Source organism: Caulobacter sp. GW821-FHT10A06 (genome assembly GCF_059415805.1).
Genome location: NZ_JBWKNY010000010.1, coordinates 1 through 56,568, shown reverse-complemented (window position 1 = coordinate 56,568; position 56,568 = coordinate 1). Strand labels below are relative to the sequence as shown.

The 56,568-nt window shown below is 66.5% G+C and carries 49 protein-coding genes and 1 pseudogene (1 of these 50 only partly in view); 30 read left to right on the top strand and 20 right to left on the bottom strand.

All coding sequences use genetic code 11. The features are described from left to right. A protein-coding gene (locus AC07NF_RS26020) for a class I SAM-dependent methyltransferase (RefSeq protein WP_492811945.1) crosses the window boundary here: on the bottom strand, window positions 1-982 show its 5' portion. It extends 137 nt beyond the left edge of the window; 982 of the gene's 1,119 nt are visible here — the first part of the coding sequence; the start codon lies at window positions 980-982; the stop codon falls past the left edge of the window. Between the two features lie 236 nt (window positions 983-1,218). On the opposite strand from AC07NF_RS26020, the gene AC07NF_RS26015 reads away from it, so the two are divergent. Next, on the top strand, window positions 1,219-2,019 hold the full coding sequence (locus tag AC07NF_RS26015) for a hypothetical protein (RefSeq protein WP_494633913.1): 801 nt from the start codon (window positions 1,219-1,221) through the stop codon (window positions 2,017-2,019). Here AC07NF_RS26015 and AC07NF_RS26010 read toward each other — a convergent pair. From AC07NF_RS26010 to AC07NF_RS25990, 5 genes are all read right to left on the bottom strand, one after another. After that, the gene (locus AC07NF_RS26010; protein WP_492811942.1) at window positions 2,016-4,160 is read right to left on the bottom strand and encodes a peptidase domain-containing ABC transporter; all 2,145 of its coding nucleotides are present in this window, start codon (window positions 4,158-4,160) and stop codon (window positions 2,016-2,018) included. The two genes, AC07NF_RS26015 and AC07NF_RS26010, sit on opposite strands and share 4 nt — an antisense overlap. Beyond that, complete coding sequence (locus AC07NF_RS26005; protein WP_492811940.1) at window positions 4,157-5,332, bottom strand: HlyD family secretion protein; 1,176 nt, start codon at window positions 5,330-5,332, stop codon at window positions 4,157-4,159. Before AC07NF_RS26005 ends, AC07NF_RS26010 begins: the two co-directional genes overlap by 4 nt. A 92-nt stretch (window positions 5,333-5,424) precedes the next feature. Further along, window positions 5,425-6,651, bottom strand: a complete 1,227-nt coding sequence (locus AC07NF_RS26000; protein WP_492811939.1) for a JmjC domain-containing protein — start codon at window positions 6,649-6,651, stop codon at window positions 5,425-5,427. Then, a complete protein-coding gene (locus AC07NF_RS25995) occupies window positions 6,651-6,848 on the bottom strand; it encodes a hypothetical protein (RefSeq protein ID WP_492811937.1) in 198 nt (65 codons plus the stop codon). The genes AC07NF_RS26000 and AC07NF_RS25995 overlap by 1 nt, the downstream gene beginning before the upstream one ends. Then, on the bottom strand, window positions 6,845-7,936 hold the full coding sequence (locus AC07NF_RS25990; protein WP_492811935.1) for a prolyl hydroxylase family protein: 1,092 nt from the start codon (window positions 7,934-7,936) through the stop codon (window positions 6,845-6,847). Before AC07NF_RS25990 ends, AC07NF_RS25995 begins: the two co-directional genes overlap by 4 nt. Window positions 7,937-8,174: 238 nt before the next feature. Here AC07NF_RS25990 and AC07NF_RS25985 point away from each other — a divergent pair, with 238 nt between their 5' ends. From AC07NF_RS25985 to AC07NF_RS25970, 4 genes and pseudogenes are all read left to right on the top strand, one after another. After that, the gene (locus tag AC07NF_RS25985; protein ID WP_492811933.1) at window positions 8,175-8,384 is read left to right on the top strand and encodes a hypothetical protein; all 210 of its coding nucleotides are present in this window, start codon (window positions 8,175-8,177) and stop codon (window positions 8,382-8,384) included. A gap of 59 nt (window positions 8,385-8,443) precedes the next feature. Further along, a complete protein-coding gene (locus tag AC07NF_RS25980; RefSeq protein WP_494633910.1) occupies window positions 8,444-9,502 on the top strand; it encodes an MvdC/MvdD family ATP grasp protein in 1,059 nt (352 codons plus the stop codon). Between the two features lie 17 nt (window positions 9,503-9,519). After that, window positions 9,520-10,212 carry a DUF6624 domain-containing protein gene (locus AC07NF_RS25975; RefSeq protein WP_492811929.1) on the top strand — a complete coding sequence of 231 codons (693 nt, stop codon included), beginning with the start codon at window positions 9,520-9,522 and terminating at the stop codon, window positions 10,210-10,212. 306 nt (window positions 10,213-10,518) lie between these two features. Next, window positions 10,519-10,632 (top strand): annotated as a pseudogene (locus AC07NF_RS25970) (integrase); the annotation flags it as partial. A 420-nt stretch (window positions 10,633-11,052) separates the two neighbouring features. Here the strand turns inward: AC07NF_RS25970 and AC07NF_RS25965 are convergent. After that, window positions 11,053-11,388, bottom strand: a complete 336-nt coding sequence (locus tag AC07NF_RS25965; RefSeq protein ID WP_492811928.1) for a hypothetical protein — start codon at window positions 11,386-11,388, stop codon at window positions 11,053-11,055. Between the two features lie 516 nt (window positions 11,389-11,904). Here AC07NF_RS25965 and AC07NF_RS25960 point away from each other — a divergent pair. From AC07NF_RS25960 to AC07NF_RS25945, 4 genes are all read left to right on the top strand, one after another. Next, window positions 11,905-12,528, top strand: a complete 624-nt coding sequence (locus tag AC07NF_RS25960; protein ID WP_494633908.1) for a hypothetical protein — start codon at window positions 11,905-11,907, stop codon at window positions 12,526-12,528. Window positions 12,529-12,652: 124 nt separating this feature from the next. Continuing rightward, window positions 12,653-13,174: a hemerythrin domain-containing protein gene (locus tag AC07NF_RS25955; RefSeq protein WP_492811924.1), complete on the top strand. Its 522-nt coding sequence runs from the start codon at window positions 12,653-12,655 to the stop codon at window positions 13,172-13,174. Then, entirely contained in the window at window positions 13,174-13,584 is a 411-nt protein-coding gene (locus AC07NF_RS25950) for a low affinity iron permease family protein (RefSeq protein ID WP_492811922.1), read from the top strand. Before AC07NF_RS25955 ends, AC07NF_RS25950 begins: the two co-directional genes overlap by 1 nt. After that, complete coding sequence (locus AC07NF_RS25945) at window positions 13,581-14,123, top strand: DUF1003 domain-containing protein (protein WP_492811921.1); 543 nt, start codon at window positions 13,581-13,583, stop codon at window positions 14,121-14,123. Before AC07NF_RS25950 ends, AC07NF_RS25945 begins: the two co-directional genes overlap by 4 nt. Window positions 14,124-14,140: 17 nt before the next feature. Here the strand turns inward: AC07NF_RS25945 and AC07NF_RS25940 are convergent, their stop codons facing one another. Beyond that, window positions 14,141-14,512, bottom strand: a complete 372-nt coding sequence (locus AC07NF_RS25940) for a response regulator (protein ID WP_492811920.1) — start codon at window positions 14,510-14,512, stop codon at window positions 14,141-14,143. Window positions 14,513-14,658: 146 nt separating this feature from the next. Here AC07NF_RS25940 and AC07NF_RS25935 point away from each other — a divergent pair, with 146 nt between their 5' ends. The 3 genes from AC07NF_RS25935 (at window position 14,659) to AC07NF_RS25925 (ending at window position 17,020) form a co-directional block, all read left to right on the top strand. Continuing rightward, window positions 14,659-15,003: a hypothetical protein gene (locus AC07NF_RS25935; protein ID WP_492811918.1), complete on the top strand. Its 345-nt coding sequence runs from the start codon at window positions 14,659-14,661 to the stop codon at window positions 15,001-15,003. 50 nt (window positions 15,004-15,053) lie between these two features. Next, on the top strand, window positions 15,054-15,761 hold the full coding sequence (locus AC07NF_RS25930; protein ID WP_492811917.1) for a hypothetical protein: 708 nt from the start codon (window positions 15,054-15,056) through the stop codon (window positions 15,759-15,761). Window positions 15,762-15,889: 128 nt separating this feature from the next. Then, entirely contained in the window at window positions 15,890-17,020 is a 1,131-nt protein-coding gene (locus AC07NF_RS25925; RefSeq protein ID WP_492811915.1) for an extracellular catalytic domain type 1 short-chain-length polyhydroxyalkanoate depolymerase, read from the top strand. 40 nt (window positions 17,021-17,060) lie between these two features. Here the strand turns inward: AC07NF_RS25925 and AC07NF_RS25920 are convergent, their stop codons facing one another. Next, window positions 17,061-20,396 carry a TRCF domain-containing protein gene (locus tag AC07NF_RS25920; RefSeq protein WP_494633903.1) on the bottom strand — a complete coding sequence of 1,112 codons (3,336 nt, stop codon included), beginning with the start codon at window positions 20,394-20,396 and terminating at the stop codon, window positions 17,061-17,063. Window positions 20,397-20,582: 186 nt separating this feature from the next. Here AC07NF_RS25920 and AC07NF_RS25915 point away from each other — a divergent pair, with 186 nt between their 5' ends. After that, window positions 20,583-21,734 carry a DUF2252 family protein gene (locus AC07NF_RS25915; RefSeq protein ID WP_494633901.1) on the top strand — a complete coding sequence of 384 codons (1,152 nt, stop codon included), beginning with the start codon at window positions 20,583-20,585 and terminating at the stop codon, window positions 21,732-21,734. A gap of 377 nt (window positions 21,735-22,111) precedes the next feature. Here AC07NF_RS25915 and AC07NF_RS25910 read toward each other — a convergent pair whose 3' ends face one another. From AC07NF_RS25910 to AC07NF_RS25890, 5 genes are all read right to left on the bottom strand, one after another. Beyond that, on the bottom strand, window positions 22,112-23,128 hold the full coding sequence (locus tag AC07NF_RS25910) for a glycine zipper 2TM domain-containing protein (protein WP_492811909.1): 1,017 nt from the start codon (window positions 23,126-23,128) through the stop codon (window positions 22,112-22,114). A 175-nt stretch (window positions 23,129-23,303) separates the two neighbouring features. Beyond that, complete coding sequence (locus tag AC07NF_RS25905; RefSeq protein WP_494633898.1) at window positions 23,304-23,480, bottom strand: hypothetical protein; 177 nt, start codon at window positions 23,478-23,480, stop codon at window positions 23,304-23,306. A 74-nt stretch (window positions 23,481-23,554) separates the two neighbouring features. After that, on the bottom strand, window positions 23,555-24,460 hold the full coding sequence (locus AC07NF_RS25900; protein WP_492811907.1) for an NAD(P)/FAD-dependent oxidoreductase: 906 nt from the start codon (window positions 24,458-24,460) through the stop codon (window positions 23,555-23,557). Between the two features lie 18 nt (window positions 24,461-24,478). Next, window positions 24,479-24,871 (bottom strand): DUF3597 family protein, encoded by a 393-nt coding sequence (locus AC07NF_RS25895; RefSeq protein ID WP_492811906.1) that lies wholly within the window; start codon window positions 24,869-24,871, stop codon window positions 24,479-24,481. Window positions 24,872-24,950: 79 nt separating this feature from the next. After that, window positions 24,951-27,137: a catalase gene (locus AC07NF_RS25890; RefSeq protein WP_492811904.1), complete on the bottom strand. Its 2,187-nt coding sequence runs from the start codon at window positions 27,135-27,137 to the stop codon at window positions 24,951-24,953. Between the two features lie 209 nt (window positions 27,138-27,346). Here AC07NF_RS25890 and AC07NF_RS25885 point away from each other — a divergent pair, with 209 nt between their 5' ends. Both AC07NF_RS25885 and AC07NF_RS25880 read left to right on the top strand, forming a co-directional pair. Next, entirely contained in the window at window positions 27,347-28,858 is a 1,512-nt protein-coding gene (locus AC07NF_RS25885) for an ATPase domain-containing protein (protein WP_492811902.1), read from the top strand. Then, window positions 28,836-30,890 (top strand): ATP-binding protein, encoded by a 2,055-nt coding sequence (locus AC07NF_RS25880; RefSeq protein WP_494633895.1) that lies wholly within the window; start codon window positions 28,836-28,838, stop codon window positions 30,888-30,890. Before AC07NF_RS25885 ends, AC07NF_RS25880 begins: the two co-directional genes overlap by 23 nt. Window positions 30,891-31,091: 201 nt before the next feature. Here the strand turns inward: AC07NF_RS25880 and AC07NF_RS25875 are convergent, their stop codons facing one another. After that, on the bottom strand, window positions 31,092-32,015 hold the full coding sequence (locus AC07NF_RS25875; protein ID WP_492811898.1) for a LysR family transcriptional regulator: 924 nt from the start codon (window positions 32,013-32,015) through the stop codon (window positions 31,092-31,094). 69 nt (window positions 32,016-32,084) lie between these two features. After that, entirely contained in the window at window positions 32,085-32,294 is a 210-nt protein-coding gene (locus AC07NF_RS25870; RefSeq protein WP_492811896.1) for a hypothetical protein, read from the bottom strand. Between the two features lie 204 nt (window positions 32,295-32,498). Here AC07NF_RS25870 and AC07NF_RS25865 point away from each other — a divergent pair, with 204 nt between their 5' ends. Both AC07NF_RS25865 and AC07NF_RS25860 read left to right on the top strand, forming a co-directional pair. Further along, window positions 32,499-33,518, top strand: coding sequence for a zinc-dependent alcohol dehydrogenase family protein (locus tag AC07NF_RS25865; RefSeq protein ID WP_492811894.1), 1,020 nt, complete (start codon window positions 32,499-32,501; stop codon window positions 33,516-33,518). Then, window positions 33,518-33,832 carry an antibiotic biosynthesis monooxygenase family protein gene (locus AC07NF_RS25860; RefSeq protein ID WP_492811893.1) on the top strand — a complete coding sequence of 105 codons (315 nt, stop codon included), beginning with the start codon at window positions 33,518-33,520 and terminating at the stop codon, window positions 33,830-33,832. Before AC07NF_RS25865 ends, AC07NF_RS25860 begins: the two co-directional genes overlap by 1 nt. Before the next feature lie 283 nt (window positions 33,833-34,115). On the opposite strand, the gene AC07NF_RS25855 is transcribed toward AC07NF_RS25860, so the two are convergent. Beyond that, a complete protein-coding gene (locus AC07NF_RS25855; RefSeq protein ID WP_492811891.1) occupies window positions 34,116-34,760 on the bottom strand; it encodes a TetR/AcrR family transcriptional regulator in 645 nt (214 codons plus the stop codon). 432 nt (window positions 34,761-35,192) lie between these two features. On the opposite strand from AC07NF_RS25855, the gene pelA reads away from it, so the two are divergent. The 5 genes from pelA (at window position 35,193) to AC07NF_RS25830 (ending at window position 44,450) form a co-directional block, all read left to right on the top strand. Continuing rightward, window positions 35,193-37,457: a pectate lyase gene (pelA, locus tag AC07NF_RS25850; protein ID WP_492811889.1), complete on the top strand. Its 2,265-nt coding sequence runs from the start codon at window positions 35,193-35,195 to the stop codon at window positions 37,455-37,457. 83 nt (window positions 37,458-37,540) lie between these two features. Beyond that, window positions 37,541-40,936 (top strand): TonB-dependent receptor, encoded by a 3,396-nt coding sequence (locus tag AC07NF_RS25845; RefSeq protein WP_492811887.1) that lies wholly within the window; start codon window positions 37,541-37,543, stop codon window positions 40,934-40,936. An 11-nt stretch (window positions 40,937-40,947) separates the two neighbouring features. Continuing rightward, window positions 40,948-42,423, top strand: coding sequence for a pectinesterase family protein (locus AC07NF_RS25840; protein ID WP_492811886.1), 1,476 nt, complete (start codon window positions 40,948-40,950; stop codon window positions 42,421-42,423). A gap of 147 nt (window positions 42,424-42,570) precedes the next feature. After that, window positions 42,571-44,067 carry an MFS transporter gene (locus AC07NF_RS25835; RefSeq protein ID WP_494633890.1) on the top strand — a complete coding sequence of 499 codons (1,497 nt, stop codon included), beginning with the start codon at window positions 42,571-42,573 and terminating at the stop codon, window positions 44,065-44,067. Continuing rightward, window positions 44,064-44,450: a VOC family protein gene (locus AC07NF_RS25830; protein ID WP_492811884.1), complete on the top strand. Its 387-nt coding sequence runs from the start codon at window positions 44,064-44,066 to the stop codon at window positions 44,448-44,450. Before AC07NF_RS25835 ends, AC07NF_RS25830 begins: the two co-directional genes overlap by 4 nt. Before the next feature lie 64 nt (window positions 44,451-44,514). On the opposite strand, the gene AC07NF_RS25825 is transcribed toward AC07NF_RS25830, so the two are convergent. Further along, window positions 44,515-47,127: a TonB-dependent receptor gene (locus tag AC07NF_RS25825; protein ID WP_492811882.1), complete on the bottom strand. Its 2,613-nt coding sequence runs from the start codon at window positions 47,125-47,127 to the stop codon at window positions 44,515-44,517. Window positions 47,128-47,272: 145 nt separating this feature from the next. Here AC07NF_RS25825 and AC07NF_RS25820 point away from each other — a divergent pair, with 145 nt between their 5' ends. Further along, on the top strand, window positions 47,273-47,929 hold the full coding sequence (locus tag AC07NF_RS25820; RefSeq protein ID WP_494633887.1) for a TetR/AcrR family transcriptional regulator: 657 nt from the start codon (window positions 47,273-47,275) through the stop codon (window positions 47,927-47,929). On the opposite strand, the gene AC07NF_RS25815 is transcribed toward AC07NF_RS25820, so the two are convergent. Both AC07NF_RS25815 and AC07NF_RS25810 read right to left on the bottom strand, forming a co-directional pair. Beyond that, window positions 47,926-48,795 carry a TetR/AcrR family transcriptional regulator gene (locus AC07NF_RS25815; RefSeq protein ID WP_494633885.1) on the bottom strand — a complete coding sequence of 290 codons (870 nt, stop codon included), beginning with the start codon at window positions 48,793-48,795 and terminating at the stop codon, window positions 47,926-47,928. The two genes, AC07NF_RS25820 and AC07NF_RS25815, sit on opposite strands and share 4 nt — an antisense overlap. A gap of 53 nt (window positions 48,796-48,848) precedes the next feature. Beyond that, window positions 48,849-50,027 carry an amidohydrolase family protein gene (locus AC07NF_RS25810; protein WP_494633883.1) on the bottom strand — a complete coding sequence of 393 codons (1,179 nt, stop codon included), beginning with the start codon at window positions 50,025-50,027 and terminating at the stop codon, window positions 48,849-48,851. Window positions 50,028-50,609: 582 nt separating this feature from the next. On the opposite strand from AC07NF_RS25810, the gene trbB reads away from it, so the two are divergent. The 7 genes from trbB to trbL all read left to right on the top strand — a co-directional run. After that, on the top strand, window positions 50,610-51,518 hold the full coding sequence (gene trbB, locus AC07NF_RS25805) for a P-type conjugative transfer ATPase TrbB (protein ID WP_494633923.1): 909 nt from the start codon (window positions 50,610-50,612) through the stop codon (window positions 51,516-51,518). Window positions 51,519-51,565: 47 nt separating this feature from the next. Beyond that, window positions 51,566-51,967 (top strand): TrbC/VirB2 family type IV secretion system protein, encoded by a 402-nt coding sequence (locus AC07NF_RS25800; RefSeq protein WP_494633881.1) that lies wholly within the window; start codon window positions 51,566-51,568, stop codon window positions 51,965-51,967. Continuing rightward, window positions 51,967-52,233, top strand: a complete 267-nt coding sequence (locus AC07NF_RS25795) for a VirB3 family type IV secretion system protein (RefSeq protein WP_492811873.1) — start codon at window positions 51,967-51,969, stop codon at window positions 52,231-52,233. Before AC07NF_RS25800 ends, AC07NF_RS25795 begins: the two co-directional genes overlap by 1 nt. Window positions 52,234-52,236: 3 nt before the next feature. Next, window positions 52,237-54,681, top strand: coding sequence for a conjugal transfer protein TrbE (trbE, locus tag AC07NF_RS25790; protein ID WP_494633879.1), 2,445 nt, complete (start codon window positions 52,237-52,239; stop codon window positions 54,679-54,681). Continuing rightward, a complete protein-coding gene (gene trbJ / locus AC07NF_RS25785; protein WP_494633877.1) occupies window positions 54,678-55,394 on the top strand; it encodes a P-type conjugative transfer protein TrbJ in 717 nt (238 codons plus the stop codon). Before trbE ends, trbJ begins: the two co-directional genes overlap by 4 nt. After that, window positions 55,391-55,618 carry a putative entry exclusion protein TrbK-alt gene (gene trbK-alt, locus AC07NF_RS25780; RefSeq protein ID WP_494633875.1) on the top strand — a complete coding sequence of 76 codons (228 nt, stop codon included), beginning with the start codon at window positions 55,391-55,393 and terminating at the stop codon, window positions 55,616-55,618. Before trbJ ends, trbK-alt begins: the two co-directional genes overlap by 4 nt. Next, window positions 55,615-56,568 (top strand): P-type conjugative transfer protein TrbL (trbL, locus tag AC07NF_RS25775; RefSeq protein WP_494655335.1); only part of this gene is annotated, 954 nt, incomplete at its 3' end. The genes trbK-alt and trbL, both read left to right, overlap by 4 nt.

The following is a 56,568-nucleotide window of genomic DNA, read 5'->3' as shown; positions in this document are numbered from 1 at the left end:
CCATGAAGGCGCTGGGCTGTGCCTCCAATCGAGCCTGCTTGATCAGGGCGACGAGCGTGGCTTGATCGTAGCCGAACTTGTGCGAGCGCATGAACAGGCCAGGCGTGGCTTCAGCCCCCGCGTAGTGCAAGACCCGCTCTAGCAGCGGCGCATCGCGCGGCTGTCTGCCGAACAAGGCCATCTCACGCTCTGCGAAGAAAGGCCCATCGCCACGCGTATAGGCCGACAGGCAGAGCGCGATGTCAGGGACGATGATGCGCGCTGCGCCCCCTGGCTTCAGCACGCGCCCGATCTCGGCCAGCAGACCCAGTGCGCCTTGAGGGTGGTGCAAATGTTCGAGCACATGGGAGGCGAACACATAGTCCACGGACTTGTCAGCGAACGGCAGTGGACGCATCAGGTTGTGGCGCACATCGCCGTGGCTCGCATCCAATGAGATCCAGCCTTCGATGTGCTCTCCGCCGGCGCCGAGATTGAGCTTTACATCGGCGGTCGCTGGTCCGAGCGCTTCGAGCTGGCGCCGGGCCTGGTGACTGGCATGGTGATCGCCGTCGGCTTCCAAGGCCCCCATATCGGCGTGGAGTTGGCGCAACCGCTCAACCAACGGCGCGAGGGTTTGGGGTGTCGCGTCGAGACACGCCAGGTCTCCGGCCATCCGATCCAGGGCGCGCGCCATTTGCGCCATGAGCCGCAACCCTTCTGTCGGGTCGGCGAGGGGCGGAGCGCTGGCGTCGACCAAGGCCTGGCATGACACCAATGCGGCGATCACGTCCGAGACATAGGCTCTTTCCTCGACATCCGTCTCAGCCATGACCTGCTGCGCGGTGGTGGGCTGGGCAAAGCGCTGGAGGATTTCCACAGTGGCGTGGTCGAGTTGAAACGTTCGCGCACCTGCGGCGGTATCGATGTAAAGGCGCGCAACCTGCTCGCCGAAACCAAGTGCGCCTTTTGGATTGGCGACGAGCGCGAGGGGCTTTGTCACGCTGCGCCGCCCACAAGCACTCGAAACCGCAAACGCTTATGCTCCCACGAAACTCGAAATCGGCAGCCGCGAGCCGCTACGTACTAATCGAAACATGGACGACTTTGAGTTGCAAGTCGATTGCTTGCAGCTATTTGCAGGCGGAGATGAGTGATCGCTTTTGAGCGACTTCAGGTTGTCACTGGCGCGACTGTTTATATGATGATCGCATCGGCCGGTCCGGGAGATGCAAGCGTTTGACGAAGTCCAATTTCGCTCAGCCCAGACCTGACGGCGCTATTCTTCCCGACGATTGGCCTATCGACATGCCCGATGTCGTGACGTCGGAGACAGCAGCGGCAATATGCGGGCGCTACGCCGCCGCGCGCGACGAGGCTCTCCTGTTCGCCTTTCTCGCTGGATCGTTTAGCCGCGGACAGCAGTCGGCTCTTTCCGACCTGGACCTCTACATTGTCGAGGCCGGCGCGCCGCCCATGTTGCGCGAGCAGGTGGTCTTCGAGGGCATGTGCCTGCAAGTCGGAAGCGTCAGCCTGCCCGACGCCTACCTTCTGGTGCAGCAAGGCCAAAAGGCGGCTAATCCGTTCTACGTGGCTGGCGTGGCCGAAAGCCTATACGTCGCCGGCGACCGGGCCACTTACGACCTGTTCGCCGACTTCGCCCGGCGGGTGATGGCGGCTGGGCCCGCCCCCGCGCCGAGCTGGCGCGCGCACCGCAAGCGCGTGGCCCTGGTCAACGCCTATATGAAATGCGGCAAGGCCACGCGGACGGCGGACTTCCTGGGGGCTAGCGTCCGGTTTCTCGACCTGTTGTGCGACTATTGGCAAGTGCGGCAGGGAGGCTGGATTTTCGAACGACCTTGGGCGGTGCGCAAGGGCTGTTTCCCGCAGGCGCTGGACGATGAGTTTTCGCGCCTGATCGTCGAGGGCGCCGTCGATCCGACGCCCTTCCTGCGGCGCGCCGCCAAGATCCTCCAGGACATCGACGCCTTCGCCTGGACCACTGCCGCTTGCGGTCCCTTGCCGCTGAGCCTTGGCTAGCGGTCGCGTTTCAGCGGCAGCGGTGACAACTTGCTGGACGCGCCGTCTTCGTCAGCGATGCGGCCGTCGACGATCCTGATGACGCGGTGGGCTCGGCGAACGAGCGCTGGCCGGTGCGCGACCACGATGCGGGTGATGGGCATCGAGGCGACGAGATCGGCGATCATCTCCTCGGTCTCGGGATCGAGGTTGGCGGTGCCTTCGTCCAGGATCAGCAAGCGCGGGCGTCGATAGAGCGCTCGGGCCAGCAGAATGCGTTGCTTTTGGCCGCCCGACAGGGCCGATCCCATGTCGCCGATCATGGTCATGTAGCCCATCGGCTTGGCCATGATGTCATCGTGCACGCGGGCGGCTGTCGCGGCGGCTTGCACGGCCTCCATGTTCAGCTCCGGATCGAAGAAGGCGATATTGTCAGCGACCGATCCCGACATCAGGCGATCGTCCTGCGCGACGACGCCGGTTGCTGCTCGCAGTTGCCGCCAAGCCTGGGGACTGGCCAGCCGCCCGTCGATCCGCACCTCGCCGCTGGTGGCTTCATTGAGGCCGAGGAGCAGCTTCAGCAAGGTGGTCTTGCCGCCGCCTGAAGGACCCGTAATCGCCAGATAGTCTCCAGGCTCGATCCTCAGGTCGAGATCACGCAAGACCAAAGGGTCGGCGTCGCTGTAGCGGAAGGCGACCTCCGAAAGAACGATACGACCCTCAAATTCCGTTTCGCTCGAGCGCTCGAAGGTCTCGGCCTTGGTCGCGACGATGTCTCCCACCCGTTCCAGATGGAGCTTGGCCAGGCGGAACTGCGACCACTGTAGGATCAGAGACTGTGTGCGGTCGGTAAAGGTCTGGCGGAACGACAAGAAGGCAAACAGCATGCCCAGGGAAAAGCCGCGCGCTTCGATCACCAGCTTGGCGCCCAGATAGATGATCAGCACCGTTTGCAGGCCGGTCACGATCGCCTGCAGGCAGACGCCGATGATCTCGATGCGGCGGAGGGCGACCGTCGTGTTGATCACCCGGCCATAGAGATTGCGCCAAGCGCTCTCGCGCTCGGCCTCGCAGCCCAGCATCTTGATCGTCGTCGCCGCGCGGACCGTCTCCATCAGGCTCGACTGCTCGTTTGCGGCGGCGATCATGTGCTCTTCGTTGCGCGCGCGCGCGATCGGAAAGACGACCGCGCTCAGCAGGCCATTGATCGCCATGGCGACGACCACCACCAGGGCCATCATCGGCGAGTAGGCAAACAGCAACGCCGCTGCCGCCAGCGCCATCACCCCGTCCAGCAGCGAGGTCACAATGCCCCGCGTCAGCAGGTCCTGGATCGCCGAGGTGGAGTTGATGCGGGAAATGATGTCGCCCACGTGCCGCCGCTCGAAGAACGTCGTTGGCAGACGCAGCAGGTGTCGGATCAGGTTGCCGACCACCTGAAACGCGAACATGTTCCCAAACAGCTGGACGGCCCAGTTGCGAAGAGCGTCGGTCAGGGCCTGCAGCACCACGACCGCGCCAAAGGCCAGGGTCAGGACCAGCAGCAGCGCGGTGTCGCCGTGAGCGATCACCTGGTCGACTGTCAGCTGAATCTGCAGCGGCGCCAGAAAGGCCAGGATTTGCAGGGTTGCGGTCAGGAACAGGATTCGCGCCCCAGCGCCGACCAAGCCGCGCGTTCTGCTCCAGAGCATAGACATCCGCAGCGGCGCCTTAGCCTGGATCTTCTCGAAGTTTGCGCTTGGGAACAGTTCCAGCGCCACGCCGGTAAAGGCCTTGGAGACCTCGGAAAGTGGCAGCCGCCGTTCGCCGTAAGCTGGGTCGTGGATGATCGCCTGCCCGCGGCGAACCTCGCGCAGCACCACGAAATGATTGAGGTTCCAGTGCAGGATGGCCGGGGTCGATAGCGAGGCCAGGCCGTCCAGCTCCAGCCGGACGGCGCGGCTGCTAAGCCCCAGACGGTCGGCGATCGACATCAGGCTTCGCAGATTGGCGCCGGCGCTGGAAATGCTGAACCGCTGGCGCAAGCCATTGAGATCGACGTCGTGACCGTGGAAGCTGGCCACCATGGCCAAGCAGGCCAGGCCGCACTCGGCGACCTCGGAGACCAGCATCACGGGCAGGCGCGAGCGGCCGAAGGGGGAGGGGATCACCGCCTCGGTCAACGACGCCGCCCTACGGCATAGAGCGGATCCAGCACCCAGGCGAGCAGCGGGCGGCGATCCAGGATCACATCGGCCTCCAGCAACATGCCCGCCTGCAGGGGCATGCTTCGCCCATAGGCCTGGACCGTCGCCCGATCCAGGTCGACGCGAGCCCGGAAGACCGGTTCGGAAATCTTGAGGCCTGGCGGCGCCTCCGTGGGGTTCAGCACCGTACGCGAGACCGTGCGGACGATACCGTTCCCGGCCCCGAAGGTCTGGTAGGGGAAGGCTTGGTACATCAGCCGGACTTTCTGGCCGGGCCGGATGAAGCCGGCGGCGCGCGAGGGTATGTAGAGCTCGGCCGCCATCGCCGAACCGGCGGGGGTTAGCACCGCCAAGGTGGCGCCGCCTGCAACGGCTTGGCCTACCTCGACCGGCAGAGCGGCGACGCGGCTGGCCACCGGCGCGGTCACCGCCACCGCGTTGGCCGCCGCCAGGGTCGTGCGTTTCTGCGCGGCCGCGGCCTTCAGTTGTTCGGTGCGCGCCGCCAGGCCCGCCAGCGTCGTGGGCAGGTTGGCGGCCTCGCGTTCGGCCTCGTTGATCTGCCTCTGATACTCGAGGGCCGAGGCGCGCATCTGCGAGAGGTTGTCCGCGGCCGACAGCGCCGTGGAGCGTCGCAGATCGATCGCCGCGTCGGACAGGAACCCCTGGAGCCGAAGCGACTCTGCGCGTCGCACCTGTTCTTGAGCGATGGCCGCCTGCTCTTCACCGATCTTGACGCGGGCTTGAGCCTCGACCAGCCCGCGCCGCAGGTCGGCGATCTTCGTGGCGATTTGAGCGCCACGGTTCTGCGCCTGCCGCTGCTCGGCGTCGACGCCGGCGATCTCGGCGGCGCTCTCGTCCTCCAACGCCGTCATCAACACCGGACCGGCATCACCGCCCGTCAGGTCGGTCGAGCGCTTGATGAGCACGATCGGCGCTCCCGGCCGGACGGCCTGGTCTTCCTTGACCAGCACCTGGGTCACGACGCCGTCGCCGCGCGATGTTACGCGGATCAGGCCAGCATCGGGGACGATCCAGCCCGAGACGGTCTCATACCGGACGAACCGCGCTGCGCTCAGTGCTGCGACCACCGCCAGGATCAAGCCCAGCAAGCCCAGGCACAGCGCATTCAGCGATCGCGGCGTCGTCAAGACGACGTCCCCGGTCAACCGACGGGTCGCGTGCTCGACAGCCTCCTTACGGAAAAGGCCTGCCACTGGCTGTCGTCTCCGTCTGCCTCGCGCTAGCGAGCTGTCTCGAGATGCTGGGACTGGGCCAGCGGGCCAAGCTCATTCAGCCACACCACGCCTTCATTCGCCAATTCAAAGACGAAGGACCAGACCTGGTCGGCGGACATTACGTCCTGGGTCAGCGCCGCCAGGTCTGAGACCCGCTTGCGCGCGCCCTCGGCTAACGCGTCGAGCAGGGGATAGGCCTCGAGGGCGAAATCCCAACGCTTCCCACCCAGGGCCAGGGCCACGCTGTCGACCTGCCGTTCGAGTACGATGGTGGGCGCCAAGCTGGCGATCTGGACGTCGAAGTCGGTGCGCCGAAAGATCTCGTACTCGATGACGTGGGGCAGGGCATGGTGGGAGCGTGTTGGCAGGCTGGCATAGTGGCGCTGCCAGAACCGATCGACCAGCTGGTGGTCGAGCTGCTGCTCGACGAACGCCAGGAAGCGCGTCTTGAATGCGTTCTGGGCCTGGAGATAGTCGCCGTCCTGCGATGGTCGCGCGAGCTCGGTGCGGAACGCCGGCGCCTCGCAGGCGCGATCGCGCAGAAAGTTCATCAGGTCCAGCCAGGTGCGACCGGTGAAGCCGACCGTCAGGTGGATCGAGCCTGCCCCGGTCGACTTGGCGTGATGCCACCAGCCGCGCGGAATGTAGAGGACGTCGCCAGGCCTGATCGCGCCCTGCCAGGCGATCTCCAGGTCGTCCCGTAGGCGCTCGAACTCGACGTCGTGCGCCGTGGGGTGGGTTCGTGTCGGCTTATAGACTGTCCACTCCTTCTCGCCCTCTGTCTGGATGATGAACACGTCGTGTTCGTCCCAGTGGGTCCGGAAGCATTTGTCGCCAGTCCAGGAGACATAGACGTTGATGCCGATCTGCTCGCCCACCTCGGCGACCAGCGCCTCGGTCAGCAGCCGTGCGGGCGGATAGTATTCCTGGATCTCGTCCAGCAGGATCGAGTAGCCCTCACTGAGCGCCTTGCGCACGGCGGGCGCCGACAATCGGTCCTTGCCGTAGCTGCCCAAGGTGTCGACGAAGGTCCGGCGATCGGCGCGATAGTCCTCGCGCACCAGGCTGATCCGATTGAGATACTTGGCGGAATTGTCGAGCACGCCATTCAGTTCGTTCCAACTGAACAGGCCATTGACGATTTCGGGTGCGACCGCGCCCTTATAGAACCGCTGCCCTCTGACCTCGCGGTCGAAGGTCTTGGCGTCGATGCCGATCAGGTTCTTGAGCATCAGCGGCGCTCCAGGGCCGGGCCGGCGGCGTCGAACCATGTCGTATGCGCGCGTTCGGCCTCCGCGCGCGCCTTGACGAAGTCATTTCCTGAGCGGTTGCCGCGCGAGGTCGTCTCGCCAATTGCGTCGTCGCGGAACTGAGTGTCGAAACACTCCACGGCCTCGCCATTCCAGGTCCAGACGAACGACTGGTTCACGCGCTCAAGGCGTCGGTAACGACCGGGGAGGAGCGATCGTCCGCGAATGAGGCTCGCGGGGCGTTCGCCATCGTCAGTCTGTGAATGGGGTTGCGTCGGAACCACTGGACTACGATCCATTTCTCACCACTCTCAACCGGCATGCCCGCGTGCAGGGCGTCATCGTCGTGAGCGCCGTCCGGGCGCTGGTTCCTGAAGAAGACGCCGTCGCCCGCGAACCCCTTGATCTTCAGCCGCGGGGCGAGAAACGCTGTCTCGCCGCCGCCATAACCTTCGTTCAGATAGACGATCACCGAGACGGTCCGAGGGCCGAAGGCGTCGTCACCGACGCCATCGTCGCCGTAGGAGGCCTCAGCCGCGTCATAGTGGGCCTCGAACAGTCCACCCGGCGGATAGCGCACCACGGTCAGGTTCTCGGCATTGGCCGCCGGCTCGCCGCAAGCTTCGGCGATGCGGCGCGAAAGGCGGTTCATCAGCAGGTCCTGGCGCCAGGGCGAAAAGCCGACATCCTCGGCGATCCGTCCGCCGTGCTGCTGCCCTCGGCGATCATCGCGCGTGCGCACCGTCGCCGGCCGCAGATGCCCCCGCGCCATAGCCATCAAGTAGCGGCATCCGCTCTCGCCGATCAGGCGCTCAGCATAGTGTAGCCTTGGAGCGTCCGACAGTTGCTCGACCCGCGCTGGCGGAGCTAGCAGCAGGGCGTCGGCCTGCGCCTCCACCGCCCGCAGGCGCAGGGCCGCGTCGTCGAGAGGCGATGCGTCGGGGTCTGCCGCCAGGGCGCGCGCGATTGGTTCGCCTAAAGCCGCCGCATGGTTCCAGCATGATCGTGCAAGGTCGGTCAGATCCTGTCCGGCCTCGTCCGCCAGCGCGCCCAGCACCCGCCAGGCCGGGCCGAAATCAGCGTGGGCAGAGGCCAGCAGGCGGTCGAGGGAACCTGATAGGTTGAGTTCGACTCCATAGCCGCTGGCCATGCAGCTAGACTGTGCGAATAACGCTGAACCCTCGAATTGAGATGAGAATAATCCATTGATCTGAGAAAGTGTCGGCGTCGACGAAAGATCATTCCAGATAACGGATTCTTGAAGCATTCGTCTTTGCCAGCCTTGATACGCGTCAAAGATCCGGATTACGCGGCGCGAGAAATTATAAGCTTAACAATATATCCGAAAGCGTCGCCATTCGGCTTCGGAGACAGTCAAGAGCAATTGCGCCTCAGGAATGAGTGAGAGTCAATCACAATTTGTGATTGACTGATGTGGGGTTTCGTTTCTAGCCTTCCGTGTGGAGGCCTTTCGTCTCCGACCGTGACGACAACGGAGGTTGTTCATGTCATCAAACCCCAAGGATCGGCCCTTCATTCTCCGATCCGAAGCCATCGAGACGACGTCGGAAGATCGCAGCCGCCGCGCCGCGATCATCTCCGAACTGACGGATGCGGATCTCGACCGCGTGGCCGGCGGGACTAACCGCCCGGACTATGCGCCTGAGTGGGATCCCGATCGCGGCAAGGACACCAGCAGCGGTCAAGACTCCTGAGAAAACACGAGGGTCGGGCCTTCCCGACCCTCACCTCGGTCTCATTCGGACTGGATCGCATGCGCCAGACAGAACCCTACGCGCTCATTATGGGCGGATCCGACGATGGCCAGCTGATGGCGGTGCTCAGCGCGTTGAAGGCGCGCGGCGCGCCCTATGTCTTCCTCGATCACTGCGCCAGCCAGGACATAGGGTTTGATGTCCGCGAGGACGGCCGTCTGCGGCTCTGGTTTGACGGCGAGGAGTTGCCACGCCCTAGCGTGGTTTGGACACGCGTCAAGATCAACGCCTTGGTGAGCGTGTGGACCCCCGAAACAGTCGATGAGTTTATCCGCCGCTCGGAGTGGCGCGGCTTCATGTCGACCATTTCCGCCGCCCTCAACGATGTCAGCATTTACACGCTGAGCGCGGTGGCCGAGAGCGGCAGCCGCATACGACAGATGCAGATCGCCGCCAGATGCGGCTTCGTGATCCCAGAATCGAACTGGTTTGTCGGCAAAGCCCAAGCGACGCGGTTTGCCGATCGTCATGCTCGGATCGTGGCCAAGCCGATCGCCGTGCGCAACGTCCCGAAGTTGGAAGGTCAGATAGACAGTTACCGCGTTCTCTTCACCATGGGCGTCGAAGGCGCGGAAGTTCCTGCGATCCCGGACACCGAGTTTGAGGCAGCGCCGACGCTTTTCCAGGAAAGGCTGCCGCGCGGGGTAGAGCACCGCGTTATTGCCTTTCGCGGCCGGGCCTTCAGCTACGCGATCAAGGGGCGCCTGGAGGACAAACTCCGTCCTGACGAGCGTATTCTTTACGGCGGCGAAGCGCGCGGGCGGAAAATCTATGGCGCCCAGTACAGCTATGTTGAAACCCCGCCGTTTGTCGTTGAGGCCACATCGCGCTTTCTCGCCGAGAGCGGATTGCAATATGGCGCCTTCGACTTGATTGAAGACGAAGGCCGCTGGTCGTTTATCGAATGTAACCCCGAGGGGCAGTGGTACGCCGCGTCGTTCTTCAACATGAATGAGGTCGCGGGCCATTTCGCCGACGTGATCGCCGCGCGCCTCACAGAAGCGGCCACAGGCGGCGATCTGGAGCCCTTGGGGCGCATGGCGGATTCCACGCCTTAAGGTTTCCGGAGCAGGGCATGAGCTTACGCCGCTTTGGAGAGCGAGTTTGTTTTTGGCTGGCGCTGCTGGTGTTCTCCGGAGCGGTCGGTGTCGCGCCCGCCTTGGCGGCGGCGGATATCGTCGCCAAGGCGACAGCTGAAATCGCCCAGATACAGGCCGATCAGGCCTTGATCAGCGAACTTGCCGGCATGGGTGCGGTCGACCGTGAGATGCGCGAGCGTTTCATCGCCCTGCGTAAAGTGGCCAGTGAGCCCGAGCGCGTGCAACTCGACCTGATTTGGAAGGCCAAGTACGCCCCCATTGATCGGGCTCATGCCGACCGCCTGAAGGCCTTGATCGGCGATGGACCCTGGTTCAGCCGCAACCAGATCGGACCCATCGCCGAACGGGCGGCCGTATCGATCGTCAACCACTCCAACGATCTGACGTTCCAGAAGCAAATGCTGGCCAAGATGGAGCCGCTCGCGGGTGTCGAAACGCCGAACGGCTACGCCAATCTCTATGACCGTGTCGCCGTGCAGGAAGGGCGCCCGCAACGCTACGCCACGCAAGCAGCCCAGTGCGTTTCGGGGACGAGTACGCCCCCGGCGAACCTGGAGGATCCGGCTAAAGTCGATGCTCGTCGAAGGCAAGTGGGTCTGGAGCCTTTGAGCGAGTATCTGGCCAATCTCGACAAGACTTATGGTCCTTGCACGGGCGTTGGAAGGTAGGCCTTCTCGCCAAACACCCGCTTCTTCTCAGCCCAAAAAAGGAGGTTGTTCATGTCATCAAACCCGAAGGATCGGCCTTTCATTCTCCGGTCTGAAGCTCTTGAAACCACACCCGAAGATCGCAGCCGCCGCGCCGAGATTATCTCCGAACTGACAGATGCGGATCTCGACCGCGTGGCCGGCGGAACTAATCGGCCGGACTTCGGGTCTGACTGGGAGCCAGACAGGCCCGCGGACGCTTACACCGACTCCTGAACGTCATGAGAGGTGGCGCCCCTCAATGCGCTGACCTGCGAGATGATCGCCAACCCGAGTGCATGCCAACCGCTACTCGGACATGGGAAGCTCGAGAGCGCCGCTCGGCATCTTGGCATTGACGCGGACGACGCTCTCGAGATGTCCGAGCAGATCGATCTCTAAGGCGCTAGGGCGCCAGTTCAGTCGGGGCGAGAGTTAAGCGCCCCTCCGATGAACGCCGCATGCCTGGAGGCGCGCCAATGTAGCAAGTGGCGCTGCCCTGCCTTCTAGCGCCGGGGAGATCCCAGGCGCGGTGGCTTCACAGCTGCTTGCTATCGGCCGCTTGGCTGGCTGGCATAGTGCCCGAAGACCCAAGCTGGCTGCGAGGGCGACCAACCGAACGTCCAATCCTTGGAAGCAAGCTAATGTCCGCTGATGGCGCGTCTCGGCCGGCGACAGGCGTTCGGTTAAGGCTAGTAACGCCGAAAGTATAGTTGCCGTGTGAGCGCAGAAGACGAGCGAGCATGGGGCTATGTTAGAGCCTGATCATGGCGACGCTAGGTGTGGTCGAGTTCGTTGGGCAGAAAATCCAAACCTGGAGTCCTAGGCCTTGGCGTTTAGCTCGGCGACCACCCTGGCGTGGCCCGCCTGGGCGCCTTGCCAGCTATCGTACAGATACGTTTCCGTGAGCTCCCCATTCTCAAACACCGCCGTCTCGAAGACCACGGGCTGATCAAAATCTGGCCGGTCGGGCACGTCCAGGTCCTGGTCCATGCCGGAGAATACGGTCGAGACCCTGAACCGGCCGCCGATATTGGTTTGGGCGACGATGCGGCTGCCGTCGGCCAGTGAGGCTCTCATCCAGGCCTCCCAGGCTGCGGCGTTGGGCTCGGGGACCGGCGTGGTGCCGTGAAGGATGTAGGTCCAAGTCTCGGGCATGGTCACTCCTTAAGCGCCAACCTAGCAGAAAGTCTGAGTGCGGCGAGTCCTGGTACCGGGATGAGGACGTCTCAAGCGGCCCTGGATCTTCGCTAGACGAAGCGGGTGTCTGGTCGGCGGTTTCGGCGGTCATGATTCCAAGTTGGAGGCTGTGACATCCAGGAGCCGCGCCCCGCCCGTAACGGGTAGGCTGTGCGAATTTTTGGGTGCGCGCGCTACCTCGAATGTCTAGTTCCTGGAGGAGCGGCAAGGACAGCTCGTGGCGCGATGTCGCCAGTACCGCGCCGCGAGCGGCTCGCTGTTCTCGAGGGCGGCCCGACCGTGCCGTTTCGCCGACCCGCTGGGCGCGGCGCACAAGCCACGAGCAAGCGGTCGTACTGTTCCTCATTTAAGGTCTGTCGAGATTCGCGCCGTGCATTTTGCCAAGGCGGAGATTGTCCTTGGCGGGCCTAGGTTCGGCGCGCATGGTGCTTTGAGGCGCCATCCGAAGGGCCCCGTTGATCGGGAGGCATCAGCATGGCGATCGATAGTCTCTCCGAACTCGAACGCGACGCCTTGACGGAGCTTGTCAATATTGCCGTCAGCGGCGCGGCGACGCGACTGCGGGCCATGATCGGCTCGGAAGTGTCTCTGAAGGTCCCGGTCGTCGAGGTCCACGAAGCTGAAGACGCCGCGCGGGCGCTTGTTAGTTTCAACGGCGAGACGCTGACGGCCGTGCGCCAGGCATTTTCCGGGCGACTGAACGGTCAGACGATGTTGCTGTTCGGTCCTGAGGACGGCCATACGCTGGCGCGGGCTGTCCTGGGCGAAGGCTATTTCGAAGAGGATTATGCGGACCTGCAGGACGATACGCTGGGCGAGATCGGCAACGTCCTGCTTCTGGGGCTTTTGGCCACCATCGGCTCGATGTTGAACTTAACCTTCAAGGTGGCCATACCGACCGTCTCGATCCTGGTGGCGGACGAACTGTTTCCCGCCGAAGACGGCCGCGTGGTCCTGCTGATCCATGTCGACTTCAGCGTCCGCCAGATCAATACGCGCGGCTATTTCGCGCTGGTCCTGGGGCTGGGCAGCTTTGAAGCCTTGCACGAGATCATCCGTGCATTTCTGTGCGACCTTTTCGAGACCGCCCCAGCCTAGCGAGCGCTCCGTTAAGCCTGGTATTCGCGAACGTATCGCAAGTCCTGCCGAAGGCGGAACGACCGCCTAAGCGCCCCGTTGCTTGTCTCGACAGTCTCCCTGGCTGTTCATGGAGACTAACACGATGGCTGACGCCCCCAAACTCGACGCCGTGGCCCTGCTGAAGGCCGATCACCGCAAGGTCGAAGATCTTTTCGCCAAATTCGAAGCCGCCACCGGCGACGGCAAGAAGAAGGCCCTGGCCGAGCAGATCTGCATGGAGTTGACCGTCCACACCAAGATCGAGGAGGACATCTTCTACCCGGCCTGCGAGGGCAAGGTGGAGGCGGACCTGCTGAAGGAAGCCTATGTTGAGCACGACGGCGCCAAGGTGCTGATCGCCGAGATCGAAGCGGGCGGCCCGAACGACGAATTCTACGACGCCAAGATCAAGGTGCTCTCGGAAATGATCGAGCACCACGTCAAGGAAGAAGAACAGCGCGTCGAAGGCATGTTCAGCCAAGCCCGCAAGGCCGGCCTCGACATGGATGCCCTGGGCGAGCAGATGGCGGCCGAGAAGGCCGAGTTGGTCGCCAGCTACAAGGCCGGCGGTCTACCGGTCCCCGAGACGCCGACCCTGCAAGGCACGGTGCTCGCGGCCCACTGATGGACAAGCTGTTCGCGAAGTTCGCGAACGCCACGGCGAAGGCGACGGGTAGCCCCGTCGCCTTTTTGCTGTGCGTCGCATCCGTGCTGATCTGGGCCGTTACCGGGCCGATCTTCAAGTTCTCCGAGACTTGGCAGCTGGTGATCAACACCGGCACGACCATCGTCACTTTCCTGATGGTGTTTCTGATCCAGAACACCCAGAACCGTGACGGCGTCGCCCTCCAGACCAAGCTCGACGAACTGATCCGCGCCTCCGACGCTGAGGACGAGTTCATGGGCATCGAGAAGCTGACCGACAAGGAGCTCGCCGCCCTGCACCTGCGCTGTGAACGCGCCGCCGAGCGCAGCACCAGGGTCGCCGACAAGGCCAAGGCTGAACGCGCGGCGCGCGCCACGGTCGCGCCATGAGCGGGTCCGAAAAGGATGGGAGCGGCGTCAACCGCTCCGACCACGTCGCCGAGTCCGTCGAAGCGGTCGCCAGCTTTCACCGCGAGCACTATCGCAGCGCCACCGGCCTGCAGCGCGCGATCGACGCCGTTACCGATCGTCTGGGCCGCCCGGCGGCGGTGATCGTTCTTCTCATTGTGGTCTGCGCCTGGGCGGGTCTGGCGGCCTGGCGCGGCGGCGGACAGGTCGATCAGCCGTCCTTCGCCTGGCTGGAGTTGGCGGCAACGGTCGCGGCCCTGCTGGTCGCTTTCTTGATCCTTGTCACTCAGCGGCGCGAGGACCTGCTGGCCGATCGCCGCGCCCAGCTCACCCTGGAACTGGCGCTGCTGGCCGATAAGAAGAACGCCAAGATCATCGAGCTTCTGGAAGCGCTGCGCCGCGACGAACCCAGTCTGGCTAATCGCTTCGATCCGGAGTCCGAGGATATGGCCAAGCCGACGGACGCGGCCGCTGTGGCCGCCTCGATCGAGGCCAATGCCAGCGACCCGCGCCGAGCCTAATTGGCGTAGCCCTCAATTCAGGCCAGGCGCAGGGCGACCGACGTGACCGTGTCGACCATCTCGTCGAGCCTGTAGGGCTTGGCCATGAAGCGACCATCGTCCGGAACCGGAGCCTGCAAGGCCTGTCCCGAAGTTACGACGAGCTGGATGCAGGGCCAGAGCTCATGGACGAGCGCGGCCAGTTCCAGGCCGTCGAACGCTCCAGGCATGTTGACGTCGGTGAACAGCACGCCCACGTCGGCCCGCGACTTGAGGATATCCAGGGCCTCCTGGGCGCAATTGGCCTGGATAACCTGGAAGCCGGCGTCTTCAAGACTCTGGCACGCCACCATCCGAACAACGGGCTCGTCGTCGACCAGCAAAACGAGGGTGTGATTGGGATGGGTCATGGGACGGCAACTGGTGGCAGGTCGCAAGGTTCCCAAGGGAATCGTTCCGCAAGAATTTGAATTTATTAATAAAGATTGGGCTTCGCTAAGGTTGGAACCATGTGGTGGTCGAGGGTTTCCCTTCCCACCTCTGGGAGATCCAAGACATGTTGAGACCGATTATGGGCGTCGCGCTGGCCGCGATGCTGCTGGCCGCGTGCGGCCAGAAGAACGCCGACCGTGATAAGGTCGAAGGGCCGGCCGTGTCGGCCGCCGCCGCGCCGACCAATGTCGCCGTCGACACCAAGCCCACCACCGGCGAGAGCGGCCCGACGCCGGGCGCCAGCTCCTACACCGCTGACCAGGCGCGGATGGCGATCGAGAAGGCCGGCTACACCGAGCTTGGCCCGCTGAACCAGAACGCCAATGGCCTTTGGCAGGGCGAGGCCATGAAGGACGGCAAGAAGGTCAGCGTGTCGATCGACTACAAGGGCGCGATCACCGCGCTCTAGGTCTCGACGCGTCGCCGTCTCCAAATCACATCACACCTAGGACGCCTATCATGAGCAAGACGATCACCCGGCTGTTCGATAGCCATACCCAAGCCCTCGACGCGATCTCCGATCTGGAAGCGCGCGGCATCGACCACGACAAGATCAGTCTGGTCTCCAACAATGCCGACAAGTGGCACGACGGCCATAAGCACACCGATGGCGACAACGACACGGCCGATGGCGCGGGCAAGGGCGCAGCCACTGGCGGCCTGTTCGGCGGCGGCGCGGGCCTGCTGGCCGGCCTCGGCATGCTGGCGATTCCAGGTCTTGGCCCGGTCGTGGCGGCCGGCTGGCTGGCGGCCACCGCCGTGGGCGCGGCGGTCGGCGCCGTCGCCGGCGCGGCCACCGGCGGCCTCCTGGGCGCGCTGAAGGACGCGGGTCACAGCGACGACGAAGCCAATGTCTATTCTGAAGGCGTTCGTCGCGGCGGCAGCCTCGTTAGCGTCAAGGCGCATGACGACGAGATCGCCACGGTCGAAAGCATCCTGAGCGATCGCCGCGGCGTGGATGCGGCGATGCGCGGCGACGCCTACCGCCAGACCGGTTGGACGGGCTTCGATCCGGCCGCCACGCCCTACAGCACGGACGATATCGGCCGCGAGCGGGCGCTGTATGGCGAGTCGCGCTCGTTCTCGCCGACCGACGATGTCGCCGTCGATGACGACACGCGTCGCGCCGAGCGTCCGGCGACGGACCCGATCCGCCCAGGTTACTGATCGAAATGCGCCGCCTCCCGGAGTTCTGGGAGCGGCGCGAAAGACGTGATCAAGCGTGATGCCACGTTTGCTGCATCGCAGCATTATACTGCGATGCAGCATTTGGCTGCGCTGATCAGGATGACGGCATGCCGGGCCTAGGTGACACGACCGCGATGCTGGCGCGGCTGCGCAAGACATCGTCCTTCTCGTCAGGATCCGGCGGAGCTCTAGAACGGACGGAGTCCTTCGGGCCCAATCCTGGCCAGCTGAATCTGCTGAGCTATCGGCCCGCGCGGCTGCTCCCGGGCGCGCCCCTGGTGGTGGTCCTGCACGGCTGCACACAGGCGGCCGAGACCTACGCCGTCAATGCCGGCTGGCTTACGCTGGCCGACCGTTTCGGCTTCATGGTCCTGGCCGCCGAGCAGCTCGCGTCCAATAACCCCAATCGCTGCTTCAACTGGTTCTCGCCGGGCGACGTTCGTCGGGGAGAGGGCGAGGCCGCATCGATCGCGTCCATGGTGGCGCATCTGGTCGCGGCCCATGATCTCAACGCGGACCAAGTCTTCATCACCGGCCTGTCGGCGGGCGGCGCGATGACCGCGGCCATGTTGGCGACCTATCCAGACGTCTTCGCGGGCGGCGCGGTGATCGGCGGCTTGCCCTATGGCGTCGCGCGCAATGTCCAGGATGCGTTGCGGGTGATGAGCCGCGCCGACGGCCGCGCGGCCGGGGAGTTGGGCGCTCTGGTCCCCAGGCCGCAAGGGAAGGGGCGTCCCCCGCGCCTGTCCATCTGGCATGGCGAGGCCGACTTCACCGTTCAGTCGGGAAATGCGCATGACCTGGCCCAGCAATGGAGCGCCGTCCATGGCTTGTCTTCGGCCCCGCATCGCGTCGAGCCTCATGCCTTCGGGACACGCTCGGTCTGGCGATCGGCGGTGGGAGAACCACTGGTCGAAATGAATCTCGTACGGGGCCTGGGCCATGGAACGCCGCTGTCGACCAAGGGCGAGGACCCGCTTGGCAAGGTGGCGCCGTTCATGTTGGAAGCGGGCGTCTCCTCGTCGCTCGAGATTATCAGGTTCTGGGGGATCGATACGGCAATCAAACGGGCGGCGTCAGTTCAACCTGCCGCGGAAGCCGTGGCGATGCCGACCGTATCGGGGGATTCGGAAGGTGGTCACCTGGGCCAAGTGGTTATGGACGCGGTCAGCGCGGTCGCGCCCGGTGTTCAGGAGACCATCGCCAAGGCGCTACGGGCCGCTGGCCTGCTGAAATAGAACGGAAGGACAAAATTCCGCCGTGCCCCGCCGTAAGGGGTCACCTCGCTAACGCCAGTAGGAGACGCTCCACCAGCAGGCGACGCGCGTCTCCGTCTTCGGTGGGAGCGGCGATCAGCAGCCGGTTGTCCTCCAGCCGAGCTTGCGGAGCGACGCGCGCCGTTCGGCCGAGCGCGAGGGCAGTTTCGGCCGGGTCGAGGGTCAGGGCCAGACCTTTGGGCCCCGCACTGACCTGGCGGACATTGGCGGCGCGCGCCAGGATCTGCAGACGCGTCAAGCCCAGCAGGTTCACGGTCGCCGGTGGCACGGCGCCGAAGCGGTCCTCCAGCTCCTCCTCGAAGGCGTCGATCTCGGCCAGACCCTCCAGCCGAGCCAACCGTGCATAGAGGTTGATCCGCGTGACCGGGTCGGGGACGTAGTCCAGCGGGATCGCGCCGGCTTCGCCTAGGTTCAGCACGGGCGTCCATTCGGCGGCCTTGGCTTCGCCGCGCGCCACGCGCACCGCGCGTTCGAGCAGGCGCTGATAGAGCGCCGCCCCGATCATCCGGATGTGGCCGGCCTGGTCTTCCCCGACCAGATCGCCGCCGCCGCGCAGGTCGAGGTCCCGCGCGCTGATCGCTAGGCCGGAGCCCAGCCGATCGAAGGCTTCAAGCGTCGAGAGTCGCGCCCGCGTGGCCTCGGACATATCGTCGTGGGGATCGGCCAGCAGATAGGCGATGCCCTGGACGCGCCCACGCCCGACCCGACCCCGCAGCTGGTGCAGTTGCGACAGGCCGAACCGATCGGGACGCCAGACGAACATGGTGTTGGCGCGCGGTACGTCGAGACCGCTCTCGATGATGTTGGTAGCCAACAGGACATCGCCTTGGCCGTCGGCGAAGCCGACCATCACCGCGTCAGCGTCCTCGGCCGAAAGGCCTCCGTGGGCGACGAGCACGGAGAGCTCGGGCGCCAGTTGGGCCAATCGCTCGGTCAACGGTTCGATGTCCTCAATGCGCGGAACGACGAAGAAGCTCTGGCCGCTGCGCCGCTTCTCGCGCAGCAGGGCAGTGCGCAGGCTGGCCGGATCGAACGGGGCTAGGAAGGTGCGTATCGGCCGACGGCGCGCCGGCGGGCTGGCGATCAGGCTGACGTCCTGAATCCCGACCATCGCCGCCTGCAGAGTGCGCGGGATCGGCGTGGCGGTTAGGGTCAGCAGGTGGCCGTCCCTCGCCAAGTCGCGCAGCTGCGCCTTCAGCGCGGCGCCGAACTTCTGCTCCTCGTCGATGATCATCAGGCCCAGATTGTCGAAGGCCACATCCTTCCCAGCCAGGGCTTGAGTGCCGATCACCACCCCGATCTCGCCTCTGTCCAAGCCATGTTTGACAGCGCGGGCCTCGGCCGGGGTTACCAGGCGCGACAGATGGGCGACGCCGATGCCCGTACCGGCGAAGCGGCGGCGGAAGGTCTCGAAATGCTGCCGCGCCAGCACCGTGGTCGGCGCGGCGATGGCGACCTGGCGTCCGCCCAACGCCACGGCCGCTGCGGCGCGCAGAGCCACCTCCGTCTTGCCGAAGCCGACGTCGCCGCAGATCAACCGATCCATCGGCCGCCCAGAGGCCAGATCGGCCAGCACGGCCTCGATGGCGGCGGACTGATCGGGCGTCTCCGGATAGGCGAAGCGCGCCGCGAACTTGGCGTAGGCCGCCTTGGGGGGAACGATCGGCTCGCACGTGCGCGCCTCGCGGGCCTTGGCCAGGGCGACCAGCTGCAGCGCGGCCTCGTCGACCTGGCGGCTGACCTCGGCTCGGCGCTTTGTCCAGCCGTCGCCGGTCAGACGGTCCAGGGTGACGGCGGTGTCCTCGGCGCCATAGCGCCAGATGCGTCCAATCTCCTCGACGGGCGCGAGAACGCTGGCCCCGCCATAGTATTCCAGCTGCAGGGTGTCGCGCTCCAGGCCGTCGATCGCCACGCTCTTGAGGTCGCGCAGAACGCCGACCCCGTGGTCCTCGTGCAGGATGACGTCGCCTATCCGCAGGTCGGGCTCGGCCAGCAGGTCCGAGGCGCTGGTCGCGCTGCGGGCGGCGATGCGGCCGCCAACCACGTCACTGGCGGCGATCACCGCCAAGCCCGCTGCGGCGTCGACGAAGCCGGTGTCCAGATCGAGCTGCAGGCTGACCACCTCGCCAAGATCGCAGGCCAGGGCGGCGGCCCAGTCGGCGACCGGCGTGGGCTTGAGGTCGAGGCCCCGCGCCAGGGCCTTGGCCAGCGGCCGCTGCTCGTGCTTGAGGCCGGTCAGCACCACGCGCCGATGCGCTTGGCGCTGCGCCTCGACCAGATCGCAGAACGCCCGACCCGGATTGCGCTGGGTCGCCAGGTTGGGGATGGAGGTGACGTCGTCGAGGTCGAGGACTCGAGGCGTCCAACTGGCCAGTCCATCCGCCAGCGCTTCGCCGAACAGGTAGAGGCCAGCGGGGGCGGGCGGCGTCTGGCCATCGATCCCGCCAAGGCTTTGCCGCGCCTCGAACGCCTCGACGATGTGCAGTTCGACGTCGGCGAGGCGAGCAGGGGTCTTGTTGTCCTGCGAGACGCGCGCCTTGGGCAGGATGTCGAACAGGGTTTCAAGCGCGCCGTAGCGGTCGGCCATGGCATGCTCCAGGCCCTGCGAGCGCGGCGGCGAAGCCTCGTCGCCCTCCTGCGCCTCGTCGATCCACTCGCTGGCGGGGCCCAGCAGCAGGGCCTCGGCTTGGCCTTCGGAGCGCTGGGTGAGCGGGTCGTAGAGACGGATCTCGTTAATCGCTCCCGTCTCGTCCAGCACGATGCGCACTGGACGGGCCGCATCGGCCGGAAAGATATCGGTGACCTCGCCAAGGAAGGCGATTTCGCCGGGCTCGTCGATGCGGTCGTCCACGACATAGCCCGTGCAGGCGGCGAACCGCGCCAGGGCCTGGAGATCGAGGGGCGCGCCGCGCTCCAGTGTCATGAACGCCGTGTCCAGGATCGTCCGGGGCGGAAGCTTCTGGACCAGCGCTTCGGGCGAGGTGACGACGATGCGTGGGACGCTGGCCTTGGCGGCCAGGGCGCGCAAGGTCCGCATCCGCCGTCCCATGAGGTCGCGCGAGGGGGAGGCGCGATCATAGGGCAGGCAATCCCACGGCGGCAGGACCAGGACCTCAAAGTCGTTGGTCAGGCCGGCCAGCGCTCGGCCGATCTCCTCGGCCCGGCGCTCGCTGGAGGCGATGTGAATGCTGACGCCACGCCCGACACTGGCGGCCAAGGCGACAGCGACCGCCGCGGCCGGAGCCTGTGCCCCGGCGTTGGCGCGAGGACGTTCGGGCCGCGCGCCGGGGGTGAGAATATCGCCGATCGGCGGTTCGACGTCTTCGGTCGTGGGCATGAAGTCCTTCCCCCGCGCGAACCTCAGAATGGCCGCGCAGGGAGCAAACACCGCGCGTTCCAGGTCGTTGCACTGCGGTTTGGCGTACATTTGTTCCGTGGAGTCGCCGACACAGGAACGTGGCCGTGCGCGCGCCGTTGTCGTCTTCCGCGCGTCTCGTTCAGGGAGGGCGTCAGGGGATCGATCATGGGGCAATCGCAACCGGGCAAGGCCAGCAAGGCGCCGCGCCCCTCCGAACGCGGGCCCGTTCTCACGCGCATGCGCAATCTGAAGATGGCGCGTTCTGCCCACGCTTATGTGCGCGGCAGCACCGTCAAGTTCTACGAGTGGCTGGAGGCGAGCGGCGGAAAGCTGCCCAGTGGTCCGCCGATCTGGATCTGCGGCGACTGTCATATTGGCAATATGGGCCCGCTGGCCGACGCCAAGGGCCGCGTCGACATCCAGATCCGCGATCTGGACCAGACCGTGATCGGTAATCCGGCCCACGACCTGATCCGCCTGGGTCTGTCCCTGGCCTCGGCGGCGCGCGGCTCGGACCTGCCCGGCGTGATCACCGCCCGCATGCTCGAAGGCCTGATCGAAGGTTACGAGGACGCCTTGGCCGAGGACTTCGACGCCAAGTCGCGCCATCCGCCGATGATCGGCGCAGTCCTGGGCGAGGCGTCCAACCGGACCTGGAAGCATCTGGCGGCCGAGCGCCTCAACGGCAGTCGGCCCGAAATCCCGATCGGCAAACGCTTTTGGCCCGTGAACCGCAGCGAGCGGCGAGAGCTGGAAACCTTGTGTCTCAGCCAGCCGATCCGCGACTTGGTGATGGCCCTGAAGTCGCGCGATCGCAAGGCCGAGATCCGTCTCCTCGACGCCGCCTACTGGATGAAGGGCTGCAGCTCCCTGGGGCGTTTGCGCTACGCTGTCCTGCTCGAGGTCGACGGCGGCGACGGCGCGCCCGACATCTGCTTCCTGGACCTGAAGGAGGCGGTGAAGGCCGCCGCGCCGCGTGATCCGAAGGCTGATATGCCGCGCGATAATGCCGAGCGCATCGTCGCCGGCGCGCTGGCGCTGTCACCGAACCTGGGCGAGCGCATGGCCGCCTGTCGCTTGCTGGGCAAGTCGGTAATCGTCCGCGAGCTAATGCCGCAAGACATGAAGATCGAGCTGGTCGGCCTGACGCCGGACGAGGCGATGGCCGCGGCCCAGTCCCTGGCGCGCGTGGTCGGTGACGCGCACGGCCGGCAGATGGATGAGAAGACCCGCCTGGCCGGGGGGCCGAACTGGCCCGCAATCGCTCGGGCCTGCTCGACGCGCCGTCCTGGCTATGGTCCAGCGTCGTGGAGCTGACGGCGGCGCACGAGGCGGCCTACCTCGAACACTGCCGCCGCCATGCTCTGGGTCTGGATCTCTAGGATAAGGCGACGCCGGTTCACTGCCTGGCTCAGCGGGCCTTGGACGGTGAGCGCCCCGTCTTCGTCCGCCGAGGTTCGTTTCCGGCCCAGACGGGCGCGAAGAGCTTGCAGAGCGGAGCCATCAAGGCCGCCACAACCAGCAAGCCGGCTGAGAGTTCGAAGAGCCAGATCATTAGGTTTTCCAAAAGGCGCCAGGCAAAGGGCGCGTTGACGGCGACGCCGTGGGAAATCGGCGAGCGTCCGGAGGCGGAGATCATAGGTATCGAGGTCGCAAGCGCGCGACGTCCGCCACGCGCTTGCGATCGTGCAGGGTCAATAGATGTCGCGGACGTCGACCCTGAGGCTTTTGCTCAACCCGTCGAGCCTGGCCATGATGATCGCCTGTCCCTTGGGGCCGAGATAACCCTGGCGCGTGCGCAAAGATTGCTCCTGGCGCTCGATGGCGACGAGCGTGCGTCTGGCTTGGCTGACCTCCGCCCGGCTCAAGCGGCCGTTCTGCGCGCCGCGATCGATCCGTTCGGCAAGCTGCGCCTGGCGTTCGTCGATGCTGGGCGCGCCTTGTCCCTTGCGTTCGGGGCCTTGGGGCATGTTGGCGTGTTGCGCCCGCGCCTCCGTGGCGAACCATTGGCCGCGCGCGTCATAATAACCGACTGCCTCGCCACGGACCCATCGGCCCTTGTCATAATAACCCGGCTGAGGATCGGCGATCCAGGCGCCGTTGGCGTCTCGACGTCCGCTGGCCTGGCCCTCCATCCAGTGGCCGTCGGCGTCGTAACGGCCCGTGGCAGGGCCCGATATCCACTGCCCGGACCGGTCGTAATAGCCTGACGCGGCGGTGATCCAGCGTCCGTCCTGGGCATAGTAGCCGCCGGCCGAAGCCGGGACCCAGACGTTGTTGGCATAGTAGCCGCTCGCCGAGGCGTCCGTGTTGGCCTGCACCCAGCGTCCGTCGCGCCCGTAGTAGCCGCGCGGCGCGCCGTCGACCCAGCCGCCATCGCGGTTGAAGTAGCCGGTGGCGTCGCCTCGGGCGACGGTGTTGGCGTGCCAGGCGCCTTGGTTGTCATAGAAGCCGTAGGCGCGAGCGCAGTCTTGCTTGCCCTTCGTCGCCTGATTGCCGATCAGGGCGCCAGCGACGCCGCCAACGACCGCGCCTTCATTGCGATTGCCATGACCAGCGATAGCGCTGCCTGCGAGGGCGCCGATACCCGCGCCAGCGAGGGCGCCGACAACGCGGGCGCCTTGCCGCTGCTCGCAGGTCTGTTGCGCGAGCGCGAGGGTGGGGATCAGGGCCGCGGCGCAGACGCCGGCGACCAGGGTTTGAATTCGCATTTTGTGGGGGTTCCTAGGGAAGAGGCGTACTCTTTCCAGAAGGGATATATAGTCTGCTTCATTTATATATTCAAGAATTAAAGAAAGTAATTATGCGTGGAACCAAAATGAAGTTATGAATTGTGAAGAATCTGAAATTCTAAAGCGATGTAAATTCAGATATTTGATTCTGCCTTTACCCGAAGGATCTCGGATCCTGCGGGGTGATGTCCCATCCCTGAGCATTCCGCTCCGCAAGGCCGAGGTCGGTTAAGGCCCGAGCGCTGGAGATGTTGATATACGGGACCTCTTTGCCCTGGCGCTTGCGCTCCAGGTTCTCAAGGGCGTTTCGTTGAGCGTCGGTCAGGTTCATATGCAAGCAACGCGTAGCAGACCGCAAAGGCCCAGATTTACACAGGCATCGTCACTGGAAAGCCTGGCTTGCCGTCAGCGCAGCATGGGCTTGATGGCCGCCAGGTCATTGCGCAGGGTGGTGGCGGCGACGCCGGCCTCGCCCATGGCGTGGCTGATCTGGTCCAGGCCCAGCACCACGTCGCCAGCGGCGTAGAGGCCGGGGATGCTGGTGCGCTGATGAGCGTCGACCTTGATGCAGCCGTCCTCGGTGACCGCCGCGCCCAGGGCCCGCGCAAGGTTGGAATGGACGTCCGATCCCAGCGACGGATAGACGGCGTCGAAGCGCAGACGTCCCGCCGTGCAGGTCACAACAAGACCGTCGCTCTCAAGGTGGAAGTCACACACCGGGCCGGCGAAGCGTTTGACGCCAAGGGTGTCGAGACGCGCGCGGGCAGCCTCGTCCAGCCCATCTTCGCCGGTCAAACCGATCAAGCTGACGTCGGCGGTGTAGCTGCGCAAGAACTCGGCCTCCCGAGCCGCTCGTGGACCACGGCCGACAACCGCTACAACCTGGTCGGTGACTTCGTAGCCGTCGCAGACGGGGCAGTAACGCAGGCGGCCTTGCCGGAGCGCCTCGGCATGAAGGTCGTTGTTCATGAACGGCCGGCGGTTGGTCACGCCGGTGGCTAGCAGGACCGTGCGGGCCGAGATTTCGCGATCGGCCAGGGTGGCGAAAAAGCCATCGGCGCCGCGCCTAAGATCGGTGACGCGTCCGGCGATCAGCTCGGTTCCGTACAGGACAGCCTGTTCGCGCATCCGCTCCAGCAGCGCCACGCCGGAGATCCCTTCGGGAAATCCGGCGTGGTTGCGGGTGAGCGGGATCTGCGCTGCGCGACTGTCGCCGGCGTCGACCACTTGCACGGACAGGTGGAAGCGCGCGGCGTAGATCGCGGCGGTCAGGCCGGCAGGCCCGCCGCCGATGATCAGGCAATCGATCATGCCGGCCAGGATGACCGCCTAGTCTTTCAGGCTGGCCGGAACATGGCCGCCGTTCTCGGCCAGCTTGGCCCAGACCGCCTTTTGCAGGGCGATGTTCTGCTCGGCGCTGCCGTCGGCGCCGACATGGACGCCAAGCTCCTGGCCCAGCTCCGTGCGCGCCTGGAGACTGGAGTCCAAGTCCAGCAGCTTCAGCAGGTCGACGATCGAGGTGCGCCAGTTGCCGCCACCGCCCTTCTGCGCCGCCAGGTCAGTCAGAACGGCCTCGACGTCGACGGGCGCAGAGGGCGCCGGAGTGGACGAAGGCGCTGCTGGGGTGGTCGCAGCGGGCGCGGCCTGAGGCGCTGGGTGCGGCGCTTCCGAGGCCGGGTTGCGGTGGAAGATCTTGTTCAGGATGCTGCTGAAGATGCTCATGTAAATCCTACTGTAGGTCTCACGCGAGGCGTGCGATGTCGGGCTAATCCGCCCGGCTGGGCTTCGTTCCGAGGTGTCGTTAGGCCGCCGCCGCCAGCGGCTTGGGCGGCGGACGCACCAGGGGCTCGCGCGCCCAAACGCGGCCGGCCGAAGCCGCGGCGATGAAGTCGTCGAGGCTGGCGTCGGGCAAGGCGATCAGGCCCGCGTCGTCATCGGGTCCGACATCGATGATCCCGCCGGCCGCGAACAGCGGCGCGGCCGAGGGCAGGTAGGCAATGACCTTCAGGTGGCCGTAGGCGTCGCGCAGGAAGTTGACCGCCGCCGCCTCGATCGCCAGCTGCTCGCCGCCATCGTCGGACGGCAGGATCGCCACCGCGTCGAACAATACCGAAGGACCACCGTCGATCTTGTGATCGACCGGTAGCACCGCGCCGCTGGCCGTGGTGACGCCATAGATGGTCGGGCCGATGATCTGTAGCTTGGCGCCGGCGGCTTCGACCGCTGCCTTCAACTTGGCGATCAGCTTGTCGTCGCAGCCGTCGCTGACCAGGGCGCCGATCTTGCGACCCTCCAGGGTCGGCGCGGCCTTGGCCAGCAAGCTGAGCATCGGCGAAGGCTCCATGTCCTTGGCCGGGATCGGGGCAGGGGCGGGGACGATCTTGCCCGGGAAGCCCAGACCCTCGGCCACCGACTGGGCCAGGAAGTCGTCGATATGGGCCAGCCGCGACAGCACCGCCTCACGGATGCGTGGCGTCACGCACTTGCTGAGCTCGAAGACCAGGGCCGCGACGATGTGGTCCTGCTCGGGCTTGGTCTGGCTGGCGAAGAACAGGCGGGCCTGAGTGTAGTGGTCGGCGAAGGTCTCGGGCCGCAGACGCAGCTGCTCGCCGGCCTCGGGATTGGGGAAGGTCTGGTAGCCGGTCTCCAGCGACTCCCGCGCCACCGCGGCGCCGAGACTGGAGGGCTCATAGTTCACCTGACCCTTGGGCACGCCCATCTGCATGTGGCCGTCACGCTGCAGGTTGTGGAATGGGCACTTGGGCTGGTTGATCGGGATCTGGTGGAAGTTGGGCCCGCCCAGGCGCTTCAGCTGCGTGTCCTGGTACGAAAACAGCCGGCCTTGCAGCAGCGGGTCGTTGGTGAAGTCGATCCCCGGCACGACGTGCGCGGCGCAGTAGGCGACCTGCTCAGTCTCGGCGAAGAAGTTGTCGGGGTTGCGGTCCAACACCATGCGGCCGACCACGCGCAGGGGGATGACCTCCTCGGGGATCAGCTTGGTGGCGTCCAGCACGTCGAAGTCGAAGCTGTCGGCCTGTTCCTGGGTGAAGGTCTGCAGGCAGAACTCCCACTCAGGGAAGTCGCCGCCCTCGATGGCTTCCCACAGGTCGCGGCGGTGGAAGTCGGGATCGGCGCCGTTGATCTTCAGGGCTTCGTCCCAGACCACCGACTGGGCGCCCAGCTTAGGCCGCCAGTGGAACTTGACGAAGGTGCTGTCGCCCGCCGCGTTGATCAGCCTGAAGGTATGGACGCCGAAACCTTCCATCATCCGCAGCGAGCGCGGGATGGCCCGGTCGCTCATCGCCCACATGATCATGTGCATGCTCTCGGGCGTCAGCGAGATGAAGTCCCAGAAGGTGTCGTGAGCCGTCGCCGCCTGCGGGAACTCGCGGTCGGGATCCTGCTTGGCCGCGTGGATCAGGTCGGGAAACTTGATGGCGTCCTGGATAAAGAAGACCGGCATGTTGTTGCCGACGAGATCGAAGTTGCCCTGCTGGGTATAGAACTTGACCGCAAAGCCGCGCACATCGCGCGGCAGGTCGGCCGAGCCCTTGTTGCCGGCTACGGTCGAGAAGCGGGTGAACACCGGAGTCCGCTCGCCCGGCCGCTGCAAGAAGTCGGCGGCGGTGACGTCGGCGCACGAGTCCAGACACTCGAAGAAGCCGTGCGCGGCCGAGCCGCGGGCATGGACCACGCGCTCGGGAATGCGCTCGTGGTCGAAGTGCATGATCTTTTCGCGCAGGATGAAGTCTTGCAGCAGCACCGGACCGCGCGCGCCGGCCTTCAGCGAGTTCTGGTTGTCGCCGATCGGCACGCCCTGATTGGTGGTCAGCTGGGTGTCCGGGCCGTCCGCCTGCTGGTGCGTCTCGCCGCCAGGCGCGACTAGGACTTCGCCCTCGGTCGACGGACCGGCGGGCTGGGGGATCTTCAGTGCGGTCGGGGGCTTGGCGCTGACGCGCGAGGCCTTGGTCTTCGCCGGGGTGGCCATGAGCGTCTTTCGATTGGATGGATGTGCAGGGCTAACGTTGGCCGCAAGCCGAGGTTGCGGTCGGCCATCCGACACATCGGGCGCTGCTCCTTGCGGTCGGGCGACGCCGTGACCCCGCTTCGGGGGCGATGACTGAACCTAGCTTGAGCTTCGGCGTTGAACCGATGTGCGTCGCCTCGGGGGTCCGGCGCGTCATCCGCGGAGCGACTATGTCTGAAGTAAGGGCCGAGAGCCAAAGCGCGCGCGTCAGCACGGGCGTGCCTGGCCTTGACGACATCCTAGGCGGAGGGCTGACGCGCGACCGCATCTATCTAGTCGAGGGCACGCCCGGCTCGGGCAAGACTACCCTGGCGCTGCAGTTCCTACTGAAGGGGCGGGAGCTTGGAGAAAGCGGGCTCTACATCACCTTGTCAGAGACCGAGCCTGAGCTGAAGGCCGCCGCCGCCAGCCACGGCTGGTCGCTGGACGGCATCGACCTGTTCGAACTGGTCAGCGAAGAGGGCCTGGACCCCGACAGCGAGCAGTCGGTGCTGCACCCCTCCGACGTGGAGCTGGGCGAGACCACGCGTGGGGTGATGAAGCAGGTCGAGGAGACCAAGCCGCTGCGCGTGGTGTTCGACAGCCTGTCGGAGATGCGGCTGCTGGCCCAGAACCCGCTACGCCATCGCCGCCAGATCCTGGCGCTGAAGCACTTCTTCGCGACTCGCAAATGCACGGTCCTGCTGCTGGACGACCAGACCGCCGAGGACGGTGACCTGCAGCTGCACAGCATCGCTCATGGCGTGATCAGCCTGCGCCGCATGACCCAGGAATACGGCGCGCAGCGTCGCCAGATCGAAGTGGTCAAGATGCGGGGCATCAAGTTCCGTGGCGGCTTCCACGACTTCTCGCTCGACACCGGCGGCATCCAGGTCTTCGAACGTCTGGTGGCGGCCGACCATCGGAGGACCTTCGCCCAGGAGATGGTGTCCACGGGCTCGCCGGGTATCGACGCCCTGATTGGCGGCGGGCTTTCCCGGGGCACCAACACCTTGATCAGCGGGCCGTCGGGCGTGGGCAAGACCACCACGTCGATCCGCTGCGCCCTAACCGCGCTCGAGCGGGGCGAGACGGTCGCCTACTATCTGTTCGACGAGGGCCTGACGACCCTGCTGACGCGCTCCAAGGCGATGGGCATGGACCTCAAGCCCTACATCGACAGCGGCCACATGGTCGTGCGGGCTGTCGATCCAGCCGAGTTGTCGCCGGGCGAGTTTGCCTTCCACGTCCGTGACGCCGTGGAGCGCCTAGGCGCTCGGACCATCGTCATCGACAGCCTCAACGCCTACCTGCAGGCCATGCCCGGACAGAAGTTCCTGCTGCTGCAGATGCACGAGCTTTTGACCTATCTCAACCAGCAGGGCGTGGTGACCCTGCTGATCCTGGGTCAGCACGGCTTTATCGGCGAAGTCCGCAGTGACATCGATCTCAGCTATCTTAGCGACGGCATCCTGCTGTTTCGCTTCTTCGAAGCCGCCGGTTCGGTGCTGACGGCGATCTCGGCGGTCAAGAGCCGCACAGCCGCCCACGAGAAGACCATTCGCGAGATCCGCCTGACCGAACACGGTATCGAGGTCGGCCAGGCGCTGACCGACTTCCAAGGCGTGATGTCTGGCCTGCCGTCCTATCAGGGCAAGATCGACATGCTCGGCGAGGAGAATGCTCGGCCGGTTGATGCCTAAGCCGATCCTCATCCTGGCGCCGCGCGGGCGCGACGCGGCTGTCATCGCCGAGACCCTCGGTCATGTCGGTCACGCCTCGCAGATTTGTAGCGACCTGACCATGTTGACCCAAACGCTGGGCGACGAGGCCGGCGCGGCGATCCTGACCGAAGAGGCGTTGGCCCAAGGGGCTACGGACGCGTTGACAGACTGGCTTGCCGATCAGCCCAGCTGGTCGGACTTTCCGTTCATCGTGCTGGTCACCAAGCAGCCGGGAAAGCGCGGCCAGGCCGACGCAGAGCGTCTGCGCGGCATCGGCAACATCGTGCTGCTGGAGCGGCCGATCAACGCCGAGACCCTGATCAGTGCCGCGCACTCGGCGATCCGCGCACGCCATCGCCAGTACATTGCTCGCGATCACTTGCACGCTCAGGCCAAGGCCGAGGAGCAGCTGCGCTTCGCTCTTGAGGCCGGCAAGCTGGGCGAGTGGGATCTCGACGTCGACAGCGGCGCCCTGACCACCTCGGCGGCGACCCGCGCGCACTTTGGCCATGGTCCCGATCAGCCCCTGACAATGGCCAGCATCGAGGCGGCGGTCCACCCTGATGATGAGGCCCTGCGGGCAACAGCGGTTGATGCGTCCATCACCCGCGGCGAGGACTACGACGTCGAGTACCGGATCTTCTGGCCGGACGGCTCGCTGCACTGGGTGCAGGTGCGCGGCCGCCTCAACCGACTTCGAACCGGTGAGCCGCGCCGGATATCGGGGGTCAGCCTCGATATTACCGGACGCAAGACCGCCGAGGCGGAGCTACGGCTGCTCAACGAGACGCTTGAGGAGCGCATCGCCGACGGTGTTCGCGACCTCCAGCGCGCCAACGAGCGCCTGCTGGCCGAGATCAGCGAGCGTGAGCAGGCCCAGGCCGCCCTGGTTCAGGCCCAGAAGATGGACGCCATCGGCCAGCTGACCGGCGGCATTGCCCATGACTTCAACAATCTGCTGACCGCCATCGTCGGCAATATCGACATGATCGAGCGGCGTAGCGACGATGAGCGCGTCAAGCGCATGGCCGCCAACGCCCGAGAAGGCGTGGAGCGCGCCACCAAACTCACCGCGCAGCTCCTGGCCTTCTCGCGCAGTCAGCAACTGGACCTGCAGCCGGTCGAAGTCGACACGCTGATCACCGGCATGGACGATCTGCTGACCCGGACCCTGGGGCATACGGTCGAGGTTCGCATGGCGCTAGCCGCCGGCGCGGCGCGGGCCAAGGCCGACGCCAACCAGCTGGAGCTGGCGGTGTTGAACCTGGCCATCAACGCCCGTGACGCCATGGGCGACGGCGGCGTGGTGACCATATCCAGTCGGATCTCAGATGAGTGGCATGAGGGCCTGCAGCCCGGCGATCACGTCGTTATCGCGGTCAGCGATACTGGCCACGGCATTCCCGAGGCGCTGCTGCAGAAGGTTTTCGACCCCTTCTTCACGACCAAGAGCGTGGGCAAGGGGACGGGGCTTGGCCTCAGCCAGGTTTATGGCATCGCCACTCAGTCGAGCGGCACGGTGCGGATCGATAGCACCGTCGGCGTCGGCACGACGATCGAGATCTGGCTGCCGGTCACCGAAGCCGGCGATCGCATCCGGCCCAGCGACATTCCGCCGAACGAGACCCCGCTCAGCGAAGGCGAGCGCGTTCTGGTGATCGACGACGATCCCAGCGTCCGCCGGTTCTTGGTCCAGTGCCTGCGATCATTGGGCTACCGAGTCACCGAAGCGTCGGGCGGGCAGGAGGGGCTGGCGCGCCTTATCGAGGATCGACCCGATCTGATGGTCGTCGACTTCGCCATGCCGGGCATGGACGGCGCTCAGGTCGCCAGGCAGGCGCGGCAGGTCATTCCCGCCCTCGGCATGTTGCTGATCACCGGCTACGCCGACGCGGGCGCCATCCGCGAGCTGGTCAATTCGGAGGCGGTGCTGCGCAAGCCCTTCAAGGTCAGCGACTTGGCGGTTGCTGTTCGCAAGGCGTTGAGTGAGCGCGCTGCCGTCGTCGGGTAGCGCAACCTCGCAAGCTTGCGTGGATCTCCGCCCGATGCGGTTGACTGCTAAAGTTGGGGGCCTGGGGCTCATATTGGCCAACGTGAGCCAATGTCCGCTTTCGCTACGAACTTGTCGAGGCGGTCGAGTGTATTGTGCTTTGAGATCAAGGTCATTGCGCGCATCCAGGCGCTCAGCGACGGCCATCGCCGTTCGTAAATGTCATCGGGGCTGAAGAATGTTTTCTAGGTCCTGGTCCCAATAGGGCTCAGGACCAAAGCGCTCGGTCAGCCAGTCGATCAGAACCCGCACCTTCGGCGCCAACTCGCGCGAGCTGGGATAGAGCGCCCAAAGGGTCTGGGTCGAAACCAGCGGATACTCCGTGAGCACCGGCACGAGGCGGCCCGAACGCAGCTCGTCTGGGGCGCACCAGGTCGCCATCAGGGCGATCCCGAGCCCCGCGCTGGCGGCGTCGCGCACGGCCACACCGTCATTGATCCGCAGGCAAGGGCTAATCCGCCGCTCGATCGCCTGTCCGTCCTTGCTCCTGAATGTCCACAGATCGAGCGTGCCGACCACCAGGCAGGCATGATCGACAAGATCGTCGGGGGTCTTGGGGCGACCGTGTCGTTCCAGATAGTCGGGCGAGGCCACCAGTACGCGCCGGTCTGGAGCGAGCCGGCGCGCGACGAAGGACGAGTCCCCAAGTTCGGCGTACCGGACCGCCACGTCGAAGGCGCCTTCGACGAGGTCGACGACGCTGTCGGACATGCGCAGGTCGATGGCCAGGTCGGGATATCGGCCGCAAAAATCGGGCAGCGCCGGCACGATATGCAACCGTGCGAAGGACGCCGGCGCTGCAACCCGCAACGTGCCGCGAGGCGCGGCATGCTGGCGTCCAAGCGAAGCTTGAGCGACTTCGGCCGCAAACACCATGTGCTCGGCGTGCGGCAGGAAGGCGAGACCATCCTCGGTCAAGGTCACTTGCCGGGTCGTTCGATGGAGAAGGCGGGCCCCAAGCTGCCGCTCCAGCGCCGCCAGCCGGGCGCTGGCGCTTGCCGGCGTCACGCCGATATCGCGGGCGGCCGCACTGATGCTCCGGAGCCGGGCGATGCGGACGAACAGGTTCAGATCATCGACGTCCATGCGCCACTTTCAATGTTTTCTTGAAGATGCTTCTGGATTTGACCAACTACCGTCGATCGCCCCGAGAAGTCAGATAGCGACGAACACGGCCCCGGTACAGCCGGCCGTAAAGTCAAAGGCACAGGCGATGATTATCCAGAAGACAAAAGCGGCCGATCCTCCGGTCGTCGGCCAGGCGTCCACGCGCAGGCCTTGGGAGCGGCGTTCGGTTCGGTCGTGGCTGTCGCAATCGGGCATGGGGCTGATCGCGACCGTCTCGGTGCTCAGCGCCTGCGCCACGCCCCCCGCCGGGCCCGCCCTAGCGGCGCGCGGGGAATGCCGCGCAGAAACCGTTCGCGAACTTCGCCAGGCCGGTCCGCAGGGCAAGTCTCCGCCGATGTTCGTCGATCGGCAGGTTCAGACCTGCGAGCCGGGCGCCGCCGGCTTTGCGAGCCCTGGCCAGAAGCACTGAGCCGCAAGTCCGTTCAAAGAGAAGGAAACACGATGATCAAGACCATGAAGGCCGCCGTGCTCACCCGCTTTGGCGGGCCGGATGCGTTCGAGCTGCGGGACGCGCCCGTGCCAGCTGTCGGGCCCCAGCAGGTTCGGGTGCGCGTCCATGCCACCGCCGTGAACCCGCTCGACTACCAGATCCGCCGCGGTGACTACAAAGATTACGTGCAACTGCCCGCGATCACCGGCCATGATGTCTCGGGCGTTGTTGAAGAGGTCGGATCCGAGGTCGCCAAGTTCGCGCCCGGCGATGAAGTCTACTACACGCCGAAGATCTTCGGCGCCGCCGGTTCCTACGCCGAGCAGCATGTCGTCGATGTGGACCTGGTCGCCCGCAAGCCGCGTAACCTCAGCCATCTCGAGGCCGCCAGCCTGACACTTGCGGGCGGAACGGTCTGGGAGGCGTTTGTTGAACGCGCAAAGCTGAGCGTGGGAGAGGTGATCCTCATTCACGGCGGCGCAGGGGGCGTGGGCACGCTCGCGATCCAGGTCGCCAAGGCGATTGGCGCGCGGGTCATCACGACCGCGCTCGCCAAAGACCATGATTTCGTGCGGTCTCTGGGTGCTGATGAGGCGATCGACTTCACCACGAACGACTATGTCGAGGAAGTCACCCGGATGACGGACGGCCGCGGCGTCAATGTTGTGTTCGACACCATCGGGGGCGACACCCTCGCCAGGAGTCCTCTGGCCCTCGCTCCGTTCGGCCGCGTGGTCAGTCTCGTCGACATCGCTCAACCACAGAACCTCATTGAGGCCTGGGGAAAGAACGCCTCTTACCACTTCGTGTTCACCCGCCAGAACCAGGGCAAGCTGGATGCGCTCACGGCGCTGGTCGAGCGCGGTCTCGTAAAGCCGGTCATCGGGGCGACACTGCCGCTCGCCCGGATCGGTGAGGCCCACGATCTTCTCGAGAACGGCTCTGCCAGGGGCTTGCGGGGCAAGGTCGTGATCGACGTCGTGGGCGAGACCCTGGCTTTGCCGGATGGCCAGCGCTCTGGAGAACTCTAATGGTGACGGAGTTTGCTTTGTTTGGCGTCGAACGGGGCTGCGGCCCCAAGTTCGAGGCGGCCTTCGCCAGCGTCGTTTCCTTACTGGCCGATGCAGACGGCTATTTGCGGCATCGTCTCGTGCGAACGCTCGACGAGGCGGATCTCTACCTTCTCCAGGTTGAATGGCGTGATCTGGCCGCCCATACGCAGGGCTTCGAGCCCAGTGACGCGCACGCGCAGTTCATGGCCGCCCTGGAGCTCTGGCTGGTCGGAAACCCTACTGTCGTGCACGTCCAGACTGGCATGATCATCGGGGGCGTCGATGGCGCCTAGATCGCAGATCTGGGGGGGGCGCAAAGCGAGGCGCTCGCCGACGCGATAGACGCCCCCAAGACCACGATTTCGATCGAGATTCCTGGCGGATTATTGCTCCATCCCGACGGTTGATGCTGCGAAGGCGAGGCTGACCTGCGCGAGGGAGGGACGGGCGACGAGCCGTCGGAATGACCAGGTCCAGCAAATACGCCAATGGCAGCAATTGGCGCAGTGCAGATTTGCGCGGTGACCGTTCGATCCCTCGGGCTTGGAGCAATGTCGGCTAGAGGCGGATTGGGCGCTATTGTCTCTCCGAGCCACCAAACAGCGGCGCCTCTCCTCGGGTGAGCAAATTTCCGGTCAGATACTGCTTGTACCACTCCAGAAGCGCCATGGCGTCCTCGGCTGCGGCGCGGTCGCTGGTGAAGAGCATTTCGATGGCCAAGCCGCGCATGGCGGCGCGGTGTAGGCGGACCATGCGCTCGATCGCGTCCTGGTCGCGGACCCCCAGGGCGTTGGCCATCTGCCAGACGCCTTCGCGCTGACTGGTCTCGAACGCGCCGGCAATGGCTGGGAAGCGCTCCCCCAAGGCCGGATCGCTGCGCGAGGCGATGATGATCTCGATCAGGGCGATGGCCGGCGGTTCACGCATCACCTCCCAGGTGGCCTCGGTGATGGCCAGATAGCGATCGATGCCCTCGGGCACGGCGGCCAGTCGGCGGCGCACGTAGCGATCCTGGTGGGCGGCGGCGGACTCGGCCACCGCGATGATCAGATCGACCTTGGTCGGAAAGTGGTGGAGCATGGCGCCCCGGCTGACGCTGGCCTCCTCCATGACCAACTGGGTCGTCGTGGCGGCGTAGCCGACCCGATGCAGGCAGGCGATGGCCGCATCGACCAGCCGCTGGCGCATGGCCGCGCTGCGTTCGGCGTGCGGACCCCGCACCTTGCCGTTTCGACCGAGGGTTGAATCTGAATTTGCCGTCATCTTGAACGGCAAATGAGGGCAATTCCCAATCTCTGTCCAGTTGGATTGGTAAAAGGGCGCGATTGGCGGTCACTGTTGACGGCAAACCGTGTTCGTGTTTGTCTTTCTCAAACGGTTGTTCGGCTCCTCTTCTGGGAGGCTCTGACACCGGTGTCGCCCTGATCTGGCGGCAAAAAGCGCCGGATGCGCGTCTCTTGGGTCCGGCGAAGACGAAAAGGGGAGGCGGGCATGAGGAACACGACCAGGACGGCGCGCGCGCCAGCGATCCTGCTTCTGGCGTCAGCTTCGACTGTATTTGGCCGGTCCGGGGTGTCCGTCGCTGCCTTTTCGAATTTCCTCCTCCGACTGGGGACCGGTCGCCTTCCGGCCGGTCCCTACTCTTTGAGGGGCTTGGCGCTGGCCCTGTGCCTGGGCGTCTCGCCGGTCTGCGCCCAGGCTGTCGCAGTCAAGGGCAACACCGACGAGAGCAAGGTGGGGGCCTATGTCCTGCCCGATCCGCTGAGGCTGGAAAGCGGCGCCTTGGTGGGGGACGCAGCCACCTGGGCCAAGGCGCGACGCTTTGAGGTGCTGGAGCTGTTCCGCGCCAACCAGTTCGGCCGCACGCCAAAGACCTACGTCCCCATGAAGACCGACGCCTGGGAGACCGGCGTCACGAGCTTCGGCGGCCTGGCCAAGCGCACGCAGGCGCGGTTGACCTTCGCGGGTCATGCCGATCCGACCATCCGCGTGGTGCTCTACACGCCGGCCGCCGCCAACGGGCCGGTTCCGGTGCTGCTGCATATCGGCTTCTCGCCCAACGTCCTGGTGTTCGACGATCCGGGGATCGAGGAGGGTTTCGGCTGGAACGTGCGCGAGAAGAAACGCGTGCTCGGCCGCCAGGCGACCTTGCTGGCGGGCTTCGACCCCAAGCCGTTCCTGGAGCGCGGCCTGGCCGTCGCCCATGTCTACTACGGCGACGTCGAGCCGGACTTCGACGGCGGCGCGGCTTTTGGCGTGCGGACGTTGTTCCGTCCGCAGGTCGGTCCCGAAGCCTGGGGCGCGATCGGCGCGTGGGGCTGGGGTCTGTCGCGCGTTGTTGATTATCTCTCGAGCGACCCGGCCATCGACGCGCGCAGGATCGCGCTGTCGGGGGCTTCGCGTCTGGGCAAGACCACCCTGTGGGCAGCGGCGCAGGAGCCTCGCATCGCGCTCGTCATGCCGGTGATCTCGGGCGAGGGCGGAGCGGCGCTCAGTCGGCGCGACTATGGAGAGACCATCGCCGCCATTACCGATCCGAGCCGCTACGGCTACTGGTTCGCGCCGCGCTATCGCACCTATGCCCACCGGGTGAAGGACCTGCCGGTCGACAGTCACATGTTGCTGTCGCTGATCGCGCCGCGGCCGATGTTGCTGGTGACGGGCGACACCGACACCTGGTCGGACCCGCGCGGCGAATATCTGGCCGCCAAGGCCGCCAGCCCCGTTTACGCCCTCTATGGCAAGGCCGGCGTCGGCGACGTCCAGCCGGCCGCCGAGGCTGCGCCGAGCGGAGACCTGGCCTTCTACATGCACAAGGGCGGCCACACCCTGCTGCCGGGGGACCTTCAAGTCATGGCTGACTTCATGGCCCGCCAGTTCGCCGAGGCTCCGCCGCCAGCCGGCGATCCGGTCGCCGCCGCCAACGCTGCGCGCAAGGCCAATCGCAATATGCCGACGGCCTGGTGGGCGGCGGCGAAGGCCAAGCCCGAAGCCTGGTACGCCGGTCCTGAAGCGCGGGTCATGGCCGACAACATCCTGTCCTGGCAGGATCCGATCAGCGGCGGCTGGCCGCTGATGAACACGGTCAGCGAGCCCAACATCGGTGATCCCGCCGCCGTTGGCCCCTGGGGGACCCGCGCGGCGCTGATCAAGGCCACCGTCAACGAGATGCGTTTCCTGGCCCGCCTGCAGAAGGCGCAGCCTGATCCGAACTATGTCCAGGCGATCGATCGCGGCCTCGGCTTTATCCTGGAGGCCCAGTATCCGACCGGCGGCTGGCCCCATTCCTGGCCGGTTTTCGTCAACGCCTACGACCACCAGGCGACCTTCAATGACGATGAGGTGGTCGATCTGATGACCTTGCTGCGCGAGGTGGCGACGGCGCCGGACTTCAAGGTGCTGTCGACGCCACGTCGCGGCGCCGCGCAAGCCGCCTTCGACCGCGCGCTGGGCTTCATCCTCAAGACCCAGATCGGTTCGACCGCCTGGGCCCAACAATATGACGAGATCAGCCTGGTCCCGCGCCCGGCGCGCGCCTTCGAGCCCGTGGCGATCAGCGGTAGCGAGAGCGCCGGCGTGCTAATGCTGCTGATGAGTCTCGACAAGCCCAGCCCCGCCGTGAAGGCGGCGATCAGGACCGGGGCAAGCTGGTACCGCAGGTCCCAGATCAACGGGATCCGGGTCGAGTACGGCAACGGCGACCGTCTCGTGCGAGAGGACCAGACCGCTCCGCCGCTGTGGGCCCGCTTCTATGAGATCGGGACCAACCGCCCGATCTTCGCCGGCCGCGACGGGGTCATCCGCTACGAGCTGGCGCAGGTCGAGAAGGAGCGCCGTGGCGGGTACGGCTGGTACGGCGACTGGGGCGCGGCGGTGCTGGCCCGCTACGCCGAGTGGGCCCGCACCCACGGCGACTGACCGTCAAGACACGCCAACACCACGACGACCGGTCCGACCAAGGACCGGCGAGGAAACGACACACGAAAGGGAAGGGGAGTTCCATGCTCGACCAACTGATGACACGCGCCTCGTGCGCGGCCCTGATCGCGGCCGGCGGCCTGACGATCGCCATGCCGGCTCTGGCGCAGACCACGCCGCCGGCGGCCGACCAAGCCGAGACGGTCACCGAGGTGGTGGTCACCGGCTATCGCGCCTCGGTGGCCAGCGCGCTGGAAACCAAACGCCGCGCCAACGACATGCAGGACACGATCAAGGCCGAGGACATCGGCAAGTTCCCCGACGCCAACCTGGCGGAGTCCCTGCAGCGCCTGCCGGGCGTCTCGATCGACCGCGACAACGGCGAAGGCCGCCGTATCTCGATCCGCGGCCTGGGTCCGGACTTCTCGCGCGTTCGCCTGAACGGGCTGGAGGCGCTGTCGACCTCCGGCGGCAATGATAGCGGCAGCACGCCCAATCGCTCGCGCGGCTTCGACTTCAACGCCTTCGCCTCCGAACTCTTCAGTTCGCTGACCGTGCGCAAGACCGCCTCGGCCGAGGTCGACGAGGGGTCGCTAGGCGCGACCGTCGATCTCTCCACGGGACGGCCGCTGGACTACAAGGGGCGCAAGCTGAGCCTGTCGGTGCAGGACGGCTACTACGAGAACGGCAAGCACCATAACCCGCGCCTGGCTGGCCTGATCGCCGACCAATGGGACACCGGTATCGGCCGCGTCGGGCTTTCAGTTTCGGGCGTCTACAACAAGGCGCGGCGCTCGAGCGACGGCTACAGCCGCGGGCCGGCTTCCTACGACTATGCCTATTCGCGGCCCTTCGCGACGCCGACCCTGACCGCGGGTTCGCCGGCCGCCGGCATTCCCGAGCGCGAAGGCTTCGCCGCGCCGTCGACCGCCGTCTGCGATGGCGGCACGGCCATCGCGCCCAATCTCAATGGCGTCATTCCGGGCGTCAACATCACGCGCCTGGACGCCTGTAACGCCCAGCGGGGCTCCGATCCGGCCGCCTATGCCCTGATCTATCCGAACGGCGGGGCGATCCGCCAACTGGTCAACGGCGTTGCGACCCAGACAACGGCCGGCTCGACGGTCATCGTTCCGACGCTGCCGACCCTGAACCACCAGGAGATCGAGACCGAACGGACGGGCTTCACCGCCTCGGCGCAGTGGAAGCCGACCAATCGCACGCTGATCAGCGTCGACGGGGTCTATTCGCGCCTGAAGCAGTCGTCGAACTACTACCAGATCTCGACGATCGGCCTGAACCGGTTCGGCAATACGGTGACGGGCTACAACACCGCCACGACCGGTTCGGCGGCGCTCTATTCGTCGTGTTCGACGACCGGCCTGGTGCGGCCCATCGCCTGCGAGGGGACCAGTGGCAATGGCGCGGTGCTGCCGGGCTTCGCCAACAGCACCAATCCGTACAACCTCAACGCCTACGACTATTACAACAACCCGCAATCCAAGGGGTACGTCGCCACGACCAATGGGCTGGCGCTGTTCGACGCCCTGATCGGCAAGCCGACGACGCGGATCATGGACGCCCACGTCGACACCTCGAACCCCAAGACGCCCGTCGCCGACTACATGAAGCTGGGCAATATCGACTACCGGTCGGCCAACGACGCCAACCAGTACACCACCACCTTCAAGCAACTGTCGGTGGCCCTGGACCAGGACCTGACCGACGACCTGAAGCTCAGCGTGGTGGGCGGCTATTCGGAGTCGAGCAACAGCAGCCTGGGCCTGCTCTCCGACCTCAGCCGCCTGGATAGCGGCCAGGGCGCGCCGGGCAACGACTATTTCGTCTATGACGCTCGGGGCGATGGGCCCATGCCGATCCTGAACTTCGGGTTCGACGCGGCCAATCCGAGCAACTGGGATACGATCAAGGGGCTGTCGGTCCTGCGGGTTCAGGCGCGCGAGACCAAGAACACCTTCAAGAACCTGCGCGCCGACTTCAACTGGCGCGCCTTTGGCGAGGACCACATCAAGTGGGGCGCCGCGTTCCGCGAGTTCGGCTTTGACACCTCCGAGCTGCGCCGGGCCTCCAACGAAGCGGTCTCGCCGACGTTGCTGGAAGCTGGCAGCACCGTGGCGGCCACCGGGCGGGTCATCGAATGGGGGCAGGGGCTGAAGGTTCCGGCCGGCACGACCACCCGTTTCTGGGCGCCGGACAACAAGAAGATGGCCGCTGTGTTCGGCTTCGACTGCGACTGCGTCAACAAGTACGGCGATTTCCGCCTGTCGTACGGCGGCAGCCCGGGGCTCAACTATCAGATCACCGAGAAGGACACGGGTGGCTACGTCCAGTACGACTACAGCCGCTCGCTGCTGGGCATCGACGTGCGCGGCAATGTCGGCGTGCGCTACGCCAACACCAAGGTGACGGCCAACGGCCTGACACCCACGCTGGCCAGCATCACCAACACCAATGAATACAACGACTGGCTGCCGTCGCTGAACGCGGTGTTCGAACTGACGCCGACCATGCTGGTCCGCTTCGGCGCGGCCAAGGTGATGTCGCGTCCGTCGCTGGCTCAACTGGCGCCGGGCATCACCACGTTCACCGTGCCCACGACCGCGGGGGCGATCACCGGCGGGGCCGTGACCAGCGGCAACACCAAGCTTTCGCCGTTCCGGGCCAACAATCTGGACCTGAGCTACGAGTGGTACTTTGCTCGTGGGGCTTTGATCTCGGTGGCGGTGTTCAACAAGGACGTGAAGTCCTTCCCGCAAACCGTTCTCGCTCAGGGCAAACTGGGCGACTATCTCGATCCTGGCGTCGTGGCTCAGTTGCGCGCCAGTATCACGGCCTCGACGGCGGCCGGCGACGCCCAGCGCGCCTATATCGATGGCAACAACGACTTTGCCTTCAGCCTGCCGCTGGACGCGCCTGGCGGCTACATCCGCGGCGTCGAAATCAACTACCAGCAGAACTTCACCTTCCTGCCGGGCTTCCTGAAGAACTTCGGCGCGCAGGTGAACTACACCCACATCGAAAGCGAGCTGAAGTACATCATCGACACAGGCTCGGCGACGGCGCCGGTCCGTCCCCAGCAGATCGGCAAGGCGCCGTTCCTGGGGGCCTCGCCGGACTCGGTCAACGCCACGCTCTACTATGAGACTCCCAAATGGACGGCCCGGGTCTCGGCCGCCTATCGTTCGAAGTACTATTCGACCTATCCGCTACAGAGCGGCAGCTGCCAGCCGGGCATGTGCCTGACGCCGCTGATCAACGACTTTGCCGGCAGCCAGTCCACCACCAACATCGACGGCTCGTTCAGCTACGAGCTGTTCAAGGGCGCGTCGCTGGTGGTCGAAGCCTTGAACCTGACCAACCAGACCTCCAACCGCTTCGCCTTCGACGGCAATCCGGTCGTGACGCAGTACGCCTCGACCGGGCGCCAGTTCAACGTCGGCGTCCGGATGACCTTCTGATGGAAACGATCATGCGTACGACCCTCATCGCTTCGGCGGCCTTCTTGCTGGCCATGCCCTGCGCGGCGGCGCCGAAACTCTTCCCGGCCGCGGGCGCCAAGAACGTCAACCCGGACACCCAGTTGGTCCTGTCCTTCTCTGCGCCGCCCAAGGTCGGAACCTCGGGGAAGGTCCAGATCCTCGACGCCGCCGACAACAGCGTGGTCGACGTCCTGGACCTGGCGATCCCGGCCTCGCCGGTCCCGGATGGCCGGCCCAAGAGCGCGACGGGCGAGACCAAGTCGCCCGCGCCGCCCAAGCCCGCAGGCCCGGACAATCCGGAGTTCCAGGCGGTCCAGGTCGGTGGGGCGTGGTTCCACTTCTTCCCGGTCACGGCCAAGGCGAGCCGCGCGACCATCCATCCGCACAACGGCGCGCTGAAGTACGGCCGGACCTATGTCGTGAAGCTCGATCCGCAGGTCCTGACCACGGTGGACGGCCAACCGCTGGAGGCCCCCAGGACCTGGACCTTCACCACCAAGGCCACGCCACCGAAGGCCGGCGTCGACCGGGTGATCGTCTCGGCTGACGGCAAGGGCGACTTCAACACCGTGCAGGGCGCGATCGACTTCGCGCCCGCCGCCTCGGCCAAGCCGCTGACGATCTTCATCAAGAACGGCGACTACCAGGAGATCGTCTATCTGAAGGGCAAGTCGAACCTGATCCTGCGCGGCGAGAGCCGCGAGGGCGTGGTCGTGCACTATCCCAACAACAGCGCCTTCAACCGTATCCGCCCGGCGTTCACGGTGACTGAGGCGAGCGACATCCAGCTGTCGACCTTCACGATCCGCAACGACTTCATCGGCCAGGCCGAGGCGCTGTTGCTGCGTGGCGAGCGCAACATCGTCGACCGCATGACCCTGAACGGCTCGGGCGACGCCTTCACGACCTACGGCTCGATCTACATGGTCGACAGCACGCTGACGGGCGATGGCGACACGATCCTCGGCTACGCGGCGTTGTACTGCCTGCGCTGCACGATCAAGTCCGTAGGGCCCTTCACCTGGACCCGGACGCCGAAGGGGCAGCACGGCAACGTCTTCGTCGACTCCAAGCTGATCTATGTCGACAAGCCGCTGCCCTGGTCGATCACGGCGTCCAATCCCGAAGGGCGCAAGACCGAGGGCACGTTCGGCCGCCTGCCGCGCAACGGCCCGGCCAGTTCGCCGATGGCCAATTTTCCTTACGCGGAGTTCGTGCTGATCGACAGCAAGATCGACGGCATTCCACCCGAGGGCTGGGGCGCGGTCGAGGATCGCGCCACCTTCGACTGGTCGAACCTGCGGCTGTTGGAGTTCAACACCAGGGACTTGGCGGGCAAGCCTGTCGACCTTTCCAGCCGGCATCCCGCGATGCGCATGCTGGCGCTGCCGAAGGACGCTCGGACGATTGAGGACTATCGCCGGCCCGAGTTCGTGCTGGGTGGCTGGAAGCCGGTGGTCCGGTGACTGTCAATCGCTCAAGTATGGGGCGGGACGTCTGGGGTTGTGGCTGTCGAAATGTCGGTAATTCTCTAAGATAAGTCGTTTGACTCACGCACCATAAATGCCATCGTTTCCTTCAATGTCCACGCTAAGTGGGCGATGGAGGAAACGATGATGCGCGCAGCAAGCGGTGAGCGTCTGCCGATCGGGGCCAAGCTGTTCTACGGCTTCGGATCGATCGCCTACGGGGTCAAGGACGGCGCCTTCAAGTCGTTCCTGCTGATCTACTACAATCAGGTCGTCGGCTTGCCGGCCGGTCTGGTGGCCAGCGCCATCCTGCTGGCCCTGGTCGCCGACTCCCTGCTGGATCCGCTGATCGGTCAGCTGTCGGACGGCCTGCGTTCGCGCTGGGGGCGGCGGCATCCGTTCATGTACGCCTCGGCCCTGCCGACCGCAGGAAGCTTCCTGTTGCTGTTCATGCCGCCCGCCGGCTGGTCGCACGGCGCGCTGTTCGGCTACATCGTCGTGACCTCGATCCTGGTGCGCAGCTTCATCGCGCTCTACGAGATCCCCAGCTCCGCCCTCGGCCCCGAGCTCAGCGCCGACTATGACGAGCGCACCGCGATCATGGCCTATCGCTACATGTTCGCGATCGTCGGCGGATCGCTGCTCTACATCGTCACCCTGAAAGTCTTCCTGCGCCCTGACGCCGATCACGCGGTGGGCCTGCTCAATCCGGAGGGGTGGTGGCGCTACGCCGTCACCGCGGCCATCGTCATGGCCTTGTCGATCCTCGTCTCGGCCGCCGGCACTCACGGCCGGATCGCCACCTTCCGCCAGCCGCCGGCGCGGCCTCGCCGGACACTGGGGGCGGTGCTGGGCGAAATGCGCCAGAGTCTCGGGCACGGCTCCTTCCTGGCCCTGATGGCCTATGGGGTCATCAAGTTCACCGGCACCGGGGTGGTCAGCGCCCTGGCGCTCTATTTCGCCACCTACTGGTGGAAGCTGAGCTCGGGCCAGATTGCGTTCCTGGCGCTGGACGCCCTGATCGGCTCGCTGCTGGCTCTGCCGCTGGCCCCGCGCCTCTCGCGGCTGCTGGGCAAGAAGCAGGCGGCGATCGTCCTGCTGGCGGTGACTGTCGTGCTGGGCTTGCTGCCGTTCGCGCTGCGCATGGCCGGCTGGTTCCCCGTCGAGGGCTCAAAGCTTCTGGTGCCCGCGCTGCTGGCGATCCAGACCCTCTATTGGACCTGCGGGGTGGTGTCGGTGATCATGATCACCGCCATGCTGTCGGACGTCATCGACGACAGCGCCGTCCGCACGGGTCGCCGGGCCGAAGGTCTGTTCTTCGCCGCCAACAGCATCGTCCAGAAGTGCGTCTCTGGCCTGGGCGTGTTCGTCTCGGGCCTGCTGCTCAGCGTCGTCGCCTTTCCCAAGGGCGCCAGCCCCGCGACTGTGGACCCGCAGGTCGTCACGCGGTTGGTGCTGGTCTACGCCCCGACCCTGGTGGTGCTGTACGGCGTCGGCATGACCTGCCTCCTGGGCTATCGCATCACGCGCGAGCGCCACGCCGAGAACGTGCGCCTGCTGGCCGAGCGCGAGGCGGGCGCTGTTGAGGCCTCTGACGCCCAGCCCGCCGTCGCGGCCATCCTGTCGGCGGTGAAGGCATGAGTGTCGCCCAGAGCTTCCTGAAGATCTTCGTCGCCGACCTCGACCGGTCGGCGGCCTTCTACGCCGACGCGCTGGGCCTGGTCCCGGGCGGGCGAATGGCCGCGCCGGCGTTCGACGAGTTGATCCTGCGCGCGCCGGCGGGCCAAGTGGGCGGCAGCATCGTGCTGTGCCGCTGGCGCGACGGCCGCGTGTTGGCGCTGGGCAACGCCAGTGGTCCGATCGGTTTCAGTGTCACCGATGTCGACGCCGTCCATGATCGCGTCCTCGCGGCGGGCGGGACCAGCCGTCTGGCGCCGTGCAGCCTGGGCGCGGCGCGCTTGGCCTTCGTTGTCGACCTGGACGGTCACGAGCTGGAGCTGCTGGACCTCGGTTCGGTCGCGTAAACATCCAAAAGAAAAGGGCCTCGGCGCGAACGCCGAGGCCCGAGTGATCCCCGAGGTAGGGGCCTTAGAAGCGCGCGCGGACCGTCGCGCCCCAGGTGCGCGGATCGCCCAGATAGGCCGAGTAGGAGCCTTGGAAGGCGCTGTCGAAGATCACCTGGGCGTAGTCTTGGTTCAGCAGGTTCTGCGCCCACAGCTCGATGGCCAGTTTCTCGTCCGGCGCGCGCAGGCCCAGGCGCGCATTGACCACCGTGAAGCCCTTCTGGACCTTGTTCGGCGCCAGGTTGGAGCCGGTGTTGTAATGGCTGCTGGTGCGGGCGTTGACATAGGCCAGGCCCGTCCAGCCCGACGACCCGATCGGCGGCGTCCAGGTCACAGCGTTGGTGAAGACCGTGCGCGGGGCGTTCGACATCTGCTGGCCGGGCAGGCGCGACAGTGACGGGCTGAGGGGCGAGCCGATCGCGTCGCCGACCAGCTGGTCGGCATAGCTCGTGTCGGCATAGGTGGCCGCCGAGGTTAGGCTCAGATGCTGCATCGGCCGCCAGGCGGCTTCCAGCTCCACCCCCTTGGCGATGACGCCGGCCTTGACGTCGCCCGGCGCGCAGGCCCCGGTCGTGGCGCTGGTATCGCGGTCGCCGCCGTTCAGGTTCGCGCCGCAGCCATTGATGGTGGCCACGATATAGACCGTGCCGTCGAAGGTGTTGAGCTGGAAGTTGTCGAACCGCTGGTAGAAGGCCGAGGCCGTCAGCGACAGGCCGCCCTGACTGTACTTTGCCCCCAGCTCGAAGGCGTCGACCTTCTCCGGATCGAAGCGCAGTTTCGCCACCGAGGCGTTGGTCAGCACCGTGGTGGCCGGGCCCAGGGCCGAGCGGTCCAGGTTGAAGCCGCCGGCCTTGTAACCCTTCGAGTAGCTGCCATAGACCATCAAGGGTTCGGACGGCTTCCACGACAGCACCGCTGTGCCGGTGATCTCGCTCTCCTTGTGGCTGTCGGCCAGGTTCAGGCTGTTCAGTTCCGAGGTCGAGTTGCCCTGGCAGGCCAGGCCCACGATGCCGGCGCTGACGCCCGGCAGCGCGCGCACGCGCGGGCAGACGGTGTTGGTGTTGCGGAACGCCGCCGAGAAATCCTTGCTCTCGTGCGTGTAGCGGGCGCCCAGGGTCAGATCGACCGTTGGCGTGAGGTGGACGATGTTGTGGGTGAAGATCGCCGCGCTCTTGCTGGTCTGGCTGTAGCGCGTGCGGTCGTCACCCATGTTCTGGATCGAATAGAGCAGGTCCAGCGCCTGGACGGTTGGCGAGGCCGCGCCGCCCAGCGCCGCGCGGCCGGTCGGGGTCAGGCAGCCGGCGGCGTTGGCGTCGACCAGCGCCCGGTTGATGCCGTTGACGATCAGGCACGAGGAGAACGGGCCGTACTCCGCGCCGAACTTCAGCGTGCTGCCGACCTCGAGCGTCTCGTGCGAATAGAAGCCGCCGACCAGCCAGTCGAGGCGGTCGTTGAACGCGTCGCCCTGCAGGCGCAGCTCCTGCGAGAAGGTCTTGAAGGTGCGGCCCGAGCCCTCGCGGTCGATGTGCAGGATGTCGACCAGATTGTACTCGGCGTCCGCGCCCTGGGCGCCGTTGTAGTTGCGATAGGCGGTGATCGAGGTGGCCTCGGCGCCGGCCAGCTTCCAGTTCAGCTCCAGCGACGCGCCGCGATCCTTGGTCGTGCCGGCGAAGGTCGTGCCCGGCGAGACAGCGACCTTGCGGTCATAGGGATCGTTGCGCGAGGGATAGAGCTGATCGACGGTGGCCGGCGCGACCAAGGTCAGCACCCGTACCGCGGCGTTGACGTTCGGGTCGAGCAGGGCGGAGTTGCCGGGCGCGATCTTGTCGGTGGCGAACACCGCGCCGCAGCACGACTCGCTCCGCTTGGAATAGTCGGCGATCAGCCGGGCCGAGAAGGTGTCGGTCGGCTCCCACAGCAGTTGGCCGCGCAGGAAGTAGCGGTCGCGGGTGTTGATCTCGGCGCCGGTGTTGACGTCCGTGTAGAAGCCGCCGCGCTTTTCCCAGACGCCCTCGATCTTGCCGGCCAGGGTGGGGGTGATCGGCCCGGTGACGCCGCCTTCGAGGCGACGGTATCGGAAGTCGCCGACGCTGGCGAAGGCGTAGCCCTCGGTCTGGAACTGCGGCTTGCGGGTGATGATGTGCAGCAGGCCGGCCGAGGCGTTGCGGCCGAACAGCGTGCCTTGCGGCCCGCGCAGCACCTCGACGCGCTCGATCTCGCCCAGCTCGTTTAGGCCCACGCCCGTGCGCGAGCGGTAGACGCCGTCGATGAAGATGGCCACCGAGCTTTCGAGGCCGGCGTTGTCGCCGACCGTGCCAATGCCGCGGACGCGGGCCGAGGTGTTGGATTCCGAGCCGGTCGAGGACACCAGCAGCGACGGGTTCAGCTGGTTTAGCGCCCGCACGTCGGTGGCGCCGGAGTTGCGCAGCGCCTGCGCGCCCACCGCCGAGATGGCCAGCGGCACGTCGGACAGCGCCTGTTCGCGGCGCGTGGCGGTGACGATGATCTCGTCCACCTGGGCGACCTGCTCGGGCGAGGCTGGGCGGGCGTAGCTGGATTGGGCCTGCGCCGTTGAAAATGACGCAAACGCTAATAATGCCGCGCCGGAGCACAGGCGGGCGCGCGAAGACAAGGTCATATGATCCTCCCCGTGGCCTTCTTGCGCGATGTGCGCGGCCTTGATTTCGAATAGAAGGTACGGATGAGGTCCTCGTCAAGAGAGTTTACATGCAAACCAATAGTGGCGCGTTTCGTGCGGACGGTATCCGGAGCTGACGGAGCGCGTGGCGGGGTTTGACAATCGCGCGGCGGTGGCCAACATCGGGTCCATGGACGTCCAGGAAGAGCTTCGCAGCCGCAAGAGCGCGCCCGCGCGCATCGCGCAGATCCTCGACATCGCCGATGGGCTGGTGATCGAGACCGGAGGCTTGCCGATCTCGATGAAGCGGGTCGGCGACGCCATGGGCGCCAGCCGGGCGCTGGTCTATGCCTATTTCCCCGACGCCGATCAGTTGGCCGAGGCCGTGCTGGAGCGGCGCATGCAGTGGCTGGGCGAGGCTGGCCTCGCCACGGCGCTGGAGTCGGGCGAGTTTGGCGCGCGCGCCATGGCCGCCGCGCGGGTCTATCTGGATCACGTCGCGCGCCATGGCCCGGTGGTGCACGTCGCCGTCCGCGACCTTCCCAAGGCCCGCGCACGCGGCGGCAAGGCGCGGGGGCATGTGGCCGCGATCGCCCGGTTGGCGCGCGCGGCGCGGCGCGACCTGCGGCTTTCGGCGCATGAGGCCCTGGTGCTGATCGAGCTGCTGGTCGCCATTCCCGAGGAGGCCGGGCGGTTGGTGTTCGAGGGGGCGCTCGACCTTGGCGAGGCCCAGGCGCTGTGCGCGCGCCTGATGTCTAACGGGATCGATTCGGTTCGCCCGCGCGGAGCGCGGACGGCCTAGGGCGCGTCCTGGCGCGCGGCCGCCGCGTTGCTGTTGGCGCCGGCGATGATCACCGGCAGGCACAGGCGCTCGGCGACCTCCAGGGTCGTGCGGCCCGAGGCCAGCATTCCGCCGGCGCGGCGCGTCACGGCGGTCAGGACCGCCGTCGAGCCATAGGCCACGGACCGGCTCATGCCGTAGCGGGCGCCCAGCGACTCGACGATCGGCTCGACGGCGATCTCGGCGGCCTTCTGGCGTTCGTCCTGCAGGCTTTCGCGCACTTCGGCGTCGCGCATCAGGATCTGCAGGGTCGGGCCGCGCGCGATGGCCTCGTGGAAATAGCCGAGGGTCGACAGGATGATGCGGGTCAGGTTGTCCTCGCCCCGGGCGATCTGCAGCTGGCGGCGCTGCTCCAGGGCGGCCAGCTCGCGCCGGGCCAGCGAGGCCAGCAGGTCGGCGCGGCCGGCGAAGCAGTTGTGGGCCTGGGCTTCGCTGATCCCGGCGTCACGGGCCACGCGCTTGAGGGTCACCTCGGCCAGGCCCTCGGCCAGGATGATGCCGACCGCGGTGTCCATCAGCTGGTCGCGCCGGTCCCCGGGCGACAGACGCGTGCGGGCGCGGCGGGCGGTGAACTGCTCGGCGCCGACGATGATCTCGGGCGCAGTCCTGGAGGGCGCCGGCGGCAGCGCGGGTCGCGCGGGCGCGGCGGCCGCCCCTTGCCGCGTCCAGTGGGTGCGGGCGGGGCGGGGGATCAATAGGCGGTCGCAGAGCTTGGCCAGGCCGTTGGCGCTCAGGCCCACCTCGGCGGCCGCGCCGGCCAGCGGCTTGGACCAGACGAGGTCGTAGAGCTGCTGGCGGGAATACTTGGCCGAGGTCTTTTCGCGCATGGGCCAAGGTTGGGCCGCGGGACCGCCAATTGCAATCCCACGGCGCCGGTACGTTACTCGGCGGCGATGCTGGCCGCGCTGTCCTGCATGCCCATCATCTGTTCGTAGTTGCGGCGGTAGAAGGCGTCGAGCTGGGCCTCCTCCAGCCCGCCCAGCGAGCGCTCGAAGCGGCCGATCGGGTCGGGCGTGCCTTCCGGGTGCGGATAGTCGCTGGAGAACAGGAAGAGGTCGGCGCCGGCGTCGCGGATCATCCGGCCGACATCCTCGCTGGGGAAGGGCGTGAACTTCACCGCGCGGCGCAGATATTCCGACGGCTTCAAGTCCAGTTCCTGCAGGTACGGATCGGTCTTGCGGAACGAGGCGTAGGAATAGTCGAGTTGGCGCAGGAAGTCTGGCACCCAGCCGGCGCCCGACTCGATCACCCCGCCGCGCAGCGCCGGGAAGCGGTTGAAGACGCCGTCATAGATCATCGCCGTCAGGAACTCCTGCGGCGCGTACCACAGGCACATGTAGTCGGCGAAGCGCAGGTTCTCGCCGCCGCCGTGCAGGTCGGGCGCGCGTTCGCGGCCGTTGTTGTGGAAGGGCTTGGGCTGGGTGCGGGTGCCCGGGCCGATGTGCAGCATGAACGGCACGTTGGCCGCCTCCAGGCGACGCCAGAACGGGTCGAGGTCCGGGTGGCCCGGCGAGCGGTCGCCGGCCGGCGACGCCGAGAACATCACCGCGCCCGCGCCCATCTCCAGGGCCGCGTCCAGCTCGGCCAGCGCGCGCAGCGGATTGTCCAGCGGCACGAAGGCGACGGCCACCAGGCGCGGATCGACGGCGCAGAAGGCGCATTGCGCGCGGTTCAGCGCCTGGGCCGCGACGTACATGGTCTCCTCGTCCTCGGCCTTGGTGACCGCGCCCAGGCCGAAGGTCGGGAACACCAGCTGGCTGCCAAAGCCCAGCCAGTCCAGGGCCTTGATGCGCTCGTCGGTGTCGAAGGCGCCGTAGCCCAGCCAACCCTTGGCGCCGGCGATCGGGTTCTCGGCGGCGGCGGCTTCGGCCGCCGGGTCGCCTTTGCGCGCCTTGGCCTGGTCGATCAGCTTGACGATCCGGCGGCCGGTCTCGCGCTCCGAATAGAGCGAGCCCAGCTTCTCGCGATGCGCGCCCTCCAGATAGGGCTCCAGCCACTCGGCCGTCTCCATGGTGTGGCTGTCGGCGTCGTGGATCACGCGCCCCTTCGAATAGGTCATCGTTATCTCCCTGTCTGACCCGGCCGCCCTGGGAGCGGTCTTAGATTTCGACCCTACGCTCACTTCTTATGGTGCGTGAGTCAATTTATTTGTAGCGCTGTATGGCGACACTTTCCCTCGCTGGCGAAGCTGCGCGATGCGAAGTGGTGCGCGGGACATTTCGAGGGGCGAAGATATCGCCCGCCCGTCAGGCCTGGGCATTGTCCCTGGGGGACGGCGTCGCGCCAGAACCTGGCCGGCGACGCAAGGCGGGCATCGTGCTCCTGCAGCTGGCGAAGATCGATGAGGCCGTGGCCGTCGAACTCCTGGCGGCTGCGTGGTCGTTTGCGCATCGGTCCGTTGGACCGCGCAGACAGGCAGGGGGTGTCGCCGCCGTACGGGTGCTGTCGGCCTAGACTGGCCACAGACGCCACCGATCTCAGCTTGTCTTTGTACGCCCACGGTACGATCGACCGATTTGGCTGTTGAGATCGGCCAAGCATAGGTCTTCTTACTCATCCCCGTAGCCAACGGGGACCTGCCGTGGACCTTTCCGAAACCCAAGCCGCCCAAGCCCAAACAGGACGTGAGCGCAGCCGCCAGATGCTGCGCACCGCCCTTGGTCCGCTGCTGCTGGCGCGGCTTGAAGATCCCGGCGTGGCCGAGGTCATGCTTAATCCTGACGGCCGGGTGTGGGTCGACCGTTTCGAGGGCGGCCAGATCGATACTGGCCTGACAGTTTCTCCTGAGGACGCTGAGCGTATCCTGCGTCTGGTGGCCCACCATGTGGCCGCCGAAATTCATTCTGGCCGGCCGCGACTATCGGCCAAACTCCCAGGCTCGGGCGAGCGGTTCGAGGGCTGGGCGCCGCCGGTCGTGGCCGCCCCGAGCTTCGCCATCCGCAAGCCCGCCAGCCTGCTCTTTTCCTTCGACGACTATGTCCGCGACGGGGTGATGACGGCGCGGGAAGGCGAGGTGTTGGCCGCCGCCGTGCGGGGCCGCGACAACATCCTGATCGCCGGCCAGACCTCGAGCGGCAAGACCACCCTGGGCAACACCTTGCTGGCCGAGATCGCGGCGAGCGGCGACCGGGTGATCATCGCCGAGGACCTGCCCGAGCTCAAATGCGCCGCGCAGAACCAGGTGGCGATGAACACCTGCGACGGCCTCGTCAGCATGACCGACCTCGTGCGCTCGGCCCTGCGCCTGCGTCCCGACCGGATCATCATCGGCGAGGTGCGCGGGCCCGAGGCGCTGGACCTGATCAAGGCCTGGGGCACGGGGCATCCGGGCGGCGTGGCCACGCTACATGCCGGCTCGGCCCTGGGCGCCTTGCTGCGCCTGGAGCAGCTGATCCAGGAAGCGGTGCTCACTGTGCCGCGTGGCCTGATCGCCCAGACCATCGACGTCATCGCCGTGCTGGCCGGGCGTGGCCGACAGCGACGCTTGATCGAGCTTGTCCGCCTGGAGGGCCAGGCGCCCGACGGCGCCTATCAGCTCAGCCCCGTCTGAGGCCCTAAGAGCCTTAAACCCCAGACATCGTTGAAGGAGATGGTCTCGTGTCCACGCGCCTTGCCTTGCCGCGCGCGCCCATGCCTGCCTGCAGGGCGTTTTGCCTGCCGTCCCGCACGTCCGTTCGTGACCGGCTTCCCAGGCCCAAGTCCTGGATCTTCGCCGGCTTGACCCTGGGCCTGACATTGATCAGCCCCCAGGCGCAGGCAGCCGGCTCGGGCATGCCCTGGGAAGAGCCATTGCAGCAGATCCTGGAGTCGGTCGAAGGGCCGGTGGCCAAGATCATTGCTGTGATCATCATCATCGTCACGGGCCTGACCTTGGCGTTCGGCGAGAGCTCGGGCGGATCGCGCAAGCTGATCCAGATCGTCTTTGGCCTGTCGATCGCCTTCGCCGCCAGCTCCTTTTTCCTGTCGTTCTTCTCGTTCGGCGGCGGAGCGCTGGTCTGATGGCTGGTGATCGCGCCCTGGGGTTCGCAGCGCCCGTCCATCGGGCCTTGATCGAGCCGATGCTCCTGGCCGGCGCCCCGCGCGCGATCGCCCTGGTCAACGCCACCTTGGCCGCGGCCTTGGGGCTGGGTCTTCGCCTGTGGCTCGTGGGCCTGCTGGTCTGGCTGCTTGGCCATGGCCTGGCGGTGTGGGCCGCGCGCGGTGACCCGCAGATCTTCGAGGTCGGCCGCCGCCACGTGCGTCTGCCGGCCCATCTGGGGGTCTAGAGCGTGCTCGACCTTCGCGAATACGCCACACGCCCCGCGCGGCTGGCCGACTACCTGCCTTGGGCCGCCCTCGTGGCGCCCGGCGTGGTGCTCAACAAGGACGGCGGCTTTCAGCGGAGCGCCGAGTTCCGGGGCCCCGACCTCGATAGCGCAACCAACGCCGAGGTGGCCGCCGTCGCCGCCCGCCTGAACGGCGCCCTGCGGCGCCTGGGTTCGGGCTGGGCGATCTTCATCGAGGCGCGCCGTGATCCCTCGGCGTCCTATCCCGATAGCGTCTTTCCCGACCCGGTCTCGGCTCTGGTCGATGAAGAGCGGCGCGCCGATTTCCAGGACAGCGGCGACCACTTCGAGAGCCGCTACTTCCTGACCCTGAGCTATTTGCCGCCAGCCCAGGAGCGGGGTCGTTTCGAAAGGCTGTTCGTCGAAGGCCGCCGTGGCGCCGACATCGACTGGAGCGCCGAGCTGGCCGCCTTCGTCGATCGCACCGACCGGTTTCTGGCCCTGCTCGACGGACTGATGCCGCGCCTGGCCTGGCTCGATGACGCCGCGACCCTGAGCATGCTGCACGGCGCGGTCTCGACCACGCGCCAGCGCGTGGCCGTGCCCGACACCCCGATCTATCTCGACAGCCTGCTGGCGACACAGCCCCTGGCTAGCGGGCTCGAACCGCGCCTTGGCCGCGCCCACCTGCGGGTCCTGACGCTGGTCGGTTTTCCGCCGGCGACGACGCCGGGCCTGCTCGACGACCTCAATCGGCTGGCCTTCGCTTACCGCTGGTCGACCCGGGCTCTGTGCTTGGACAAGACGCTGGCCACGGGCCTGCTGACCAAGATTCGCCGCCAGTGGTTCGCCAAGCGCAGGTCGGTGCTGGTGCTGCTGCGCGAGGCCCTGACCCAGGAACCCTCGGCCCTGGTCGACAACGACGCGGCCAACAAGGCCGCGGAAGCCGACCTGGCCCTGCAGGATCTCGGCGGCGACGCGGTGGCCTATGCCTATGTCACCGCCAGCCTGGTGGTCTGGGACGAGGATCCGGCCCGCGCCGACGCCAAGCTGGCCCTGGCCGAGAAGGTCATCCAAGGGCGCGAGCTGACGGTCATTCGCGAGACCGTCAACGCCGCCGAGGCGTGGCTGGGGACCATCCCCGGCCACGTCTACGCCAACATCCGCCAGCCGCCGCTCTCGACCCTGAACCTGGCGCACCTGGCGCCCATGTCAGCAGTCTGGGCCGGGCCGCAGCGCAACCAACACCTGGACGGGCCGCCGCTGCTGATCGCGCGCACGGCCGGTTCGACGCCGTTTCGCCTGAGCCTGCATGTCGACGATGTCGGTCACACCCTGATCGTGGGCCAGACCGGCGCGGGCAAAAGCGTGCTCCTGGCGATGCTGGCCCTGTCGTTTCGCCGCTATGCCGGGGCGCAGATCTTCGCTTTCGACTTTGGCGCCTCCAGTCGCGCGGCCGTGCTGGGCATGGGCGGCGATTTCCACGACCTGGCCGGTGAGGGCGGCAAGGCCGCCAAGCTTCAGCCGCTGGCGATGATCGATGGACCCGAAGAGCGCGCCTGGGCCGCCGACTGGCTGGCGGCGATCCTGGCCCGCGAAGGCGTCGCCATCACCCCGGCCGTGCGCGAGCATCTGTGGGCGGCGCTCGGCAGCCTGGCCAGCGCGCCGGCGCGCGAACGCACCCTGACCGGCCTGGTGGCGCTGCTGGCCAGTCCGCCGCTGAAAGCCGCGCTGGCCCCGTTCATCCTGGGCGGCCCGCATGGGCGATTGCTGGATGGCGCGGGTGAGAGACTCGGCGAGGCCGATGTCCAGGTCTTCGAGACCGAGGGCCTGGCCCGGGCGGCGGTCGCGCCGGCGGTCCTGACCTATCTCTTCCATCGCATCGCCCGGCGCCTGGATGGCCGGCCGACCCTGATCCTGATCGACGAGGGCTGGCTGGCGCTTGACGACCCCGCCTTCGGGGCGCAGTTGCGCGAGTGGCTGAAAACCCTGCGCAAGAAGAACGCCTCGGTGGTTTTCGCCACCCAGTCCCTGGCGGACGTGACCAGCAGCGCCATCGCCGCGACGATCATCGAAAGCTGCCCGACCCGGATCTTCCTGCCCAATCCGCGCGCGCTCGAGCCGCAGGGCGCGGCCGCCTACGCCCGCTTTGGCCTCAACGACCGCCAGATCGAGATCCTGGCTCGCGCGACCCCGGCTCGTGACTACTACCTGCAATCGCGGGCAGGAGATCGCCTGTTTGACCTCAGTCTCGGGCCCGTGGCCCTGGCCTTCTGCGCGGCCTCGGGCAAGGCCGACCAGGCCCTGATCAGCAAGGTGCTGGGAAGCCACGGCAAGCAAGGCTTCGCCGCCGCCTGGCTGCGCGCCAAGCGCCTGACCTGGGCCGCCGACCTCCTGCCGGGCGGATCGGCCGCCCGGCCTGACGCCTCCCCGGAGACATTGTCATGACCTCTACCCGCCGCCGGCTGGCGATCGTCTTGGTCGCGAGCCTGCTCGCGGCTAGGCCGACCGCCTCTTCCGTGGCCTTGGCCCAGGTCACGGTCTTTGACCCGACCAACTACGCCCAGAACGTCCTGCAGGCCGCCCGCGCCCTGCAGACCATCAACAACCAGATCACCTCGCTGCAGAACCAGGCGCAGATGCTGACCGGTCAGGCCAAGAGCCTGGCCAGTTTGCCGTACTCTTCGCTGGCGGCGCTACAGGCGCAGGTTGATCGCACGCGCGGGCTCCTGGCGCAGGCTCAAGGCCTGGCTTTCGACGTCGCCCAGATCCGCGAAGCCTTTCGCACCCAGTACGGCGCGGCGGACCTGTCGATGAGCGACGCGGTGTTGACCCAGCGCGCCGACGCTCGCTGGAGCGCGGCGTTGGCCGGGTTCCAGGACGCCCTGAAGGTGCAGGCCGGCGTCGTCGGTGGCCTGGGCGCCAGCCGCGATCAGCTGACTGCGTTGGTGGGACAAAGCCAGGGCGCCGTCGGCGGCCTGCAGGCCGCCCAGGCCGGCAATCAGCTCCTCGCCCTCCAGGCCCAGCAGCTGTCGGACCTGCTTGCCCTCAGCGCCGCCCAGGGCAGGGCTCAGGCCCTGGAGGCGGCCGACCGCGCCGCCGCGCGCGCCGACGCCAAGGCCCGGTTTTCCAAGTTCATGGGGAGCGCAGGCGCGCCATGACCCGGCTCTTCGTCTGGGGGATAGCCCTCATCTTTTTGCTGGGCGCGGCGGTCTTGAAGGACGGGGCGCCCCAGCCGTCTTCCGCCCCGGTGGTCAGGGCCGCGGCGCGCGATCCAGAGCTGGCCCGCTGTCAGGCGCTGGGCGAGACCGGCGGGCAGGACGCGCAATGCCGCGCGGCCTGGGCCAAGGCGCGGGCGCGGTTCTTCGGCGGAGCGGCGTCATGAACGACGTTGGCGTCATCGATCGTTTCTTCGACACCTTCAACCGCTACTTGGACTCTGGGTTTGGGCTGCTCAGCGGGGAGGTGGCATTCCTCTCAACCACCCTGGTGGCGATCGACGTCACCCTGGCGGCGCTGTTCTGGGCCTGGGCGTCGAACGAGGATGTCCTAGCCCGTCTGATCAAGAAGACCCTCTATGTCGGGTTCTTCGCCTTCCTGATCGGCAACTTCCAAGCCCTGTCGCTCGTGGTGCTCAAGAGCTTCTCAGGCCTGGGCCTGAAAGCTTCGGGCGCGGGGGTCTCGGCCGAGGACTTCCTGCGGCCAGGGCGCCTGGCGGCCCTGGGGGTGTCGGCCTGCAAGCCGATCTTGGAAGCGGCGGCTGAGTTGGGCGGCTTTCCGGGCTTCTTTGAGAATATCGTCCAGATCGTCATCTTGCTTGTGGTGGCGCTCTTGGTGATCGTCGCCTTCTTCATCATCGCCATTCAGGTCTTCGTGGTTCTGATCGAGTTCAAGCTGGTCACCCTGGCCGGCTTCGTCCTCGTGCCCTTCGGGCTCTTTGGCCGCACCGCGTTCCTGGCCGAGAAGGTGCTGGGCAACGTCATCGCCAGCGGCGTGAAGGTCATGGTGCTGGCCATTGTCGTCGGCATCGGCGCCTCGCTGTTTTCCGAGTTCACCAGCGCCGCCAGCGGCCAGCCAACCCTCGAAGAGGTACTGGCCATGGCCCTGGCCGCCCTGACCTTGCTGGGCCTGTCGATCTTCGGGCCTGGCGTGGCCTCAGGCCTGGTGTCGGGCGGGCCGCAGCTGGGCGCCGGCGCGGCCGTCGGCACGGGTCTCGTGGTTGGCGGCATGACCATGGCCGGCGTCGCCGCCGCCCAGATGGTCGCCGGCGGCGCCGCAAGCTCCGGAGCCGGGGCGGCCGCAGCGGCGGCGGGCGGGGGGCGGCCTCCGCCAGCG

What these genes read in the sequence shown, in the direction of transcription:
- AC07NF_RS26000 (WP_492811939.1), bottom strand. Translation starts at nt 6,651, where the DNA reads ATGCTCAAGAACCTGATCGGCATCGACGCCAAGACCTTCGACCGCGAG.
- AC07NF_RS25990 (WP_492811935.1), bottom strand. Translation starts at nt 7,936, where the DNA reads ATGCTTCAAGAATCCGTTATCTGGAATGATCTTTCGTCGACGCCGACA.
- AC07NF_RS25985 (WP_492811933.1), top strand. Translation starts at nt 8,175, where the DNA reads ATGTCATCAAACCCCAAGGATCGGCCCTTCATTCTCCGATCCGAAGCC.
- AC07NF_RS25980 (WP_494633910.1), top strand. Translation starts at nt 8,444, where the DNA reads ATGCGCCAGACAGAACCCTACGCGCTCATTATGGGCGGATCCGACGAT.
- AC07NF_RS25975 (WP_492811929.1), top strand. Translation starts at nt 9,520, where the DNA reads ATGAGCTTACGCCGCTTTGGAGAGCGAGTTTGTTTTTGGCTGGCGCTG.
- AC07NF_RS25965 (WP_492811928.1), bottom strand. Translation starts at nt 11,388, where the DNA reads ATGCCCGAGACTTGGACCTACATCCTTCACGGCACCACGCCGGTCCCC.
- AC07NF_RS25960 (WP_494633908.1), top strand. Translation starts at nt 11,905, where the DNA reads ATGGCGATCGATAGTCTCTCCGAACTCGAACGCGACGCCTTGACGGAG.
- AC07NF_RS25955 (WP_492811924.1), top strand. Translation starts at nt 12,653, where the DNA reads ATGGCTGACGCCCCCAAACTCGACGCCGTGGCCCTGCTGAAGGCCGAT.
- AC07NF_RS25950 (WP_492811922.1), top strand. Translation starts at nt 13,174, where the DNA reads ATGGACAAGCTGTTCGCGAAGTTCGCGAACGCCACGGCGAAGGCGACG.
- AC07NF_RS25945 (WP_492811921.1), top strand. Translation starts at nt 13,581, where the DNA reads ATGAGCGGGTCCGAAAAGGATGGGAGCGGCGTCAACCGCTCCGACCAC.
- AC07NF_RS25940 (WP_492811920.1), bottom strand. Translation starts at nt 14,512, where the DNA reads ATGACCCATCCCAATCACACCCTCGTTTTGCTGGTCGACGACGAGCCC.
- AC07NF_RS25935 (WP_492811918.1), top strand. Translation starts at nt 14,659, where the DNA reads ATGTTGAGACCGATTATGGGCGTCGCGCTGGCCGCGATGCTGCTGGCC.
- AC07NF_RS25930 (WP_492811917.1), top strand. Translation starts at nt 15,054, where the DNA reads ATGAGCAAGACGATCACCCGGCTGTTCGATAGCCATACCCAAGCCCTC.
- AC07NF_RS25925 (WP_492811915.1), top strand. Translation starts at nt 15,890, where the DNA reads ATGCCGGGCCTAGGTGACACGACCGCGATGCTGGCGCGGCTGCGCAAG.
- AC07NF_RS25920 (WP_494633903.1), bottom strand. Translation starts at nt 20,396, where the DNA reads ATGCCCACGACCGAAGACGTCGAACCGCCGATCGGCGATATTCTCACC.
- AC07NF_RS25915 (WP_494633901.1), top strand. Translation starts at nt 20,583, where the DNA reads ATGGGGCAATCGCAACCGGGCAAGGCCAGCAAGGCGCCGCGCCCCTCC.
- AC07NF_RS25910 (WP_492811909.1), bottom strand. Translation starts at nt 23,128, where the DNA reads ATGCGAATTCAAACCCTGGTCGCCGGCGTCTGCGCCGCGGCCCTGATC.
- AC07NF_RS25905 (WP_494633898.1), bottom strand. Translation starts at nt 23,480, where the DNA reads ATGAACCTGACCGACGCTCAACGAAACGCCCTTGAGAACCTGGAGCGC.
- AC07NF_RS25900 (WP_492811907.1), bottom strand. Translation starts at nt 24,460, where the DNA reads ATGATCGATTGCCTGATCATCGGCGGCGGGCCTGCCGGCCTGACCGCC.
- AC07NF_RS25895 (WP_492811906.1), bottom strand. Translation starts at nt 24,871, where the DNA reads ATGAGCATCTTCAGCAGCATCCTGAACAAGATCTTCCACCGCAACCCG.
- AC07NF_RS25890 (WP_492811904.1), bottom strand. Translation starts at nt 27,137, where the DNA reads ATGGCCACCCCGGCGAAGACCAAGGCCTCGCGCGTCAGCGCCAAGCCC.
- AC07NF_RS25885 (WP_492811902.1), top strand. Translation starts at nt 27,347, where the DNA reads ATGTCTGAAGTAAGGGCCGAGAGCCAAAGCGCGCGCGTCAGCACGGGC.
- AC07NF_RS25880 (WP_494633895.1), top strand. Translation starts at nt 28,836, where the DNA reads ATGCTCGGCCGGTTGATGCCTAAGCCGATCCTCATCCTGGCGCCGCGC.
- AC07NF_RS25875 (WP_492811898.1), bottom strand. Translation starts at nt 32,015, where the DNA reads ATGGACGTCGATGATCTGAACCTGTTCGTCCGCATCGCCCGGCTCCGG.
- AC07NF_RS25865 (WP_492811894.1), top strand. Translation starts at nt 32,499, where the DNA reads ATGATCAAGACCATGAAGGCCGCCGTGCTCACCCGCTTTGGCGGGCCG.
- AC07NF_RS25860 (WP_492811893.1), top strand. Translation starts at nt 33,518, where the DNA reads ATGGTGACGGAGTTTGCTTTGTTTGGCGTCGAACGGGGCTGCGGCCCC.
- AC07NF_RS25845 (WP_492811887.1), top strand. Translation starts at nt 37,541, where the DNA reads ATGCTCGACCAACTGATGACACGCGCCTCGTGCGCGGCCCTGATCGCG.
- AC07NF_RS25840 (WP_492811886.1), top strand. Translation starts at nt 40,948, where the DNA reads ATGCGTACGACCCTCATCGCTTCGGCGGCCTTCTTGCTGGCCATGCCC.
- AC07NF_RS25835 (WP_494633890.1), top strand. Translation starts at nt 42,571, where the DNA reads ATGATGCGCGCAGCAAGCGGTGAGCGTCTGCCGATCGGGGCCAAGCTG.
- AC07NF_RS25830 (WP_492811884.1), top strand. Translation starts at nt 44,064, where the DNA reads ATGAGTGTCGCCCAGAGCTTCCTGAAGATCTTCGTCGCCGACCTCGAC.
- AC07NF_RS25825 (WP_492811882.1), bottom strand. Translation starts at nt 47,127, where the DNA reads ATGACCTTGTCTTCGCGCGCCCGCCTGTGCTCCGGCGCGGCATTATTA.
- AC07NF_RS25815 (WP_494633885.1), bottom strand. Translation starts at nt 48,795, where the DNA reads ATGCGCGAAAAGACCTCGGCCAAGTATTCCCGCCAGCAGCTCTACGAC.
- AC07NF_RS25810 (WP_494633883.1), bottom strand. Translation starts at nt 50,027, where the DNA reads ATGACCTATTCGAAGGGGCGCGTGATCCACGACGCCGACAGCCACACC.
- trbB (WP_494633923.1), top strand. Translation starts at nt 50,610, where the DNA reads ATGCTGCGCACCGCCCTTGGTCCGCTGCTGCTGGCGCGGCTTGAAGAT.
- AC07NF_RS25795 (WP_492811873.1), top strand. Translation starts at nt 51,967, where the DNA reads ATGGCTGGTGATCGCGCCCTGGGGTTCGCAGCGCCCGTCCATCGGGCC.
- trbJ (WP_494633877.1), top strand. Translation starts at nt 54,678, where the DNA reads ATGACCTCTACCCGCCGCCGGCTGGCGATCGTCTTGGTCGCGAGCCTG.
- trbK-alt (WP_494633875.1), top strand. Translation starts at nt 55,391, where the DNA reads ATGACCCGGCTCTTCGTCTGGGGGATAGCCCTCATCTTTTTGCTGGGC.